The organism is Tardiphaga sp. 813_E8_N1_3 (assembly GCF_051811025.1).
GTDB lineage: Bacteria > Pseudomonadota > Alphaproteobacteria > Rhizobiales > Xanthobacteraceae > Tardiphaga.
Map to the genome: position 1 here is coordinate 1,191,144 of NZ_JBPWQE010000001.1, position 56,546 is coordinate 1,247,689.

54 protein-coding genes (2 of these 54 cut by a window edge) are annotated in these 56,546 nt (G+C 61.0%); 31 read left to right on the forward strand and 23 right to left on the reverse strand.

Annotation, left to right across the window (positions count from 1 at the left end; all coding sequences use genetic code 11):
• The 3 genes from AB8A33_RS05600 to AB8A33_RS05610 form a co-directional block, all read right to left on the reverse strand.
• Positions 1-926, reverse strand: the 5' portion of a protein-coding gene (locus tag AB8A33_RS05600) for an ABC transporter substrate-binding protein (protein ID WP_439091870.1). It extends 298 nt beyond the left edge of the window; the window shows 926 of its 1,224 coding nt (coding positions 1-926); it begins with the start codon at positions 924-926; the stop codon falls past the left edge of the window.
• A 239-nt stretch (positions 927-1,165) separates the two neighbouring features.
• Positions 1,166-1,714 carry a sigma-70 family RNA polymerase sigma factor gene (locus AB8A33_RS05605; RefSeq protein WP_068735058.1) on the reverse strand — a complete coding sequence of 183 codons (549 nt, stop codon included), beginning with the start codon at positions 1,712-1,714 and terminating at the stop codon, positions 1,166-1,168.
• Positions 1,714-1,911: a NepR family anti-sigma factor gene (locus AB8A33_RS05610; protein ID WP_068735402.1), complete on the reverse strand. Its 198-nt coding sequence runs from the start codon at positions 1,909-1,911 to the stop codon at positions 1,714-1,716. The genes AB8A33_RS05605 and AB8A33_RS05610 overlap by 1 nt, the downstream gene beginning before the upstream one ends.
• A 220-nt stretch (positions 1,912-2,131) precedes the next feature.
• Between AB8A33_RS05610 and AB8A33_RS05615 the strand changes: the two genes are divergently transcribed.
• The 5 genes from AB8A33_RS05615 to AB8A33_RS05635 all read left to right on the forward strand — a co-directional run bounded on the left by AB8A33_RS05615 (position 2,132) and on the right by AB8A33_RS05635 (position 7,093).
• Positions 2,132-2,932: a response regulator gene (locus tag AB8A33_RS05615; protein ID WP_439091871.1), complete on the forward strand. Its 801-nt coding sequence runs from the start codon at positions 2,132-2,134 to the stop codon at positions 2,930-2,932.
• A gap of 275 nt (positions 2,933-3,207) precedes the next feature.
• The gene (locus AB8A33_RS05620; protein WP_439091872.1) at positions 3,208-4,038 is read left to right on the forward strand and encodes an ABC transporter ATP-binding protein; all 831 of its coding nucleotides are present in this window, start codon (positions 3,208-3,210) and stop codon (positions 4,036-4,038) included.
• 13 nt (positions 4,039-4,051) lie between these two features.
• A complete protein-coding gene (locus AB8A33_RS05625) occupies positions 4,052-4,954 on the forward strand; it encodes an ABC transporter permease (RefSeq protein WP_439095865.1) in 903 nt (300 codons plus the stop codon).
• Positions 4,951-6,081, forward strand: coding sequence for an ABC transporter permease (locus AB8A33_RS05630; RefSeq protein WP_439091873.1), 1,131 nt, complete (start codon positions 4,951-4,953; stop codon positions 6,079-6,081). Before AB8A33_RS05625 ends, AB8A33_RS05630 begins: the two co-directional genes overlap by 4 nt.
• A gap of 31 nt (positions 6,082-6,112) precedes the next feature.
• The gene (locus AB8A33_RS05635) at positions 6,113-7,093 is read left to right on the forward strand and encodes an ABC transporter substrate-binding protein (protein WP_175368293.1); all 981 of its coding nucleotides are present in this window, start codon (positions 6,113-6,115) and stop codon (positions 7,091-7,093) included.
• A 10-nt stretch (positions 7,094-7,103) separates the two neighbouring features.
• Here AB8A33_RS05635 and AB8A33_RS05640 read toward each other — a convergent pair whose 3' ends face one another.
• Positions 7,104-8,015, reverse strand: coding sequence for a LysR family transcriptional regulator (locus AB8A33_RS05640; RefSeq protein WP_439091874.1), 912 nt, complete (start codon positions 8,013-8,015; stop codon positions 7,104-7,106).
• A 197-nt stretch (positions 8,016-8,212) separates the two neighbouring features.
• On the opposite strand from AB8A33_RS05640, the gene AB8A33_RS05645 reads away from it, so the two are divergent.
• From AB8A33_RS05645 to AB8A33_RS05660, 4 genes are all read left to right on the forward strand, one after another.
• Complete coding sequence (locus AB8A33_RS05645; protein ID WP_439091875.1) at positions 8,213-9,547, forward strand: acyclic terpene utilization AtuA family protein; 1,335 nt, start codon at positions 8,213-8,215, stop codon at positions 9,545-9,547.
• Positions 9,548-9,549: 2 nt separating this feature from the next.
• Positions 9,550-9,879, forward strand: coding sequence for an AtuA-related protein (locus AB8A33_RS05650; protein WP_439091876.1), 330 nt, complete (start codon positions 9,550-9,552; stop codon positions 9,877-9,879).
• Between the two features lie 62 nt (positions 9,880-9,941).
• Complete coding sequence (locus AB8A33_RS05655; protein ID WP_439091877.1) at positions 9,942-11,168, forward strand: ABC transporter substrate-binding protein; 1,227 nt, start codon at positions 9,942-9,944, stop codon at positions 11,166-11,168.
• A gap of 330 nt (positions 11,169-11,498) precedes the next feature.
• The gene (locus tag AB8A33_RS05660) at positions 11,499-11,906 is read left to right on the forward strand and encodes a hypothetical protein (protein ID WP_089265433.1); all 408 of its coding nucleotides are present in this window, start codon (positions 11,499-11,501) and stop codon (positions 11,904-11,906) included.
• A gap of 21 nt (positions 11,907-11,927) precedes the next feature.
• Here the strand turns inward: AB8A33_RS05660 and AB8A33_RS05665 are convergent, their stop codons facing one another.
• From AB8A33_RS05665 to AB8A33_RS05675, 3 genes are all read right to left on the reverse strand, one after another.
• Entirely contained in the window at positions 11,928-12,407 is a 480-nt protein-coding gene (locus AB8A33_RS05665; protein ID WP_439091878.1) for a hypothetical protein, read from the reverse strand.
• A gap of 95 nt (positions 12,408-12,502) precedes the next feature.
• Positions 12,503-12,874 carry a DUF883 family protein gene (locus AB8A33_RS05670; RefSeq protein WP_439091879.1) on the reverse strand — a complete coding sequence of 124 codons (372 nt, stop codon included), beginning with the start codon at positions 12,872-12,874 and terminating at the stop codon, positions 12,503-12,505.
• A gap of 75 nt (positions 12,875-12,949) precedes the next feature.
• Complete coding sequence (locus AB8A33_RS05675) at positions 12,950-14,059, reverse strand: AI-2E family transporter (RefSeq protein WP_439091880.1); 1,110 nt, start codon at positions 14,057-14,059, stop codon at positions 12,950-12,952.
• Between the two features lie 235 nt (positions 14,060-14,294).
• Here AB8A33_RS05675 and AB8A33_RS05680 point away from each other — a divergent pair, with 235 nt between their 5' ends.
• Entirely contained in the window at positions 14,295-15,086 is a 792-nt protein-coding gene (locus AB8A33_RS05680) for a L,D-transpeptidase (RefSeq protein WP_439091881.1), read from the forward strand.
• 39 nt (positions 15,087-15,125) lie between these two features.
• Positions 15,126-15,758, forward strand: coding sequence for a DUF2865 domain-containing protein (locus AB8A33_RS05685; protein ID WP_439091882.1), 633 nt, complete (start codon positions 15,126-15,128; stop codon positions 15,756-15,758).
• Positions 15,759-15,782: 24 nt separating this feature from the next.
• On the opposite strand, the gene AB8A33_RS05690 is transcribed toward AB8A33_RS05685, so the two are convergent.
• Both AB8A33_RS05690 and AB8A33_RS05695 read right to left on the reverse strand, forming a co-directional pair.
• Positions 15,783-17,876: a methyl-accepting chemotaxis protein gene (locus AB8A33_RS05690; protein WP_439091883.1), complete on the reverse strand. Its 2,094-nt coding sequence runs from the start codon at positions 17,874-17,876 to the stop codon at positions 15,783-15,785.
• Between the two features lie 208 nt (positions 17,877-18,084).
• Positions 18,085-20,178, reverse strand: coding sequence for a methyl-accepting chemotaxis protein (locus AB8A33_RS05695; protein ID WP_439091884.1), 2,094 nt, complete (start codon positions 20,176-20,178; stop codon positions 18,085-18,087).
• 372 nt (positions 20,179-20,550) lie between these two features.
• Here AB8A33_RS05695 and AB8A33_RS05700 point away from each other — a divergent pair, with 372 nt between their 5' ends.
• A complete protein-coding gene (locus AB8A33_RS05700; protein ID WP_086937086.1) occupies positions 20,551-20,706 on the forward strand; it encodes a Thivi_2564 family membrane protein in 156 nt (51 codons plus the stop codon).
• A gap of 70 nt (positions 20,707-20,776) precedes the next feature.
• Here AB8A33_RS05700 and AB8A33_RS05705 read toward each other — a convergent pair whose 3' ends face one another.
• From AB8A33_RS05705 to cysP, 4 genes are all read right to left on the reverse strand, one after another.
• Positions 20,777-22,936, reverse strand: a complete 2,160-nt coding sequence (locus tag AB8A33_RS05705) for a malate synthase G (protein ID WP_439091885.1) — start codon at positions 22,934-22,936, stop codon at positions 20,777-20,779.
• Positions 22,937-23,066: 130 nt separating this feature from the next.
• Positions 23,067-23,954 (reverse strand): sulfate ABC transporter permease subunit CysW, encoded by an 888-nt coding sequence (gene cysW, locus AB8A33_RS05710; RefSeq protein ID WP_439091886.1) that lies wholly within the window; start codon positions 23,952-23,954, stop codon positions 23,067-23,069.
• Entirely contained in the window at positions 23,954-24,781 is an 828-nt protein-coding gene (gene cysT / locus AB8A33_RS05715; RefSeq protein ID WP_439091887.1) for a sulfate ABC transporter permease subunit CysT, read from the reverse strand. Before cysT (AB8A33_RS05715) ends, cysW (AB8A33_RS05710) begins: the two co-directional genes overlap by 1 nt.
• A gap of 210 nt (positions 24,782-24,991) precedes the next feature.
• Entirely contained in the window at positions 24,992-25,993 is a 1,002-nt protein-coding gene (gene cysP, locus AB8A33_RS05720; RefSeq protein ID WP_439091888.1) for a thiosulfate ABC transporter substrate-binding protein CysP, read from the reverse strand.
• Between the two features lie 300 nt (positions 25,994-26,293).
• On the opposite strand from cysP, the gene cysG reads away from it, so the two are divergent.
• The 11 genes from cysG to AB8A33_RS05775 all read left to right on the forward strand — a co-directional run bounded on the left by cysG (position 26,294) and on the right by AB8A33_RS05775 (position 36,928).
• A complete protein-coding gene (gene cysG, locus AB8A33_RS05725; RefSeq protein ID WP_439091889.1) occupies positions 26,294-27,730 on the forward strand; it encodes a siroheme synthase CysG in 1,437 nt (478 codons plus the stop codon).
• Positions 27,727-28,041 carry a DUF2849 domain-containing protein gene (locus AB8A33_RS05730; protein ID WP_068735099.1) on the forward strand — a complete coding sequence of 105 codons (315 nt, stop codon included), beginning with the start codon at positions 27,727-27,729 and terminating at the stop codon, positions 28,039-28,041. Before cysG ends, AB8A33_RS05730 begins: the two co-directional genes overlap by 4 nt.
• A gap of 12 nt (positions 28,042-28,053) precedes the next feature.
• Entirely contained in the window at positions 28,054-29,709 is a 1,656-nt protein-coding gene (locus tag AB8A33_RS05735; protein ID WP_439091890.1) for a nitrite/sulfite reductase, read from the forward strand.
• On the forward strand, positions 29,696-30,208 hold the full coding sequence (locus tag AB8A33_RS05740) for a DUF934 domain-containing protein (protein WP_439091891.1): 513 nt from the start codon (positions 29,696-29,698) through the stop codon (positions 30,206-30,208). The genes AB8A33_RS05735 and AB8A33_RS05740 overlap by 14 nt, the downstream gene beginning before the upstream one ends.
• A 208-nt stretch (positions 30,209-30,416) precedes the next feature.
• Positions 30,417-31,406 (forward strand): sulfate ABC transporter substrate-binding protein, encoded by a 990-nt coding sequence (locus tag AB8A33_RS05745; RefSeq protein WP_439091892.1) that lies wholly within the window; start codon positions 30,417-30,419, stop codon positions 31,404-31,406.
• Positions 31,407-31,472: 66 nt separating this feature from the next.
• Positions 31,473-32,309 carry a sulfate ABC transporter permease subunit CysT gene (gene cysT, locus AB8A33_RS05750; protein WP_439091893.1) on the forward strand — a complete coding sequence of 279 codons (837 nt, stop codon included), beginning with the start codon at positions 31,473-31,475 and terminating at the stop codon, positions 32,307-32,309.
• A gap of 6 nt (positions 32,310-32,315) precedes the next feature.
• Positions 32,316-33,209 (forward strand): sulfate ABC transporter permease subunit CysW, encoded by an 894-nt coding sequence (gene cysW / locus AB8A33_RS05755; RefSeq protein ID WP_439091894.1) that lies wholly within the window; start codon positions 32,316-32,318, stop codon positions 33,207-33,209.
• Positions 33,199-34,239: a sulfate/molybdate ABC transporter ATP-binding protein gene (locus AB8A33_RS05760; protein WP_439091895.1), complete on the forward strand. Its 1,041-nt coding sequence runs from the start codon at positions 33,199-33,201 to the stop codon at positions 34,237-34,239. Before cysW (AB8A33_RS05755) ends, AB8A33_RS05760 begins: the two co-directional genes overlap by 11 nt.
• Before the next feature lie 83 nt (positions 34,240-34,322).
• Complete coding sequence (locus tag AB8A33_RS05765; RefSeq protein ID WP_439091896.1) at positions 34,323-34,832, forward strand: CAP domain-containing protein; 510 nt, start codon at positions 34,323-34,325, stop codon at positions 34,830-34,832.
• Between the two features lie 111 nt (positions 34,833-34,943).
• Positions 34,944-36,140, forward strand: a complete 1,197-nt coding sequence (locus tag AB8A33_RS05770) for a DUF3734 domain-containing protein (protein ID WP_439091897.1) — start codon at positions 34,944-34,946, stop codon at positions 36,138-36,140.
• Positions 36,140-36,928: a 3-hydroxybutyrate dehydrogenase gene (locus AB8A33_RS05775; protein WP_439091898.1), complete on the forward strand. Its 789-nt coding sequence runs from the start codon at positions 36,140-36,142 to the stop codon at positions 36,926-36,928. Before AB8A33_RS05770 ends, AB8A33_RS05775 begins: the two co-directional genes overlap by 1 nt.
• Positions 36,929-36,974: 46 nt before the next feature.
• Here AB8A33_RS05775 and AB8A33_RS05780 read toward each other — a convergent pair whose 3' ends face one another.
• On the reverse strand, positions 36,975-38,342 hold the full coding sequence (locus AB8A33_RS05780) for a flippase (RefSeq protein WP_439095866.1): 1,368 nt from the start codon (positions 38,340-38,342) through the stop codon (positions 36,975-36,977).
• Between the two features lie 123 nt (positions 38,343-38,465).
• Positions 38,466-39,293: a protein-disulfide reductase DsbD domain-containing protein gene (locus AB8A33_RS05785; RefSeq protein ID WP_439091899.1), complete on the reverse strand. Its 828-nt coding sequence runs from the start codon at positions 39,291-39,293 to the stop codon at positions 38,466-38,468.
• Positions 39,294-39,447: 154 nt separating this feature from the next.
• On the opposite strand from AB8A33_RS05785, the gene AB8A33_RS05790 reads away from it, so the two are divergent.
• Positions 39,448-40,086 carry a YqgE/AlgH family protein gene (locus AB8A33_RS05790; protein WP_439091900.1) on the forward strand — a complete coding sequence of 213 codons (639 nt, stop codon included), beginning with the start codon at positions 39,448-39,450 and terminating at the stop codon, positions 40,084-40,086.
• Between the two features lie 2 nt (positions 40,087-40,088).
• On the opposite strand, the gene AB8A33_RS05795 is transcribed toward AB8A33_RS05790, so the two are convergent.
• The 3 genes from AB8A33_RS05795 to AB8A33_RS05805 form a co-directional block, all read right to left on the reverse strand.
• Positions 40,089-41,696, reverse strand: a complete 1,608-nt coding sequence (locus tag AB8A33_RS05795) for a hypothetical protein (protein ID WP_439091901.1) — start codon at positions 41,694-41,696, stop codon at positions 40,089-40,091.
• A gap of 149 nt (positions 41,697-41,845) precedes the next feature.
• Positions 41,846-44,722 (reverse strand): EAL domain-containing protein, encoded by a 2,877-nt coding sequence (locus AB8A33_RS05800; protein ID WP_439091902.1) that lies wholly within the window; start codon positions 44,720-44,722, stop codon positions 41,846-41,848.
• A 123-nt stretch (positions 44,723-44,845) separates the two neighbouring features.
• On the reverse strand, positions 44,846-45,841 hold the full coding sequence (locus tag AB8A33_RS05805) for an NAD(P)H-quinone oxidoreductase (protein WP_439091903.1): 996 nt from the start codon (positions 45,839-45,841) through the stop codon (positions 44,846-44,848).
• A 108-nt stretch (positions 45,842-45,949) separates the two neighbouring features.
• Between AB8A33_RS05805 and AB8A33_RS05810 the strand changes: the two genes are divergently transcribed.
• From AB8A33_RS05810 to AB8A33_RS05825, 4 genes are all read left to right on the forward strand, one after another.
• A complete protein-coding gene (locus tag AB8A33_RS05810; RefSeq protein ID WP_068735125.1) occupies positions 45,950-46,141 on the forward strand; it encodes a DUF1192 domain-containing protein in 192 nt (63 codons plus the stop codon).
• Between the two features lie 543 nt (positions 46,142-46,684).
• Positions 46,685-47,197: a protease adaptor protein RcdA gene (gene rcdA, locus AB8A33_RS05815; protein WP_115030175.1), complete on the forward strand. Its 513-nt coding sequence runs from the start codon at positions 46,685-46,687 to the stop codon at positions 47,195-47,197.
• A gap of 86 nt (positions 47,198-47,283) precedes the next feature.
• A complete protein-coding gene (locus tag AB8A33_RS05820; RefSeq protein WP_439091904.1) occupies positions 47,284-48,369 on the forward strand; it encodes an acyltransferase family protein in 1,086 nt (361 codons plus the stop codon).
• Positions 48,370-48,692: 323 nt separating this feature from the next.
• Positions 48,693-49,526, forward strand: coding sequence for a MipA/OmpV family protein (locus tag AB8A33_RS05825; protein WP_439091905.1), 834 nt, complete (start codon positions 48,693-48,695; stop codon positions 49,524-49,526).
• A gap of 49 nt (positions 49,527-49,575) precedes the next feature.
• Here the strand turns inward: AB8A33_RS05825 and AB8A33_RS05830 are convergent, their stop codons facing one another.
• On the reverse strand, positions 49,576-50,199 hold the full coding sequence (locus tag AB8A33_RS05830; RefSeq protein ID WP_439091906.1) for a TetR/AcrR family transcriptional regulator: 624 nt from the start codon (positions 50,197-50,199) through the stop codon (positions 49,576-49,578).
• 176 nt (positions 50,200-50,375) lie between these two features.
• On the reverse strand, positions 50,376-50,606 hold the full coding sequence (rpmE, locus tag AB8A33_RS05835) for a 50S ribosomal protein L31 (RefSeq protein WP_068735135.1): 231 nt from the start codon (positions 50,604-50,606) through the stop codon (positions 50,376-50,378).
• Between the two features lie 224 nt (positions 50,607-50,830).
• Between rpmE and AB8A33_RS05840 the strand changes: the two genes are divergently transcribed.
• The gene (locus AB8A33_RS05840; protein WP_439091907.1) at positions 50,831-52,693 is read left to right on the forward strand and encodes an ABC transporter ATP-binding protein/permease; all 1,863 of its coding nucleotides are present in this window, start codon (positions 50,831-50,833) and stop codon (positions 52,691-52,693) included.
• A 19-nt stretch (positions 52,694-52,712) separates the two neighbouring features.
• On the opposite strand, the gene AB8A33_RS05845 is transcribed toward AB8A33_RS05840, so the two are convergent.
• Genes AB8A33_RS05845 through AB8A33_RS05855 form a run of 3 tightly spaced genes read right to left on the reverse strand, consistent with a single transcriptional unit; the run spans position 52,713 to position 55,209 of the window.
• A complete protein-coding gene (locus tag AB8A33_RS05845) occupies positions 52,713-53,159 on the reverse strand; it encodes a GNAT family N-acetyltransferase (protein ID WP_439091908.1) in 447 nt (148 codons plus the stop codon).
• A gap of 4 nt (positions 53,160-53,163) precedes the next feature.
• Positions 53,164-54,195: a peptidoglycan -binding protein gene (locus AB8A33_RS05850; RefSeq protein WP_439091909.1), complete on the reverse strand. Its 1,032-nt coding sequence runs from the start codon at positions 54,193-54,195 to the stop codon at positions 53,164-53,166.
• A 3-nt stretch (positions 54,196-54,198) separates the two neighbouring features.
• Complete coding sequence (locus tag AB8A33_RS05855; protein ID WP_439091910.1) at positions 54,199-55,209, reverse strand: flagellar motor protein MotA; 1,011 nt, start codon at positions 55,207-55,209, stop codon at positions 54,199-54,201.
• 179 nt (positions 55,210-55,388) lie between these two features.
• Here AB8A33_RS05855 and AB8A33_RS05860 point away from each other — a divergent pair, with 179 nt between their 5' ends.
• Both AB8A33_RS05860 and AB8A33_RS05865 read left to right on the forward strand, forming a co-directional pair.
• Positions 55,389-56,216, forward strand: a complete 828-nt coding sequence (locus AB8A33_RS05860; RefSeq protein ID WP_439091911.1) for a DUF1295 domain-containing protein — start codon at positions 55,389-55,391, stop codon at positions 56,214-56,216.
• Positions 56,213-56,546 carry the 5' end (the start) of an SAM-dependent methyltransferase gene (locus AB8A33_RS05865; protein WP_439091912.1) on the forward strand. The gene runs 695 nt beyond the window's last position, so 334 of the gene's 1,029 nt are visible here — the first part of the coding sequence; it begins with the start codon at positions 56,213-56,215; its stop codon lies beyond the right edge, outside the window. Before AB8A33_RS05860 ends, AB8A33_RS05865 begins: the two co-directional genes overlap by 4 nt.

The following is a 56,546-nucleotide window of genomic DNA, read 5'->3' on the forward strand; positions in this document are numbered from 1 at the left end:
AATGCATAGAAGCGCTGCATGCCGGGGTCGTTGTCCCATTGCGGGTCGGAGCCGTCCTTGGCGTAATAGGCCGACAGGATGCCTTGGGAGATGTCTTGTCCGGCCGGCTTCAGCACGGAGCTGATCGATGCGCTGGCGTAGCCCTGGATGTAGAGCGGCTTCCAGCCGAGTTCAGAGACTTTGCGGATGCTCTGGACCGCCGACTTCGGTGTTGTGACGCTGATGAAAGTATCGGCGCCGGAGGCTTTCAGATTGATGATGTGGGAGTCGATGGTCGGTTCGGTGACCTCATAGCTTTCGGCGGCGACCAGCATGCTCGCGGCCTTGTCGCCGAGACCGTCCTTCAGGCCCTTCAGCACGTCCTTGCCGAGATCGTCATTCTGATAGAGCACCGCGATCTTCGCGTCGGGCTTTTCCTTCAGCAGATATTTCGCATAGATGCGGCCTTCGCTCTCATAGGGCGGCTGCCATGCCATGGTCCATGGGAACGCTTTGTGATTGCCGAAATAGGACGCGCCGGCAGCTACGAACAGTTGCGGCACCTTTTTGATGTTGAGATATTTCTGGATCGCCGCGTTGGACGGTGTGCCCAGCGGATTGAACACCACGAGCACCTCGTCTGATTCTACCAGCTTGCGGGCCTGCTCGACCGCCTTGGACGGGTTGTAGGCGTCGTCATAGCTGATGAAACTGATCTTGCGGCCGTTGATGCCGCCCTGATCGTTGATCATACGGAAATAGGCGGCCTCGATGATGCCCGCGATGCCATAGGCCGAAGCCGGCCCGCTATAGGGCATGATGTTGCCTATCTTGATCTCGGTGTCGGATGCGCCGGGATCGTATTGCTTCTGCGCGAGGGCATGGCCAGCACAAGCGAGGCTCAGTGCGGCGGCCAAGGGTAGGGTGGCGTGTCGAAACGTGATCATTCCAGTATGGTCCTCGCGGTCGTTCATCGCGAGACGTTAATGGCATATGCATCAACAGAAATCCCCTCGCGATGTGATCGCGAGGGGCGCTTTCTGTGTGGCGGAAAGATGGTGCGGCGCCCCTCGTCCCTAATTGCGGGAAGCGGCGCGGCGTGCTGCTGATGCAGTCGTACTAACTCGTACCAAAAAAGCGGCCACCGAAACGGCCGCTTTTTCTTGTCTGAGTTGAATGGATCGACCTAACCGCCCGATCCGCCGATCACTGCGCGGACGGTATCGTCCGGGCCGAAATCTTCCGCGCCATCCACATAGAGAAGAGCGCTGAGCTTCGAGCGTGCGCGGTTCACGCGGCTCTTGATGGTGCCGACGGCGCAGCCGCAGATCGTGGCCGCGTCCTCATAGGAGAAGCCCGATGCACCGACGAGAATAAGCGCTTCGCGCTGATCCTGCGGAAGCTTCTCGAGTGCCGCGCGAAACTCTTCGAATTCCAGATGGGCGTTTTGTGCCGGCTGGGTCTTCAGAGTCTTGGCGTAGCTGCCATCCGCATCCTCAACTTCGCGCCGCCGCTTGCGATAGTCCGACCGGAACAGGTTGCGCAGAATGGTGAACAACCACGCAGGCAGGTTCGAGCCGACCTGGAAGGAGTCGATATTGGCGAGCGCGCGCAACAGCGTTTCCTGTACGAGGTCATCGGCCCGGTCGCCGTTGCCGGAGAGCGAGATCGCGAAGGCGCGCAGGCTAGGCACCGACGCCAGAATGTCGTCGCGGAGTGAATCTGTGAGAGGCATTATTCCCCTCCTTCATTTTTACCGGGATCGCCAGCGATCTGGGCTTGAGCCTCAGCCCCGTCCAGCTTGCGGATCAGCTCCGCAAATCGATCCGGCACGCCCTGCCGCACAACATCGTCGTACATGGCGCGCAACTGATGCCCGATCCGTGACTGGATTTCGGCGTTTAATCCGCCCTTTGGCTTCACATCTTTCATGACCCGTTCCACATTCCCCAGAAGACATGTCCCTGGAATTTGAGAATTTTTCTTGATTTTTGAAGCCTTTGCGGCGTCTGTCGGCGATCTAATGCGGAGCGCGGCGGAAAGTTCCGACTTGGTGGAACTTTTGTCCGACTGGGACGTAGACACGCACATCGAAGGAGCCAGTTGTATTCTGGTACCCTTGGACTTTGATTTAGAACAGGATGGAGTGGGGATGTCCCGATCACAGCTCGTAGCTGAACATTTACCGCTGTTGCGGCGCTATGCCCGAGCCCTCACGGGTAACCAGGCTTCAGGCGATGCCTATGTAGGCGCCATGCTGGAAGCGTTGCTGCAGGACCAGTCGCTGCTTGACGAGCAACACGGAGCCCGTGCCGGCTTGTTTCGCCTGTTTACCCAGATTTGGAACTCTGTCGCCTTGAATGACAATCCGGATGTCGCGCCGCTGCAGGCCGCCTCCGAGAAGCGAATTTCCAACATCACCCCGCTGCCACGACAGGCCTTCCTGTTGCTGTCGCTCGAAGGGTTCTCGGAAGAGGAAGTCGCCTTTGTGCTCGACGCTGACGTCGCGGAAGTGCGTACGCTGGCCGACACGGCCGGCCGCGAAATGGCCGCTGAGATCGCCACCGACGTTCTCATCATCGAGGACGAAACCTTCATCGCGATGGATCTCGAAAGCCTCGTGAAGAATCTCGGTCATAACGTCATCGGCGTTGCCCGCACCCATGCGGATGCGGTGGCGCTCGCAAAGAACAAGAAGCCCGGCCTGATCCTCGCCGATATCCAGCTCGCCGATGGCAGCTCGGGTCTCGACGCGGTGAACGAATTGCTGCGCATCTTCGAAGTGCCGGTGGTTTTCATCACCGCCTATCCGGAGCGTTTCCTGACCGGCGAACGTCCGGAGCCGGCCTTCCTGATCTCGAAGCCGTTCCAGTCTGCGATGGTCTCGGCCGTGGCTAGCCAGGCGCTGTTCTTCCAGCGCAACTCGAAGAACAAGACCGCTAGAGCGTCCTGATCTCATTTTTATTGATGACGATTGCAGCGGCCGGGCCATGCCCGGCCGCTTTTTGTTCGGGCGATGCGGCGCGGCGGATGATAATTGCCCAATAAGTCCGCTGTCCTTGCGCAAACTATCAGCGAGCGGCGGGAGGGGGCCGGCACTATTGTGTTGAAGCAGCGATCAATGCCGATATCATCCCCCGATAGGCGGCATATTGCCACGTCCCGCAGGGCTCATTGGCTCTGACGGGCTGGCCGGGCTGCGTGACCCTTCTGGTCGAACCGGTGCGCATGAACTCAACTGCCGATGCTGAACCTCACATCTATCGATCCACAGTGACACGCCCCGTTGCGGTCGATGTCAGCAAGGTGTCGCTCACCTTCGATACGGCCGACGGCAAGGTCGAAGCCCTATCCAATGTCGATCTGCAAATCGGCGGCGGCGAGTTCGTCTCCTTCATTGGCCCGTCCGGCTGCGGCAAGACCACGTTGTTGCGCGTGATTGCGGACCTGCAGCAGCCAAGCTCTGGCAGCGTCACTGTCAATGGCATGAGCGCCGAGCAAGCGCGGCTCGGCCGTAACTACGGCTACGTGTTTCAGGCGCCCGCATTGTTTCCCTGGCGCAGCATCGAGGCCAACCTCAAGCTGCCGCTGGAATTGATGGGCTTCTCGCCGACCGAACAGAAACAGCGCGCGGCGCGCTATCTGGAACTGGTCAATCTCACCGGCTTCGAGCGGAAATTCCCCTGGCAGCTCTCGGGCGGCATGCAGCAGCGCGTCTCGATCGCGCGTGCGCTGTCGTTCGATCCGGAATTGCTCTTGATGGACGAGCCATTCGGCGCACTGGACGAGATCGTCAGAGATCATCTCAACGAACAGTTGCTGCAGTTGTGGGCCAAGACCCGCAAGACTGTGCTGTTCGTGACGCATTCCATTCCTGAAGCGGTGTTTCTCTCGAGCAGGATCGTGGTGATGTCACCGCGGCCGGGGCGCATCACCGATATCATAGATTGCAATTTCCCGCGCGATCGTACGCTGGAAATCCGCGAGACACCGGAATTCATGGCCATCGCGCAGCGCGTGCGCACGGGTCTGCGCGCCGGGCACTCCTATGACGAGTAGTACGGTGAACACGATGCCGATCGCGCGCGCCGCATTGCGCACGCATCCGCTTGTGACGCGTAACGCACCGGTCGTGACCATCGTCGCGGTGCTGATCGTCGTTTGGTACATCGGTGCGGTCTTGATGAACCTGTCGCTGGTGCGCGGCGGCTTCGAGCGCGAGGAGGCACCCTATACGACCATGGAATTGCTAGAAGGCACCATGAGCGCCGAGCGGCCACTGTTGCCGGCACCGCATCAGGTGGCGGGCGCCTTCATCGATGGTGTGTTCGGCTATGCGCCGACGGCGCCGCGCAGCCTCGTCTATCATTCCATGGTGACACTGTCGGCCACGCTGCTCGGCTTCGCGCTCGGGGCGCTGCTCGGCATCGTGCTGGCGCTGGCCATCGTGCATAGCCGCGTGCTGGAGCGCAGCCTGATGCCGTGGATCATCTGCTCGCAGATGGTGCCGATATTGGCGCTGGCGCCCATCTTCATCGTAGTGCTCGGCGCCATCGGCCTGCAGGGCCTGCTGCCGAAATCGATCATCTCGGCCTATTTGAGTTTCTTCCCGATCACGATAGGCATGGTGAAGGGCTTTACCTCGCCCGATCCCATGCAGATGGATCTGATGCGCACATGGTCGGCGACATCTAGACAGGTGCTGTCGAAACTGCGCTGGCCCTCGGCCGTGCCGTATCTCTTTGCCAGCCTCAAGGTTGCCATCACCATCTCGCTGATCGGCGCCATCGTCGCGGAATTGCCGACCGGCGCGGAAGCCGGCATCGGCGCGCGCTTGCTGGCCGGCTCCTATTATGGCCAGACCATCCAGATCTGGTCCGCGCTTGTTGCCGCCGCCGTGCTCGCGTCAGGCCTGATCGCGATCGTTGGTTATGCCGAGCGGAATGTCGCGCAGCGGATGGGCGCGCGGCCATGAACCGGCGCCAGATACGCCTGGGCTTCATCATGTCGGCGGTCTGCGTGCTGATCACGCTGATGCTGCCATTGCCGCTAGCGGGTGTGCCTGTTGCCGCATTGATGGCGCGGCCGCTGACGTTCCTGCTGACCGGCGTGATCGTGCTGGTATTCGGCTTCGCCGCCGGCTTTCGTGGCTTCCCTGCCATCGTGATCGGTCTCATCGGCGCGGGCATTACCGCAGACATGACGCTGATGTTGTTGCGCGATCCCCTGATTGCCGGCGATGCCGCATCGGGCTTCTGGATGATGGTCGTCGGCGTCTGGCTTGCATCCTGGATCTGCGTCGTCGCGCTGGCCGGGCTGAAATCGGGCAACAGCTCATTTCGGAAGATCATCGATCTCGCCATTCCGCTGCTGTTCGGCGCAGTGGTGTTCTATCTATGGGAGGTTGTCGTGCGCGGCGCCGGTGTGCCGCCGGTGCTGCTGCCGTCGCCGAGCGCCGCTGCTGCGAAGTTCATGGCATCACTGCCGATGCTCGGGGCAGACTTCGTGCAGACTTTCATTCGCGGCGTGCTGATTGGCTATGCCATTGGCTGCGGCGCAGGATTGCTGGTCGCGATCCTCGCGCATCGCTTTGAATTTCTTGGCCGAGGGCTGTTGCCGCTCGGCAACTTCTTCTCGGCACTGCCGCTGGTCGGTGTCGCGCCCATCATGGTGATGTGGTTCGGCTTCGACTGGCCGTCGAAGGCCGCCGTCGTGGCGCTGGTAACATTCTTCCCGATGCTGGTGAATGCGCTGGCAGGTCTGCAGGCCGCCGGTGATATCGAGCGTGACCTGATGCGCTCCTATGGCGCAAGCTATGCCCAGACTCTCATCAAGCTGTATCTGCCTGCTGCATTACCTTTCATCTTCAACGCGCTGAAGATCAATGCCACACTGGCTTTGATAGGCGCCATCGTTGCAGAATTCTTCGGTACGCCGACGCAAGGCATCGGCTTCCGGATTTCCACCGAAGCCGGGCGCATGGCGCTTGATATGGTGTGGGCGGAGATCGCGCTCGCCGCGATCGCGGGAATGGCATTTTATGGACTTGTTGCGCTCGCCGAGCGCGTGACGACGTTTTGGCATCCATCCATGCGGACCTAGTTCGGCAGGTTCGCCAATTTTGGAGTTGAGCATGAAGAAGATCATGGCATTCGGCGCAGCGATGGCTCTCTCGCTCGGCTCCGCACAAGCGGCGGACAAGGTCACCATCCAGCTCAAATGGGTCGCGCAGGCCCAGTTCGCCGGCTACTTCGTCGCCAAGGAGAAGGGCTTCTACAAGGAAGCCGGGCTCGACGTGACGATCAAGCCGGGTGGCCCTGACGTGGCTCCGCCGCAGGTGATCGCGGGTGGTGGTGCTGATGTGGTTGTGGACTGGATGCCCTCGGCACTGGCGTCGCGCGAAAAGGGCGTGCCGCTGGTCAATATCTCGCAGACCTTCAAGAAGTCCGGCCTCGAACTCACCTGCCGTGCCGAAACCGGCATCAAGAAGCCGACCGATCTGAAGGGCAAGGTCACCGGCGTCTGGTATGGCGGCAACGAATATCCGTTCCTCTCCTGGATGTCGAAGCTGGGCTACAAGACCGACGGTTCGCCGGCGGGCGTCAAGATCATCAAGCAGGGCTTCAACGTAGATCCGCTGCTGCAGAAGCAGGCCGATTGCGTCTCGACCATGGCTTATAATGAATACTGGCAGGTGATTGACGGCGGCTACAAGCCGAGCCAGCTCACCGTGTTCAAATATGAGGACGAAGGCGTCGCCACGCTGGAGGATGGTCTCTGGGTGCTCGACAAGAACCTCAAGGATCCAGCCTTCGTCGCCAAGATGGCGAAATTCGTGAAGGCGTCGATGAAGGGCTGGGACTATGCCAAGGCCAATCCCGACGAAGCCGTGAAGATCATCCTGGCTGGCGACTCCACGGGCGCCAAGACCGCCAAGGACCAGAAGCGCATGATGACCGAGGTCAGCAAGCTGCTCGGCGACGCCAATGGCAAGCTGGATGTCAAGGACTACGATCGCACGGTCGCGACGCTGATGTCCGGTGGATCGGATCCCGTGATCACCAAGAAGCCGGAAGGTGCCTACAGCTTCGCGGTCTATGAGGCGATGAAGTAGCTGGCGCGCATCATCGGCGCGCGAACAATGGCTGCGCGCCGATTGATTTGGCGAGGTGATCGCCAAAGGCTTCGCTGATCGGCAGCAGGGTGCGGCCGCTCTTCTTGATGATGGTGATAGCGCGCGAGAAATTCGCGACGTCGATCTGCCGCGAGCGAAGGTCTGGCTCCGCGCCGATCTCGCGGGCGGAGCCGGGCAGGATGGTGATGCCAAGCCCCGCGCGCACCATGGCGATGGCGGTCATCATATAGGTCGCCTCGCAGGTGGGCTGCGCGATGTATCCTGCTTTCAGGAAGGCGCTGTCGACGACGGCGCGAACGCTGGTCGCGGGGTCCATCAGCACTAGCGGATACTTCATCAGATCGTCGATGGTGACCTTGCGGATGCCGCCGATCGGGTGCTTCGCCGGAAACACCACATGCATGCGGTCGCGCACCTCGAGCAACACTTCCACATCGTGACCGGTGATGGTGCCGCCCATGATGCCGAGATCAACGTCCTCCGAGCGGACAAGATCAAGAACACGGTTGGCGATCACGTCCTTTAGGACGAATGATGCGCCGGGCAGCAACTCGCGAAACGACTTGATGGCCTCGGGCAGGGCGCCTGCGGCGACCGAGGGGAGCGCCGCGATCCGGACGACGCCCCGGCGCTTTGCGGCGATGTCGCGGGTGTCCACGACCACGGCATCGAGATCGCGGATCATGCGCTGGAACACCGGGAGCAGTTCGCGGCCGACCCGCGTAAGTTCGACAGAGCGCGTGTTGCGGTCAAACAGCTTCACCTCAAGCGTCTCTTCGAGGCGTCTGATCTGAACCGTCAGCGTCGGCTGGGCCAGATGCAGCAGCTCTGCAGCGCGGGTGAAGCTGCCGGCCTGGGCAACGACGACGAATGTCCTGATTTGCCTGAGATTTACATCCATAGCGAATTTCTATCAATGGGATAGAATTAATTCAATTGAATATGGGGAGGCTTCTGGCTTCAATACCCGTAACGACATGCGCGTGATCACCTGTTCCGGCCGGTGACGTATCCGCAAGAAAAGATCGGGAGGTGACATGCAGCGGTCGCGGTTTCGCGATTTGATTGCACGCAAGTCTGACCCAGGGAGAATTGCTCGTGCGCACCATCAGGATCGGATCCGGCGCCGGCTATTCGGGCGATCGGATCGAACCGGCGATCGAACTCGCTGAAAGTGGCAACCTCGATTATCTCGTCTTCGAGTGCCTCGCCGAACGCACCATTGCGCTTGCCCAGCAGGACCGGTTGAAGGATCCGCAGGGCGGCTTCGATCCGCTGCTTGCCGATCGCATGAAGGCGGTGCTCCCGATCTGCCGGAGGAACGGCGTCAAGATCATCACCAATATGGGCGCGGCCAATCCTGTCGCGGCAGCGCAGGCGACGCGTGACATCGCCAAGGCTCTTGGTCTGATCGGGTTGAAGGTTGCGGCCGTGACCGGCGACGATGTGCTGGAGCAGGCGCGCGCGTCCGACGTCGTGCTGGACGAAGGCGGTTCCGTCAAAGCGCTCGGTAACCGCGTGATCTCAGCCAATGCCTACACAGGCGCATCCCCCATCGCCGAAGCGCTTGCCGGCGGCGCCGATGTCGTCATCACCGGCCGTGCGGCTGATCCGGCCCTATTTCTCGGGCCGCTGGTTCATGAATTCGGCTGGGCGATGGATGACTGGGACCTGCTCGGCAAGGGCACCATGGTCGGCCATCTCCTGGAATGCGCGGGCCAGATCACTGGCGGCTATTTCGCCGATCCCGGTGTGAAGGATGTGCAGGGTCTCGCGCGACTTGGTTTCCCGATCGGCGAGGTGCGTGAAGATGGCGATCTTGTCGTCACCAAGGTTGCGGGCTCGGGCGGCCAGATCACGCGTGCGACGGTGACGGAGCAGTTGCTCTACGAAATTCACGATCCGACCCGGTATTATCAACCGGATGTCGTCGCCGATTTCTCGCAGGTGCGTGTCGCGGAGGTCGGACCGGATCGCATCCATGTCACCGGTGGCAGCGGGACGCCCAAGACGAGCCTGCTGAAGACGTCTGTCGGCTATCTCGACAGCTATGTCGGCGAAGGCGAGATTTCCTATGCCGGCGCCAATGCCGTCGCGCGTGGGCGGCTTGCCCTCGAGATCGTGCGTGAACGTCTCACGTTGACAGGTGTGAAGATGACAGAAAGCCGGTTCGACCTGATCGGCGTCAATGCGCTGCATGGTGACGCCTTGGCTGAGGGGCGCGATCCCTATGAAGTCCGCATCCGCGTAGCCGGGCGCACGGACTCGCTGGCAGAGGCCGTGAAGATCGGCAACGAGGTCGAGACGCTCTATACCAACGGGCCGGCCGGCGGCGGCGGCGCGTGGAAATCGGCGCGCGAGATCGTCGGCGTCGCTTCGGCCCTGTTGCCCGAAACTGTCGTGACGTCATCCATCACATTCATGGAGGCGTGATTATGAAGCTCCATGAGATAGCGCATTCGCGCAGCGGCGACAAAGGCGATACGTCCAACATTTCCGTCGTCGCATTCGATGCCGACGATTTTGCGCATTTGGTCGAGCATGTAACAGCGGATCGCGTCGCGCGACATTTCGGCGACACCATCACCGGCACCGTCGCGCGCTATGAATTGCCGGCGCTTGGCGCCCTGAACTTCGTGCTGACGGGCGCGCTCGGTGGCGGTGTCGTGCGATCGCTCGCGCTGGATACGCACGGCAAATCAATGAGCTCTGCGCTGCTCGAATTCGAGCTGCCGAGCAAAGGAGCGTCATCCGGCTCACCATGATCTTCGTCACAACAGGACGACGATACTTTCATACCAAAAAACCAAAAACGGGAGGACTATTGATGAAGCGACGTACGTTCCTGGCTGGCCTCGGTGCGACCGGCGTCAGCGCTGCCATTTTTTCACCGGCGATCGTGCGTGCCACGGCGGATACGCCGCTGAAGTTCGGTGTGTTGTCCGACATGACGGGCCTGTTCGCTGACAATGGCGGGCAGGGCTCGGTGGCGGCAGCGCAACTCGCGATCGAGGAATGTGGTGGCAAGGTACTCGGCAAGACGATCGAGCTGATCCAGGCCGACCACCTCAACAAGCCCGATGTCGGCGGCAATATTGCGCGCCAATGGTATGATCAGGAAGGCGTCGACGTCATTCTCGATGTGCCGGTGTCGTCTGTTTGCATCGCCGTGCAGACCTTCGCCAAGGACCGCAACAAGATGTTCATCACATCGGCCGGCGGCTCGGCGGATCTCAGCGGCAAGTTCTGCTCGCCGAACTTCATTCAGTGGACCTACAATACCTACGCTTTGGCCAATGTTGCCGGCAAGGCGATGCTTCAGCGCGGTGGCGACACATGGTTCTTCGTTGTTGCGGATTATGCCTTTGGTCAAGCGCTCGAGCGTGACGTGACGGAAGTTGCCGTGAAGGGCGGCGGCAAGGCGCTTGGCCGTGCGCCGCATCCGATCAACACGGCGGATTTCTCCTCGCAGCTTCTGACGGCCAAGTCGTCGGGCGCCAAGGTCATCGCCATCGCCAATGCCGGCAGCGACACGCAGAACGCCATCAAGCAGGCGGAAGAGTTCGGCTTGATGGGCGGCGATCAGAAGATGATTGCGCTCCTGATCGACGTGAATGACATCCGAAGCGTCGGATTGAAGAGCGCGCAAGGCCTGCTGGTGACGTCTGGCTTCTACTGGAACATGGACGACCGTACGCGTGCCTTCTCCAAGCGCTACGCGGCCAAGATGGGCAAGCCGCCGAGCATGATGCAGGCTGGTGTCTATTCCTCGACGCTGAACTACATCAAGTCAGTGGAGGCTGCGAATACCAAGGATCCTGCCGCCGTGGTCAAGGATCTGCAGGGGCGTACCTTCGACGATGCCTTCCTGCGCAACGGCAAGCTGCGTCCGGACAATCTGATGGTCCACGACATGTATCTCGCCGAGGTCAAGAAGCCTTCCGAGGTCACAGATAGCTATGACGTGTTCAGGATCCTCGCCACTGTGAAGGGCGAAGACGCGTTTTCGCCGCTCTCGGCAAGCGCATGTCCAATGGTGATGAGTAAGAAGTAGGCCGAGCCGATAACTTTATGAATTGAGCGTCGCGGGCAGGGAAATACCTTTGCCCGCGATTTCTTTATGAAGGGTGAGAGAGCCTTACCTATCCCTCAAAAGAATGCGGGGTGCAGCTGGCATCACCACAGCTCCACCCCGCGTCGCCGGTCAATTGGGGCAGGGGACGACCGGCTTCCTGGAAGACGCGCGAGGGTGAAAAGCGTTCCAGCGGGCGTCAAATTATTTAACACACGGTTAAGTGATCGCCGTTCTTGAACCTAGAGCCTTGACGCACGTTCCTATTATGAGCGCCACGCAACGACGCGGCGCAGGGCAGGCGAGGCTCACATGTCAAAGGTATCCAGCTTGGTCTTGGGAATGGTCGCCGGCGCGACTATGTTCGGCGCCATCCAGTATGCTTCCGGCAATGATCTGCGGGGCACGTTGACCGATTCAGACAAGGCTGCGTCCAGCGGCGTCAATCGGGCTGCCAAGGGCGACCGGGCATCACTAATTACCACACAGAACGAGCAGAGCCAGACTCTCTCGTTCCGCGTTCAGGGCCTGTCGGATACGTCCGTCCTTCTGCGGATGGGCGTCGCGCCCGTGGTGGCTCCAACCAAGAATGAAGCCGTCAATATCCGGCCTCTCCCCATGAACGCCAAACCGCAGCGTGCGGCGGTGGGCTGCGAACCGCCTGTGAGTGTGCTTAGCGAGATGGCAAAGATGCTGCAGCCGGGTCGCTGCGTGACCTGATCTTCACGCTGACAATTTCAATCAATCGTCGGCGACCTCATCGGGGTCGCCGGTTTCATTCGTATCATCATCTGTCGCAGCGCTGCTGCGATTGGCCATATAGCCGAGTGCGACGCCGGCCAGCGCGAGCAGCGGAACAACCTTCTTGAGGCCGAGCGTGCGCGCGATCTGGATGCCGGTCGCCAACAGCATCGGATCGATCAGCGGCGCATTCGCCGCAGCTCTGGCTGCTGCACGCGCCGCGGCTGCTGCACGCTGGCGGGCCTGCTTCTGCTTGGTCGCATAGACCTGTGCGAAGATCGCCGCGATAACCACAAAGATGCCGGCGATGGTCAGGCAGGCCTCGATGAGGCCGTAGCGCTGCATCACCGCGATGAACGCCGCTGCGCAGAGGAAGCACAGCGCCACAAAGCCGGCAAAGCCCGCCATCGCCATCAGTGACGTCATGCGCAGACTGTTGCCCGTGCTGTTCTTCAGATCGTCGATAATACCCTTCAGCATGGAAGCCCCCGAAACCCGAAACTTAAAATACAAAGAAAACTGACGGCACCCTCGGGCACCGCCAGTTCATCACATTCCAATCCTGCGCATATGAATCAGCGGCGCCAGGCCATCCCGATCAGTACGCCGAGACCGAGCGCCAGGCCGACGGCTGCCAATGGGCGCTGGGTGATACTGTCTTCCAGCGTTTCCTCGAGCGAATAGGCGGCGTCATGAGCAGCATCATAGGCCGCGCTGCCGCGCTCCCGCATGTCGGACATCATGTCTTCGGCGTCGGCGCGGGCTTGCTTGACGCCGCGGCGGGCCTGTTTGCTGGCTTCGCCGGTAAAAGCATTGAGCGCATCGGTGATCTGTTCGGTCAGGGCTGCAACATCGTTTTTCACGGCGGTGAGATCCTTCTGAAGGCGGCTATAGGTTGCTTTGTCGGTCAGTTTCTTGAGTTCATCCAGGCCATCGATATCCGCCATGCGAAGCTCCCCTGATACTGAAAATCCAATGCAGAAACGCCCGGTTAGACCGTAGGTTCCATCAGTAGAGCTGGATTAATCCGGCGGCAACTGCGGTGAATTGATCGGCATCAAATGCTCTTTCAGGATCAGCCCGACGATCAGGATCGGCGCCGCCAGGAAGCCGCCCATCGGGCCCCAGAGCCAGGTCCAGAACGCCAGCCCGATGAACACCGCCAGCGCGTTGAGTTGCAATTTGCGTCCGATGATCGTGGGCGTGATGAAGTGGCCTTCCATGAAGGTGAGGCCGACGAACAGCAGCGGCGCGATCATGCCCGCGGCGATCGTCTCCGACGAAATGATGCCGACCGCGACCAGGATGACGAACATGGCGACGGGGCCGATGATCGGGAAGAAGTTGAGCGTGGCTGCCAGCGCGCCGAGGCCGGCCGGGTTGGGCATGCCGGTGGCCGCGCAGATCACGCCGGTGGCGATGCCGACTCCGAAATTGATCATGGTGACCATCAGCAGATATTCGCCAAGGCTGGTCTCGATGGCATTGAGAATGCGCAGCGTCCGCAGTCGCCATTCATGATCAGCGAAATTCATCACCAGCGCCCGGCGCAGGTCTTTCCAGCTTGCGATGAACAGCACCAGCGTGGCGAAGAACAGTAGGAATTCAGTGAAGGTTGGCGACAGGAATTCAACGGTTGGCTGCACCCAGTCGATCTTGGGCAACTCGAACTTTGTTGTCGCAAGCGTTTCGGCGCTGCCGAACATGCTCTGTATCTGGTGCCAGAGCGCCAGCGGTCGGTCGAAGACATGCAGCTTGTTCTTGAGCAGCGAACCTAATTCGGGGAGCCGCGTCGTCCATTCCATCAGCGGGGATGAAATAAGCCCCACGATGAAGGCGAGCCCGGCGCACACCAATATAACGATCAGGACTGCCGAGACGGATCGCGGAATGTGGCGCTTTTCGAGAAAGCTCGCTGCGGGCGACAGCATGGTGCCAATGATGAAGGCCGTCACGATTGGCAGGAAGAATGCCTTGGCGACATAGAGCACCGTAATCACGGTGATCACCAGCAGCGATACCAGCGTGAAAGCAACCACCTCGGCACGGCGGAACGCCGGCGGCTGCTCGATCTTGCTCTCGGGCACCGGCGTGCCTGCAGGCTTTTCGGGGAGCGCGCGTACTTCACTCATGAGCTGTCCCGACATGCCGCCACTTGTTCGCGCAGACCGCGTTCGCGCGTCAGACCGCCGACATGCGATCGGGCTCTACAACACGACCATACCGCAAAAGTTCCGTCGCGATTTCGTGATGGTTCCTTGGTTGACAAATCATTCGGTGAACGGCGGCAGGGAGGGAACCGCGAGGCTTCGGCGCAGTTGGTTGCGGTCATCACGACGATGACGCGTCGCCAAACGGGGCAGTCACATGTCACAGGCATCATCTGGAAACCGCACGCTTTCGCTGCGTCTCACAAGCGCGCTCGTTGTTACAGCCGCTCTGATCGTAGCTTCGCCATTCATCTCGAGCGCATCGGCGCAGGTAATGAACTATGGACCGGCTGCGCTAAGCGCGTTTCCACCGGACGACGATGTGATGGCTGCGCCGCGGGTGCGGGAGAACATGGATGTTGCTCTCCCCGAGCGTCTGCGCCGCGCTGAAGTCAGCTATATGACCCGCGAAGCGCCGGGTACGGTGATCATCGATACGGGCAATACCCAGCTCTATTATGTGCTCGGCAACAACCGCGCGATCCGCTATGGCGTCGGTGTTGGCCGCGAAGGATTTACCTGGTCCGGCACGCAGACCGTCACGCGCAAGGCGGAATGGCCGGATTGGCATCCGCCGCAGGAAATGATTGCGCGTCAGCCCTATCTGCCGCGCTTCATGGCTGGCGGTCCCGGCAATCCGCTCGGTGCCCGCGCGATGTATCTCGGCTCCAGCGCCTATCGCATCCATGGCACCAATGATCCGTCAACCATCGGCAAGTTCGTGTCGTCGGGTTGTATCCGCCTGACCAATGAAGATGTGCAGGACCTTTTCAGCCGCGTCAGCGTTGGGACCAGGGTTGTGGTGCTGCCGAAGTCTGTTGCCCCACGCTATGAGGCGCGCGTGGCTCCGGCGCCGCGTAGCGTCACATGGATCTCGGTTCGCCCTGCCGGCGCGCAGCAGGCTCCGGGTCGTCAGGCGATGAACCTTTCGGCGTCGTCGCTCTACTGAGAGTCGATCATTCCGCTTTGATACCGCGTTGGAGGCCCCATGGCCCGATTTCCAGGACAACGGATGGCTCTCGGCGCGGTTGCGGCGATTGTCATGCTCGGTGCCGCCCCAGCGCAGGCACAGGACTTCTTCTCGGCATTGTTCGGCGGGATAGCGCGTGGTCGTGGCCCGGATATCTCGCTGCCTTTCGTCAATGAAGGTCCGCCGGTGCAGGAGCAGCGCCCTCGCGCAGCAAGCGGCGGGCGTCAGGCTTTTTGCGTGCGCACGTGCGATGGGCGTTACTTCCCGATATCAGCGACCGACAGTCAGAGCCGCGCGGCGTCGTGCAATAATTTCTGTCCGGCGAGCGATACCAAGGTTGTTTACGGCAGCAGTATCGACACAGCTGCGACTGAGAGCGGTAAACCCTATTCCGAGCTGCCGAGTGCATTCAAGTACCGCACCGAACTGGTGGCCGGCTGCACCTGTAACGGTAAGGACCAGATCGGTCTGGCGCCGGTGAAGCTCGAGAACGATCCGACCTTGCGTAAGGGCGACATCGTAGCCGGTGCCGACGGATTGATGGTCACGGGCCGCGGCGCTGACAAGCGCGGCGCATCGCTAAACATGTCGCCGGTGTCGCCGTCGCTGCAGGCAAAGTATGAGCGGATGCCGGTGGTGGCGCGGGAATAATCCGCGCCACGGTATAGATCGCGCTTAGGCCGCGCGGATCTTGCCGAGGAAGTCCGTCACCTGACTGCCGAGTTGGCGCGTCTGCGTCGCCAGCGTCTCTGATGCCACCTTCACATCCTGGGCGGCTGCACCGGCCGCGTCGGCATCGGCGCTGACTCCACTGATATTGTCCGACACGTTGCGGGTGCCATCGGCCGCCTGCTGGGTGCTGCGGGTGATTTCCTGCGTCGCCGCACCCTGTTCTTCGACCGCAGCCGCAATCGCGGTGGCGACTTCATTCACTTCGCCGATAATGCCGCCGATCGACTTGATGGCTTCAATGGCCTCATTGGCGACCTTCTGAATATCCGCGATCTGTTCGGAAATATCCTCGGTCGCCTTGGCCGTCTGGCTCGCCAGCGACTTCACTTCGGACGCGACGACCGCAAAGCCACGGCCGGCTTCGCCAGCGCGCGCTGCTTCGATGGTGGCATTGAGTGCCAGCAGATTGGTTTGCGAGGCGATGTCGTTGATGAGGCCGACGACTTCGCCGATCCGGTTCGCTGTCTGGGCCAGGCCCTGAACGGTATTGTCAGTCTGCTGCGCCTGGCTGACGGCGCGGCTGGCGATGCCGGCTGCATGCGATGCCTGGCGGCTGATGTCGTTGATCGAGGCACTCAGCTCCTCGGCCGCGGCGGCGACATTTTGCACATTCACTGAGGCTTCGCCGGAGGCGCGCGCAGCATCCTGCACGCGGGCATTGGTCTGGCTGGAAACGGCGGCCATGCCGTCGGATGTCGTATTCATTTGGTCCGAGGCGCTGCCAAGCGCGCCCAGTGTGTCGCGCATCTGGATCTCGAACATGCCGATATACTGTTCGACGGCCTGCTGGCGCTGGCTGGCATTGGAATTCCGATGGCGTTCCTGTGCCTCGATCTCGGCTTTTTCCATTGCCTGCTTCTTGAAGGTCCCCAATGCGCCGGCCAAGGCGCCGATCTCGTCCCGGCGGTCGCTGTAGCCGGCATCGACGGTGAGATCGCCGCCGGCCACTTTCAGCATCGCGTCGCGGATCGTAAGCAGTGGCGTGGTCACACGGCGCGTGATGGTGACTATGGCGCCCACGGCCAGCAGGATTGCGGTACTCAGCAGTACAAGTTGCAAAATCAGCGAGCGTTGTGCGGCGGACCATTGCGCGATGCTGTGGTTCTTGGCCTCGTCAAGTGCACGCTCGGCTACGACCACCGCTGTGCTCATCTTGTCCACGGTCAGCGGTGTCCAGGCCGTCGCCGGCATTTCGGGTTTCTCGCCGGTTGCGACAGCCTGAATCAGACGGTCGCGCAGTGCCAAGTATTGCGGATCGAAATAGGATGTCTTCGCTGCGGCAAGGGCCGTGATGAGACCTTGTGGCAGTTCAGTCCCGGACGATGCGATGTCCAGCGCATTCCATCCAGTTTCGATGCCGCCCGTCAGCTTCACATAGCTTCGCTGCAGCTCCGGCGAAATCTTGTTGACCGCGAGTGCGTTGGACACAATGACGGAGGCATCGCCCGATGTGTTGCGCATCAGCCAGGCCATCTGCTTGATCGAAAGCAACTGATCGATCACCGGATCGTTGTGGGTTACCGCGGCCGTGAGAGCGGAGGAGACTTTTTCGAGCATGGCGAGAACGGAATCGACGTTGTCCTGGAATTCCTTGGCAAGGCCCGCGCGGCGCGAGGCCTTCGGCTTGCTCATCTGGTCCCAGGATTCGGCCTGCAACGCGATCAAGGCCTGCATCAGCCGGTTAAACTCGGGCACCAGTGTCGCCTTGCCGGGGAAATCGGCGGTGACCAGCAATTCTCCTGCCGCTTTCATTGCCGGCATTTCGGCGCCGCGGATACGGCGCAAATAGGCTTCAGTATCTGGCTGCATCACAACCTCGGCGTTCAACGTGCGGAACGTCGTGGACCGGTCGGTGCGCAGATTGTGCATTGCCTTGAACACATGGCCGGATGCCTCGGCGATCGTCGACATGCGCCCGGCGACGTTGAGGCGTCCATATGATTCCCACGCGCTGAGAACGAGGAACGTGACGACACAGACCGCCATGATGGCGATCACGGACTTGAGCAATGCGGAAACGGTCAATCGATGAAGCACAATGAATCCCCCAAAAATATTTCCGGTATTTAAAGCTGCAATTGGTAAATATTCACGTTCGCGCTCGTCTTGATAAATGCATTTCTTATAAATCTACTTGAGGTAGAATGTTGTCGTGCCCGGCGACGCTTTGACGAAAAAAAGCCCCGACGATGCCGGGGCTTTTGATACTTGTCAGCGCTCGATGATGTGACTGATGAGGCCCTGCCTAGGCAGCCCGGATCTTGCCGAGGAAGTCCGTCACCTGAGTGCCGAGCTGGCGCGTCTGCGTGGCCAGCGTTTCCGAGGCTACCTTCACATCCTGCGCGGCAGCGCCAGCTGCGTCCGCATCGGCGCTGACGCCGGCGATGTTGTCCGACACATTGCGGGTGCCATCGGCGGCCTGCTGCGTACTCCGCGTGATCTCTTGTGTCGCGGCGCCCTGCTCTTCGACGGCCGCGGCGATGGCAGTTGCTACTTCATTGACTTCGCCGATGATGCCGCCGATCGACTTGATGGCTTCGATGGCCTCATTGGCGACCTTCTGGATATCTGCGATCTGCTCGGAAATATCGTCGGTCGCCTTGGCGGTCTGGCTGGCCAGCGACTTCACTTCCGATGCGACGACGGCAAAGCCACGCCCGGCCTCGCCAGCGCGCGCGGCTTCGATAGTGGCGTTGAGCGCCAGCAGGTTGGTCTGCGAGGCGATATCGTTGATCAACCCGACCACCTCGCCGATCCGGTTGGCGGTCTTGGCGAGGCCTTGGACGGTGCCGTCGGTTTCCTGCGCCTGATTGACGGCGCGACTGGCGATACCAGCCGCATGCGCAGCCTGCCGGCTGATATCGTTGATCGACGAGCTGAGCTGTTCGGCGGCGGAGGCGACATTCTGCACGTTCAGGGAGGCTTCGCCTGAGGCTTTTGCTGCGACCTGCACGCGGGCATTGGTCTGGCTGGACACGACCGCCATGCCATCCGATGTGGTGTTCATCTGATCGGACGCGCTGCCGAGCGCGTTGAGCGCATCACGCATCTGGACCTCGAAGGTCCCGATGTGCTGTTCGATGGCCTGCTGCCGCTGGGTCGCGTCGGCGTTGCGGTTGCGCTCCTGCTGTTCGATCTGTGCTTTCTCCTTGGCTTGTTGCTTGAAGGTCTCTAGAGCGCCGGCGAGCGCGCCGATTTCGTCCTTCCGTTCGGAATAGCCGGCATCGACGACGAGATCGCCTGCGGCGACTTTCAGCATCGCATCGCGAATGGTGTGCAGCGGGGTGATGACGCGGCGGGTGACGGCAACCATGCTGCCGAATGCTATGCCGAGCGCGGCTACGAGCAGCGCCAGTTGCAGGATTAACGCGTGCTGCGCGGCAGTCCACTGCGTCAAGGTGTGGCTTTTTGCTTCATTCAGCGCTCGTTCGGCGACTGTAACCGCACTGGCCATGCGATCAACGGTGATTGGAGTCCACTCACTAGCGGTGATTTCGGGCTTTTCGCCGCTCACCAGTGCATTCATGACACGGTCACGAAGGGCCATATATTGCGGGTCGAAATAAGCCACCTTCGCAGCAGCCATGGTTGCAGCCAGGTTGGGCGGCAGCTGCATTCCAGACGCGGACAATTCCAGCGCATTCCAGGCGGCGTCGATGCCGCCAACAAACTTGGTGTAGGCGAGCTTATTCTCAGGTGTGGCGCGCCCGACAGCAAGGCCGTTCGCGACGAGGAGGGATCCTTCGCCGGCGGTGTTGCGCAACAGCCAGGCCGCCTGTTTGATCGACAGTAATTGATCGATCATGGGATCGTTGTGGTTCACCGCGGCGGCGAGCCGGGCCGACACTTTCTCCAGTGTTTCAAGCAGCGCCTGCGTGGTCTCCATATACTCCTTGCCGAGGGCTGCACGGCGCGACGCCTTCGGCTTGCTCATCGCGTCCCAGGATTCGGTCTGCAGAGCGGTCAGCTTGTTGACCAGCTGGACCAGCGTCGGGTGCAGCGTCTTTTGATCGGCGAATTCGATGGTGGCAATGAGGTCAGCCGCTGCTCGCATCGCTGGCATCTCGGAATCGCGAATGGAGCGGAGATATTTTTCTCCGTCCGGCTGAATGACTGTCTCGTTGTTCAGGTTCCGGTTCGTCGATGCGCGGTCGGTGCGCAGATTATGCATCGCCTTGAAGGCATTCGCGGAGGCGTCTGCAATTACCGAGATGCGGCTGGCTGAACGTAGCCGCCCGTAGGAGTCCCAGGCTGTCGTTGCAAGAACGGCGACCACGCAGAGCGCCATGATGACGATGACAGATTGAAGCAATGCGGAAACGGTCAATCGATTGAACATCATGAATCCCCAAATATTTGATTTAGTAAGGCTTCAAATGGTAAATATTTCCGATTGCACCCGTATCGTGAAGCAGGCTTGAATATGGCTACTTTAGGTAGTTGGTGTGTAAGCGTTCTTGCGGCACGGCAAAGGACGAGGCCCGGCGATTGATCGGTTCTGCTTCTCCGCGCGGGTTCGGCATTCCGCTGGCGGCGCGGATTCTACGTGAACGTCGGTGACCTGAGAGCCAGCTTGCGTGCCTAGTTTGGCGAGGTTCTTTTGTTCCGGTCCGGGAACCCAATGCTCTCGCCCACGTTGGATCACTGTTGAGCAGCTGTGGCGATGGCCGGGGCTGCTATTCATTTCCATTGAGTCTGGGGGGATATGCACATGCTCGTCGGCGTCTTGATCACTTTTCTCGTCGTTATTCTCATTCTGTACTTGATCAATCTGTTGCCGATCGACGGCCGCGCGAAGCAGATTTGCCGCGTCGTCGTGATCATTCTCGGTGTGATCTCGCTGCTGAAATACATCGCGGTGTTCTAGCGAGATGAACTAACAAAAAAGCCCCGGCGGTCTGCCGGGGCTTTTTCTTTTGGTGTGTAGTCGTAGACGATCAAGCCAGCGCCTTCGCCTCGCGGCGGCGCGCGGTCAGGATGTATTCCGTATAGCCGTTCGGCTGCGTGCGTCCCTCGAAGATCAGATCGCAGGCGGCCTTGAAGGCGACGCCATCGAACGACGGCGCCATGTTCTGATACAGCGCGTCGCCCTTGTTCTGCCCGTCCACGACCACGGCCATGCGTTTCAGCGATTCCATCACCTGATCCTTGGTAATGACGCCCTGATGCAGCCAGTTGGCGAGATGCTGCGCGGAGATGCGCAGCGTGGCGCGGTCTTCCATCAGGCCGACGCCGTGAATGTCCGGTACCTTGGAGCAGCCAACGCCCTGGTCGATCCAACGCACGACATAGCCGAGGATGCCCTGGCAGTTGTTGTCGATCTCCTGCTTCACATCGTCCGGTGCCCAGTTCGACTGCGACACCGGAATGGTAAGGATATCGGTGAGCTTGCCGCGGGGACCGCCCTTGGCGAGATCCTTCTGGCGCGTGGCGACATCGATCTGATGATAGTGCAAAGCGTGCAGCGTCGCCGCAGTCGGTGAGGGCACCCATGCGGTGGTCGCACCGGCCTGTGGATGGCCGAGCTTCTGCACCAGCATGTCCGCCATCTTGTCGGGAGCCGCCCACATGCCCTTGCCGATCTGGGCATGGCCGGGCAGGCCGTCGATCAGGCCGACATCGACATTCCACTCTTCATAGGCCTTGATCCACGGTGTCGCCTTCATGTCGTTCTTGCGGATCATCGGACCCGCTTCCATCGACGTGTGGATTTCGTCGCCGGTGCGATCGAGGAAGCCCGTGTTGATGAACATGATGCGCTTCGACGCATTCTGGATGCAGGCCTTGAGGTTCACCGTGGTGCGGCGTTCCTCATCCATGATGCCGACCTTCATGGTGTTCTCGGGCAGCGACAGCAGCTTTTCGACGCGTGCGAAGATCTCGCAGGTCAGCGCCACTTCGTCCGGGCCGTGCATCTTCGGCTTCACGATATAGACCGAGCCGGTGCGGCTGTTGCGGATCCGACCCTTGCTCTTGAGATCGTGGATCGCGATCAGGCCGGCCACCGCAGCATCGAGCAGGCCTTCCGGCACTTCTTCGCCGGCACTGTCGAGCACCGCGTCCGTGAACATGTGATGGCCGACATTGCGCATCAGCATCAGGCTGCGGCCATGCAGCGTCAGGCTCTTGCCGTCGATCGTCTTGTAGACACGGTCTTCGTTCAGCGAACGCTTCAGCGTTTTGCCGCCCTTTTCGAAGTCGGCCGAGAGCGTGCCGTTCATCAGGCCCAGCGTGTTGCGATAGACCAGCACCTTGTCGTCGGCGTCGACGGTAGCGACGCTGTCTTCCATGTCGAGAATGGTCGAGACCGCCGATTCCATGATCATGTCGGCAACACCAGCGGAGTCGTCCTTGCCGATGGTGTTGGTGCGGTCGATCTTCACTTCGATATGCAGGCCGTTATTGACCAGCAGGATCGAGGTCGGGGTGGCGAGCTCGCCGAGATAGCCAGCGAGCTGGGCCTCGTTCTTCAATGCGGTGAGATTGCCGCTCTTGAGCTTGGCCGAGAGCTGGCCGGCGACGATGCTGTAGGCGGTGACGTCGGTGTGGCTGCCAGTGGCGAGCGGAGCCGCCTGATCGAGGAAGGCCTTGGCTTTGGCGATGACTTTGTCGCCGCGTGCCTTGTTGTAGCCTTTGCCACCTTCAGACGGATCATGCGGGATTGCATCGGTGCCGTAGAAGGCATCGTAGAGACTGCCCCAGCGCGCATTTGCGGCATTCAGCGCGTAGCGCGCATTGGTGAGCGGCACGACGAGCTGCGGGCCGCAGATCTGGCCGATCTCGATATCGACATTGGCGGTCTCGACCGGCTTGGTCGCGGGCTCCGGGAGGAGATAGCCGATCTCCTTGAGGAACGCCGTATAGGCACTCATGTCGAAGGCGCCCTTGTTGGCCAGATGCCAGGCATCGATCTTGGCCTGCAACGTATCGCGTACCTTGAGCAGTTCGCGGTTCTTCGGGCCGAGGTCCGTGATGAGGCTCGCAACGCCAGCCCAGAACGCATCCGGCGCAATGCCGGTCCCGGGGGCGGCTTCCTTGGCGATGAAGTCGAACAGGACGGGGGCGATCTGCAGTCCGTGGGCGTCGATGCGTTTCATGGTGTCTTTCTCGCGAGAAGCGGCAATTCTGCTCTAATTTCAGGGAGTATAAGCATAAACGGCGCCAAACCGCGGCGCCCATGGGACCTTTTAACGCTAAGGCTACCCGGTGAGAAGTCCCCTGAAGGGATCAGTGGCCGGGCGGCCGGGCCGGGGCTTGCGCGTGATCGGGCGAGAGGCGCTCCAGCAGCACCTTGATGACGATGGTCAGCAGCGCCACCGCAGTCAGCACTGTCGCCGCGGCGAAGGCGCCGGCGACATTATAGTCCTGATATAGAAGTTCGATCTGCAGCGGCAGTGTCGTGGTCTGGCCGCGGATATTGCCGGACACGACGGAGACCGCGCCGAATTCGCCCATTACGCGGGCATTGCACAGGATCGCGCCATAGAGCACCGCCCAGCGCACATTCGGCAGCGTAACGCGCAGGAATGTCGCGAAGCCTGACGCGCCGAGCGTGACGGCGGCTTCCTCTTCATCGGTGCCCTGCACCTGCATCAGCGGGATCAGTTCACGCGCCACGAAGGGCGCGGTGACAAACATGCTTGCTAGGACGATGGCCGGCAGCGCGAACATCACCTTGATGCCCATGGCTTCGATCAGCGGGCCGAACAGGCCCTGGGAGCCATAGACGAAGATATAGGCGACTCCGGCGACGATCGGCGAGATGGAATAGGGCAGTTCGATCAGCGAAATGAGGAGCGTGCGGCCCGGGAAGACGAACTTCGTCACCGTCCACGCTGCGGCGAGGCCGAATACGATATTGATCGGCACGGCGATCAGCGCGGTGACGACAGTCAGGAAGATCGCATGCTGCGTGCCGGGCTCGGTGAGGCTGTTGAAAAATGTGCCGATGCCCTGTGACAGCGCTGAACTGAAGATCAACGCCAGCGGCGCGATCAGGAACAGCAATGTGAGGATCGCGACGATGCCAAGTACCACGCGGCGCGTCACCGGGCCGGCCCCGACGGGCGTCACCATCCATTCGGTATGGGCGCGTTCACTCGTGGGATGCGACATCACGCATCTCCCCGGCCGAGATAGCGCAAGTTCCAGGCCTGCACGGCATTGGTGACAATCAGCATGGCGAAAGCCATCGCCAGCATCACCACGGCAATCGCGGCGGCGGCCTGGTAGTTGTATTCCTCGAGTCGGATGTAAGTGAGCAATGCCACGATCTCGGTTTTCATCGGCTGGTTGCCGGCGATGAAGATCACCGCGCCGAATTCGCCGAGGCTGCGTGCGAAGGAGAGAGAGCAACCGGCGAGGAAGGCCGGGAAGATCGCCGGGAAGATCACGCGCCAAAGGATCTGCAGGTCGTTGGCACCAAGCGAGCGCCCGGCTTCCTCCACATCGGAGCCGAGATCCTCGATCACCGGCTGCACTGTGCGCACCACAAAGGGAATGCTGGTAAAAGCCATCGCGATGGCGATGCCGAGCGGAGCGTAAGCGACTTGGATGCCAAGTGCCTCGAGCGGTGCGCCGAACCAGCCTTTCTTGGAAAACAGCGCCGTCAGCGCGAGGCCGGCCACGGCGGTCGGCAGCGCGAAGGGCACGTCGACCAGCGCGTCGAGAATGCGCTTGCCGGGAAATTGATAGCGCGCCAGCACCCAGGCCAGCAGTAGTCCATAGATGGCGTTGAACGCGGTGGCCGCGAGCGCCATCGTTACGGTGACGCGGATGGCCGAGAGCGTGCGCGGCGACGACAGGATGCCCCACAATTGCGCAAGCCCGACGTCCGAGGCCTTCAGGATCAGCGCGCAGAGCGGCAACAGCACGATCGCTCCGAGATAAAAGAGCGTAATGCCGAGCGAGAGCCCGAAACCTGGAATGACGCTACGTCGCAAGGGAAGGTCCGTGTGTGAAGCCGTTGGGGCGCTTCATAGACGATTTGGAGGGAAAGGGAATGGATAGAGGCGCGGGCGCCGGCCCATCGCTCCCTCTCCCCGCATCTTGCGCGGGGAGAGCGCGTGCCATGCCCCTCACCCGCCGCGAAGACGCGGCGACCTCTCCCCGCAAAAGGGCGGGGAGAGGTTAAGCAAGCGAGAGCCCTACGCTCACTTCCCGCCGAACAGCGTGTCCAGCTTTGCGCCGGGATTGAGGTGTTCGGCATTCAGCTTGTCCCAGCCGCCGAATTCGTCCTCGACGCGATAGAGCTTCACCTCGGGGAATTTGTCCTTGTACTTCGCCATCACGGTCTTGTCGGTGACGCGGTTATAGCCCTTGGCTTCGATGTCCTGGCCTTCCGGCGAATATAGGAATTCGAGATAGGCGGTTGCGAGTGCCTTCGTGCCGTGTTTGTCGGCATATTTGTCGACGACGGTCACCGGGAATTCGGCGAGCACGCTGGTCGGTGGCACCACCACTTCATACTTGTCTTTGCCCGCGAGGTCGCGGATCGACGAGGTCTCGGCCTCGAAGGTGATCAGCACATCGCCGGTGCCGCGCTCGACGAAGGTCGTGGTGGCGGCGCGACCGCCGGTGTCGAACACCGGCACATTAGCGAACAGCTTCTTGATGAAGTCATCAGCCTTGTCTGCACCGTACTTGTTCTTCGCGAAGGCATAGGCGGCCAGATAGGTGTAGCGCGCATTGCCTGATGTCTTCGGATTCGGGAAGATCACCTGCACGCCCGGCTTCACAAGATCGTCCCAGTCCTTGATGCCCTTTGGATTGCCGGCGCGCACCAGGAAGGCCGGTAGCGAGTAATAAGGCGAGGAATTGTTCGGCAGCCGCTTGGCCCAATCGGCTGGAATGAGCTTGCCGCGATCGTACAGCACCTGCACGTCAGTGACCTGGTTGAAGGTCACAACATCGGCCTCGAGGCCTTCGAGGATCGAGCGCGCCTGGCGTGACGAGCCGTTATGCGACTGGTTGATGGTGACGTCCTGCCCGGTTTTGGCCTTCCACTGCTTGGCGAAAGCAACATTGATCTCGGCATAGAGCTCGCGCGAGATGTCGTAGGAGACATTGAGCAGCGTGTTCGGCGTCTGCGCTTGGGTGGGGGCAGTCGCGAGAATGCCGAGCCCGGCGGCGAGAGCGATAATGAAACGGTTCACGTGAAGTCCCCTGTGAGTGAGAGCGATCGGATGGCCGGGAGCGGCGGCTGCGGCGTTTTGCCCGGCAAACGGTCCGGAATTTGCTGCGCAACGGGGCGGGCACGGGTGCGGTTTCGCGCAACTCCTGCATCGGCCGACCGTTATTGAGAAGAAGCATCTACGACGCTTGGTGTTTGAGGACAAAAATTCTATAGTTAGAACGCCTCGAAGAAGATAAAATCTTCTCTTTGCGCCTCGTTATCGAGAGATATATAGAATATAATTCCAGTCAACCCCGAATTTCGGGGCAGCGGAGTATGCATGCGCTTTCTGCCTGTCTTCCTCGATTTGCAGACCGGGCCGATCATTCTTGTCGGCCAGGGCGAACTCGTGCGCGCCAAACTGAGGCTGCTGCTGGCGGCCGGTGCGCGGATTCGCTGGTACGCGACAGACGGCAATCGTGACACGTCCGGGCTCGATGCCGAGGGCGTGGCGCGCATCGAACACGTCGATGGCGATCCGGCGACCGCCAATCTCGCGGGGGTCATCGCCGTGCTCTGCGCTGGCGCCGGTGACCTCGGCCACGCGGTGGCTGCGCGCGCCAAAGCGAGTGGCGTGCCCGTCAATGTGATGGATGAGCTTGCGCACTCCACTTTCATCTTTCCGGCCATCGTCGATCGCGGCGATGTGGTCGTCGCCGTGGGAACCGGCGGTGCGTCGCCGGTGGTGGCGCGGCGTGTGCGCGAAAAGATCGAGGCGATGTTGCCGGCGCGGATCGGCGATCTCGCCGGCTTCATCGGGCGCTGGCGCAAGCCGATCAATGACAAGATCGCCGAGGCTCCGTTGCGTCGCAGGTTCTGGGAGCGCATCGTCGATGGTCCGATCGGTGCGCTGGTGCTGGCGGGGCGTGGTACCGAGGCCGAGAAGGCGCTGACGGAAATCGCCGATCTCTCGATCTATGCTGGTGCAGCGCAGGCCGGCGTTGTCGAAGGTCACGTCACGCTGGTGGGGGCAGGGCCGGGCGATCCGGATCTCCTGACCGTCAAGGCGTTGCGCGCGTTGCAGGATGCCGATGTCGTTTTCTATGACGAACTGGTCTCGCCAGAGATCCTTGATCGCATCCGTCGCGACGCGTCACGCGTTCCGGTCGGGCGTCGCATCGGCAAGCCCGGGATTGGTCAGGGCGCCACCAACACATTGCTGGTGGAGGCCGCGCGGGCTGGTCAGCGCGCCGTGCGCCTCAAGGGCGGCGATCCTTTCATCTTCGGCCGCGGCGGCGAGGAGATCGAGTTTCTCCGCGATGCCGGCGTGTCTTACTCGGTCATTCCCGGCATTACCGCGGGCCTTGGCGCCGCCGCGATGTTCGAGACGCCACTCACTTATCGCGGCGAGGCGCTGCGCATCACCTTCCTCACCGCGCATAAGGAAAAGGATGCCGACAAGGTGGACTGGTCCGTCCTCACCGACGTGAAGATGACCGTCGTCGTCTATATGGGCATGACGGCTGCGCCTGCGATCCGCGCGGGACTTCTCGCTGCAGGCCGTTCGCCGCAGACACCTGTTGGTGTATTTGCACGCGTCACACGGCCCGACGCGCAGGCGGCCGTCGGCATTCTCGAAGACCTTCCGGTGCTGGTCGACCAGATTGAGGGCGGTCCGGCGGTTCTCATCATTGGCGATGTCGTGGCGCACTCCGCGCCGTGGCGCGCCGCTCAGATCAACAAGCTCGTTTCAGATTTATTGGTGGCTGCCGAATGACCTCTCCGCTGCAACAGAAAATCAAGATCACCGGCCCGTCGGTGGTGACTGCCAACCGTACATGGGATGGCGTGGTGATTTATCGCGATGCCCATAAAGGCTGGACCACCGATTTGGCGCAAGCCGCCATCGTGCGCACTGCCGATGATGCGCGTGCGCTGCTTGCTGAATCCACAGCTGATGACGTTGGCGCCATCGGTCCTTATATCGCGCCGGTCGCCGTGAACGACAACGGCACCGTCGAACCGGGCAATCTCCGTGAACAGATTCGCCGCAAGGGCGTCACCATTGACCTTCCGGCTTCGGCTTAAGGCACCTGAATTATGTATGCTTATGATGAAATCGATCGCACGCTGATCAACGAGCGTGTCTCGGAATTCCGCGATCAGGTGAAGCGCCGCCTCGCAGGTGAACTCACCGAAGATGAGTTCAAGATGCTGCGGTTGATGAACGGCGTCTATCTTCAGCTTCACGCCTATATGTTCCGTGTCGCCATTCCTTATGGCACGCTATCATCGCCGCAACTGCGCAAGATGGCGCATGTGGCGCGACGCTATGACCGCGGCTATGGCCACTTCACCACACGGCAGAACATCCAGTACAACTGGATCAAGCTGTCAGACCTGCCGGATGCGCTGGAAGATCTCGCTTCGGTCGGCATCCACGCGATGCAGACCTCGGGCAATTGCATGCGCAATGTCACCACCGATCAATGGGCAGGTGTCGCGCCGGGCGAGGTCGAGGATCCACGCATCTGGGCGGAATTGCTGCGGCAGTATTCGACCATGCATCCGGAATTCTCGTTCCTGCCACGGAAGTTCAAGATTGCGATCACTGCGTCGGCTCATGATCGCGCGGCGATCAAGGTGCATGACATTGGCCTGCGAATTCACAAGAACGAGGCCGGCGAGACTGGCTTCGAAGTGTTGGTCGGCGGTGGCCTCGGTCGCACGCCATTCATCGGCAAGGTGATCAAGCCATTCGTGCACGGCCGCGACATTTTGAGCTACGTTGAGTCCATTCTGCGCGTCTATAATCAGTATGGCCGCCGCGACAATATCTACAAGGCGCGCATCAAGATTCTGGTTCATGAGCTAGGCATCGAGAAGTTCGCCGCCGAAGTTGAGGATGAGTGGCTGGCGACGCGCGACAGTGCGCTGACGCTGGACAACGAGGTTGTCGAGGATATCCGCTCGCGCTTCAGCTATCCGCACTATCAGAAGCTCTCCGATGCGCCGGACGAGTTAACGGCCGCGTCGGCCGATCCGCATTTTGCACGCTGGCTCAAGAACTCGGTCGCGCCGCATCAGCGGACCGGCTACGCCATCGTGACATTGTCGTTGAAGCCGGTGGGCGGCCCGCCCGGCGATGCCACGGCCGACCAGATGGATGCGGTTGCCGATCTTGCCGACAAATATTCCTTCGGCGAAATCCGCGTGGGCCATGAGCAAAATCTGGCGCTGCCGAGTGTGGCCAAGCGTGATCTGCCCGCACTGTGGCGGCAGCTCGACAAGCTCGGTCTGGCCACGCCGAACGTCAATCTGGTCACCGACATTATCGCGTGCCCTGGCTTGGATTACTGCTCGCTGGCCAATACGCGATCGATCCCGATCGCGCAGGAATTGACGCGGCGTTTCGCCAATAACGATCTCGCGGAGCTGATCGGTCGGCTGCATATCAACATCTCCGGCTGCATCAATGCCTGCGGCCATCACCATGTCGGCCATATCGGCATTCTCGGTGTCGAGAAGAATAGCGAGGAATTCTTCCAGATCACCATCGGCGGCCGTGCCGACGAGCATGCCGTGGTCGGCACGCTGATCGGACCGGCAGTGCCTTTTGCCGAGGTCGCTGACGTCATTGAGGATATCGTCGAAGCCTACCTGGCACTGCGTGCTCGGCCGGATGAATTGTTTGTCCAGACTGTCGAACGCCTCGGCGTCGAGCCGTTCAAGGAGCGCGTTTATGCCACTCGTTAAGCAAGGCAAAATCGTTGCCGACGGCTATATTCAAGTAGCCGACGATGCGGAGATTCCGGTCGACCGCGCGGCGTTGATTCCGGCCGCGCGTTTTTTCACCGATCCGGAGGCGCTGCTGAAGCGCGGCAGCCCGACCGGCGTGATCTGGCCGAACAACCGCGATCCGGAAGAGCTGGTGCCTTATCTCGACAAGCTTGCGGTGGTCGCGCTGGTTTTTCCGTCGTTTCGTGACGGCCGTGCCTACAGCCAGGCGCGTTTGTTGCGCGAGCGCTACAAATACAAGGGCGAATTACGAGCAACCGGCCAGGTGTTGCGCGACCAGTTCGTCATCATGCTGCGCGCCGGTTTCGATTCATTCGAGGTGAAGAAGGATGCCGATGCGGAAGCCTTCGCTGCCACGGTGAAGCGCTACACGGTGTTCTATCAGCCCACCGGCGATGGCCGCGTTACGGCGCTGCATCAGCGCATGCAGTTGCGCCACGCGGAGAACGCGCGCTAATTCGCCGCATGCTGACGGCTTTCGCAGCGTTGGTTGATGACAAATAACCAGCGCGCGATACGGTATCCGTGCGAAGGCATATTCATAGCACATTGCTGCCGTCATGCCGCCAACATTGGAATCTGGTTTCGTTGACTTAGCGGTGCTTCTTCAAGATTTTGCCCCCCACCTCATGACGATCGTGTTGCGAGGTTGGATGGAGATCAAAATGGTCCGTCGTATTCTTCCCGTTATTGCGGGTCTCTTAATTGCAACATCGGCGCATGCGGCAGACATTTCGCTGCTCAACGTGTCATATGACCCGACGCGTGAGCTCTATGTTGATTTCAACAAATCGTTCGCTGCTACGTATCAGAAAGAAACCGGCAAGAGCATCGAGATCAAGCAGTCGCATGGTGGCTCGGGGGCGCAGGCGCGCTCTGTGATCGATGGTCTGCAAGCCGATGTGGTCACCCTCGCGCTCGCCTATGACATCGATGCAATCGCCAATAAGGGCCTGCTGGCCAAGGACTGGCAGAAGCGCCTGGCGCAGAATTCGTCACCCTATACGTCGACCATCGTGTTCCTGGTGCGCAAGGGTAACCCCAAGGCCATCAAGGACTGGGACGATCTGATCAAGAGCGGCGTCAGCGTTATCACGCCGAATCCGAAGACTTCTGGCGGCGCGCGCTGGAACTATCTCGGCGCCTGGGGCTATGCTCTGAAGAAATATGGATCGCAGGACAAAGCGAAGGAATTCGTCGGTAATATCTTCAAGAACGTTCCGGTTCTCGATACCGGCGCACGTGGCTCGACCATCACCTTCGTCCAGCGCGGCGTCGGCGATGTCTTGCTGGCCTGGGAAAACGAGGCATATCTGGCAATCCAGGAATTCGGCAAGGACAAGTTCGAGATCGTGGCGCCGTCGATTTCAATTCTCGCCGAACCGCCGGTCGCCGTCGTTGATACCGTCACCGACAAAAAGGGTACCAAAGCCGCTGCCGAGGCCTATCTGAAATACTGGTACACCAAGGAAGGTCAGGAGATCGCCGCACGCAATTTCTACCGTCCGCGTGATGCCGATATTGCCAAGAAGCATGAAGCTTCCTTCGCCAAGGTCGATCTGTTTACGATCGACGACGTGTTCGGAGGTTGGACCAAGGCGCAGAGCGAGCACTTTGCCGACGGCGGCGTGTTCGACAAGATCTACAAGAACTAATCGTTCGCAGCGAAACACCCAGATCGGTACGCCGGTCTGGGGCTTTTACCAAAGCAAGGGGACATTGTGAGCGCGGCACCTAAACGAAGTTCGTTGCCGGGGTTCGGCCTGAGCATGGGCCTGACCCTGACATGGCTGTCGCTTTTGATTCTGATCCCGCTGGCCGGGTTGTTCATCAAGACAACGGATCTCAGCCTCTCGCAGTTCATCGATACCGTCACCAGCAACCGCACATTACACGCGCTCAGGATTTCGTTCGGATTGGCCTTCGCGGCTGCGCTGGTCAATCTGGTCGCTGGCCTGATTATCGTCTGGGCCCTGGTGCGCTACCGGTTTCCCGGTCGCCGGCTGTTTGATGCCATTGTCGATATCCCGTTCGCCCTGCCCACTGCAGTGGCAGGCATCGCGCTGACGACGTTGTTCGCGCAGAACGGATGGCTCGGGGCGCCGCTGGCGTCGCTCGGCATCAAGGTGGCGTTTACGCCGCTCGGAATTTTCCTGGCGATGGTCTTCATTGGCATTCCCTTCGTGGTGCGGACCGTGCAGCCGGTGCTGATCGACCTTGATGTCGAGATCGAAGAGGCCGCTGCCTGTCTTGGTGCCTCTCGCTGGCAAACCATCACCCGGGTCATTATTCCCAGCCTCACGCCGGCCATCCTCACCGGCTTCGCGCTGGCGTTCGCCCGCGCCGTTGGCGAATATGGCTCCGTGATCTTCATCGCCGGCAACCTTCCAAATGTGTCGGAGATCGCGCCGCTCTTGATCGTCATCCGGCTGTCAGAATTCCGCTATGCCGATGCGACGGCGATCGCGGTGGTGATGCTGGTCTTCTCATTCCTGATCATCTTCCTGCTTAATCGGCTGCAGCGCTGGGCACAGACCCGCGCGCTGGCCGTGAGTTGACCTGACATGACCATTACAATTATCAATTCGCCAGTCACCGTGGAGCGCGCCCAGTCCGTGGCACGACAGGACCTGCATACCGAGCCATGGCTCGTGCGCGGCATCATTATCGGTGTCGCAGTGATGTTCCTGACAGTGTTCGTGGTCTTGCCGCTGATTTTGGTATTCTCGGAGGCATTGTCCAAAGGCGTCGGGTTCTATTTGGCGGCCTTGGCAGATCCCGAGGCGCTCTCGGCAATCTGGCTGACGCTGATCACAGCGGTGATCTCGGTCAGCCTCAATCTGGTATTCGGCGTTGCCGCCGCCTGGGCGGTGGCCAAATTCGAATTCAGGGGCAAGACCTTGCTGGTCACCCTGATCGATCTGCCGTTCTCGGTCAGCCCCGTTATCTCCGGTCTGGTATTCGTGCTGCTGTTTGGTGCGCAGGGTTTCTTTGGGCCATGGCTGATGTCGCATGGCATCAACATTCTGTTTGCCGTACCGGCGATCGTACTGGCGACCACCTTCGTCACCTTCCCGTTCGTTGCCCGGGAATTGATTCCTCTGATGCAGGAACAAGGATCGCAGGAGGAAGAGGCTGCGATCTCGCTGGGGGCGAGTGGCTGGCGTACCTTTATTGTGGTGACGCTCCCCAACATCAAATGGGGCCTGCTCTACGGTGTGCTGTTGTGTAATGCGCGGGCAATGGGTGAGTTTGGCGCGGTTTCGGTGGTGTCGGGTCACATTCGCGGCGAGACCAACACCATGCCGCTGCTGGTGGAAATCCTGTATAACGAATATCAACTGGTGGCGTCGTTCGCGATCGCGTCACTGCTGGCTCTGCTGGCGCTCGTGACGCTGATCGCAAAGACCATCCTCGAAGGCCAGATCGAAGAAGGACAGCTGCCCCGTGACGATTGAAGTTCGCAATATCGTAAAGCAGTACGGTGCCTTCAAGGCGCTGGATAATGTCGACCTCCGGGTCGCGGATGGCGAGTTGCTCGCGCTGCTCGGACCGTCCGGTTCCGGCAAGACGTCATTGCTACGAATTATCGCAGGGCTTGATTGGCCGGATGCCGGCGAAGTCTCGTTCGACGGCGAGAACGCATTGGCGCGCGGCGCCGGCGAGCGTCACGTCGGTTTCGTATTCCAGCACTATGCGCTGTTTCGCCATATGAGCGTGTTTGAGAACGTGGCCTTCGGCCTGCGCGTGCAGCCGCGCGCCGTGCGCAAGAGCGAAGCGCAGATCCGCGCGCGGGTGAAGGAGCTTCTCGATCTCGTGCAGCTCGACTGGCTCGCCAATCGCTATCCCAGCCAGCTCTCGGGCGGCCAGCGGCAGCGTATTGCGCTGGCGCGCGCGCTCGCCATCGAGCCGCGCATTCTGCTGCTCGACGAGCCGTTCGGTGCGCTCGATGCCAAGGTCCGCAAGGAGTTGCGGCAGTGGCTGCGCACGTTGCACGAGGAAATCCACGTCACCTCGATCTTCGTCACGCATGACCAGGAGGAAGCGCTCGAAGTCGCCAATCGCGTGGTGGTGATGGACAAGGGCAAGATCGAACAGATCGGTACGCCTGGCGACGTTTACGATAATCCGGCGACGGCTTTCGTGCACTCATTCATAGGTGAATCGATCGTGCTTCCAGTCGATGTAAGCGATGGCCAGGTGAAGCTCGGCCATCGCCCGCTCAACATCGATGCGGGCAGTGCAAGCGGACCGTCGAAATTGTTTGTTCGTCGTCACGACATGCAGATCGGTCCGCTCGGCGAGGGAGCCCTCGAAGGCACCGTGCGCCGCGTCCGCACCTTCGGCCCGATCCAGCGCGCCGACATCGCGTTGTCCGGCGATGATACGCTGGTGGAGATCGATGCCCCGCGCGACCGTCCGCTCACCACGGGCGATGCGATCAGCCTGCAGCCGCGGCGCTACCGGATCTTTGCTGGGCAGGAGTGACTGGCGTTTTCTAAAATCCCGTCCGTTCACCTTTCAGCCACGGTTGGTGTGCAACAACGGCCCCTTGATTTGGGGGATTGCCGATGAAGCGGGTGGCTCTGGCCAGTGTGGGATTTCTGTTGCTGGCAGGGTGCGCGGGGACCGTCGATACTGTGCCGGACCAGCCCACCATGTATCTCAGCATGGCCAACGGCGGCGCCAAGCTCGATCCGATGGCCGCAGCCTCGATGATCTCGCTGTATCGGCAGAACAACGGTCTCGGGCCGGTTGTGGTCGATCCCGCATTGATGGCGCTGGCAGAAGACCAATCCACCGCCATGGCGAAACGGAATAAGCTTGATCACGACGTTAAGGCACCGTTGGCCAAGCGTTTGAATGCTGGCGGTTATCCGGCCACCCTGGCTGTCGAGAATGTCTCGGCCGGCTATCACACCATGGCGGAGGCCTTTTCTGGCTGGCGGGACTCGCCGCCGCATCGCGCCAATATGTTGAAGTCCGGTGTCACAAAACTGGGCATCGCCGCGATCTACGCTCCCAACACCAAATACAAGGTGTTCTGGACCATGATCCTGGCATCGACGGATTCCAAATAGACCATTCAGGATAGCTGAAGCGTGATGGTGCTCCGCACCATCTATGATTGACGCCGCGGCAAGGGAGCGCCACGGTATGGTTCCCGTTGCCGACAGGATCGAGTGGTCCCCATGGATATGTCCGATCAGCCTCAATCCAGCGCTACCACCAAACCCGCCGAGGCCAAGCGTGTTCTGGTGCTGCAAGGGGGCGGCGCGCTTGGCTCCTATCAGGCCGGCGCCTATGAGGCGCTGTGTCATCACGATTTCGAGCCGGAATGGGTGGCTGGCATCTCCATCGGTGCCATCAACGCGGCGATCATCGCGGGCAATGAGCGCGACAAGCGGATTGGCAAACTCAAGGAATTCTGGGAGATGGCGGCATCGCCGGTCCCCTGGAGCCCGATGCTGACGGATGACCGTGCGCGCTCTTATTTTTATGAGGCAGGCGCCGCTGTCATTGCTACATTCGGCGTGCCAGGTTTTTTTGTGCCACGGATTCCGCCCGCACCGCTGTGGCCGCCCGGCAGTCCGCAGTCGCAGAGCTATTACGACACCGCGCCGCTGAAGGCGACGCTGGAACGGCTGGTCGACTTTGATCGTCTCAACGATTGCAAGACCCGGCTAAGCGTTGGCGCCGTGAGCGTGACCACCGGTAACTTCACCTATTTCGACAACACGCTCTTCAAGAAAGATCGCAAAAGGATCGAGCCCGAGCACATCATGGCCTCCGGCGCGTTGCCGCCGGGCTTTCCATCGATCGTGATCGATGGCGAGCATTTCTGGGATGGCGGCATCGCCTCCAACACACCGCTGGATTTCGTATTGGATGACGTCACCAGCGATCTGCTGATCTTTCAGGTCGATCTGTTCAGCGCGCGCGGGCCATTGCCGCAATCGATCCTGGAAGCGCAGGAACGCGAAAAGGACATTCGCTATTCCAGCCGTACTCGCATGAATACGGACAAGAACAAGAAGATCCACAACATCCGCAAGGCGCTGCGTGATCTGATTGTTAAATTGCCGGCAGAATTGAAGCAGGATCCCGGAGTGGCGCTGTTGTCGGAAGCCGCCAAGGAAAATACCGTCACGGTGGTGCATCTGATCTATACGAGCAAGAATTACGAGTCGTCGTCGAAGGACTACAATTTCTCGCGCATCGGCATGGTCGAACACTGGAACGCCGGCGAGCGCGACGTATTCCTCTCGATGCGGCACAAGGACTGGTTCGAGCGACCGCAATCCGATGAATCGATGGTGACCCATGCGCTCACCGCCGACGATTACAATGACATTCCGCAGCATTTGACGTCCAACAGGAGCAAGTAATGGCTAATCTCACGGGCAAGACCGCCGTCGTCACCGGTTCGACCAGCGGCATCGGCCTCGCTTATGCGCGCGCTTTTGCAAGCGCAGGCGCCAATATCGTCATCAACGGCATGGGCGCTCCCGCTGACATCGAGAAGGAACGCGCGGCGATCGAGAACGACTTCAAGGTCAAGGCGATCCATTCGCCCGCCGACATGACCAAGCCCGCGGAAATCGCCGAGATGATCGCGCTTGGCGAGAAGACGTATGGATCGGTGGATATTCTGGTCAACAATGCCGGCATCCAGTTCGTCTCCCCGATCGAGGATTTCCCGATCGAGAAGTGGGACGCGATCATCGCCATCAATCTGTCATCGGCCTTCCACGGTATCCGCGCTGTCGTGCCAGGCATGAAGAAGCGCGGCTGGGGCCGCATCATCAACACCGCCTCGGCGCATTCGCTGGTCGCCTCGCCATTCAAGTCGGCCTATGTCTCCGCCAAGCACGGCATCGCCGGCCTGACCAAGACCGTTGCGCTGGAAGTCGCGACCCACAAGATCACCTGTAATTGCATCTCGCCCGGCTATGTCTGGACGCCGCTGGTGGAGAAACAGATTCCCGACACCATGAAGGCGCGTGGTCTCACCAAGGAGCAGGTCATTCATGACGTGCTGCTGGCAGCCCAGCCCACGAAGGAATTCGTGACGTCCGAGCAGGTCGCTGCGCTGGCGCTGTTTCTGTGCGGTGACGATGCCGCGCAGATCACAGGCACTAACCTGTCGATCGATGGTGGCTGGACGGCGGAGTAACCCGCAAGGTTTCTTCGACCTCTCCCTGCCTGTTGCGGGGAGAGGCTTAGGAAGAACGCTTCCCGAACGCCAGCACGTGCAGCCCGAGGCGCTGGCGCACGATCCAGAACAGCAGGATCGTCTCGAAGGTCAGCGCAATCGATGTCGCAGCTGCGGCGCCATGGCCGCCGAATTTTGGGACCAGCACGAGACACAGGACCAGGTTCATCACGAAAGCCGATGCATAGGCTACGGCACAGATGTGCTGGTGGCCGAGCATGTTGAGCAGCCGCTCGACCGGGCCGATAGCAGCGCGCACGACCAGGCCGATGGCGGCGATGAACATGATGTCGTAACCGCTGGTGAATTGCGGACCGAACAGCCACAGCAGCGGCTTGCCCAGAGCGAGCAGGATCAGCGTGGCGCCGAGCGACGGCCAGAACGTCCACTTGATGGCATGCGTTACATAGGCGGCGAGGCGATCCTTGTCGCCGGCCGCGTGATATTCAGTGAATCGATGCGCCGTTGTCGCCGACATCGCATAGTGAATGAACGACACCAGCGCCAAGGTTTTTACGACGGCGAAATACACACCGACTTCGTCGGATGAGACGAATTGCCGCAGCACCAGCACGTCGGTGTAGGACAGCAGCAGATAGAAGCTCTCGACCAGCAGGATCGGCAGGGATACCGCAAGCCAGCCACGATAGTCGTAGGCCTTCGGGCCGGGTTCGATATGCGCCGCGAGGCGGCGATTGAGTACGATCATCTGGCCGATCATCGCAACCCACACTGCCGCGACGCTGGCCAGCATCGCGATGGTCGCACCGAGCTTAAAGCCCAGTGCGAAGGCGCCGGCGGTGAAGCCGATGATGAGCGCCTGGCGGATGATGAATTGCGGCATCAGGCCGAGGCGCATCCAGTCATGGGAGCGCGCGATACCATCTTGCGTGTTGGCAACGACGAAGGCCGGCAGTGTCAGGCAGCCCAAATAGAGCGGCACCACCGTGTCGGCGTCGATCCATGGCGAGATGAGTTTGACGAGGCCAGCGAGCAGCAGCGAGACGATCACCGAGACGATGCCGGTCATCCAGCGGCTGCCGGAGAGAAAGCCCCTCAACCGCGCGTGGTCGCCGCTGGCGCGATATTCCGGGATGATCTTCTGGGCCGAAGCGGCGATGCCGAAATCCATCATCGAGCCGAGCAGCAGTACCCAAGTCCAGACATAGACATAGATGCCGTAATCCGACGTGCCCATCCAGCGCGCCAGCAGGATCTGCGAGAAGTAAGCGAGGCCGGCCGAGATGACGCGGATGAGGAAGATGGTGCCTGCAAGGCGACGTGTCAGCGAGGCTTCACCCGTGCCGGTGAACAGCGCGCGCAGCCTGGCCTTGAGGCCGGTGGGCGCGCTTGCGGGTGCGGCTTCTGCGTCCATCACGGCCACAACAATGTCCTCAGCCGCAGGCATGCGGCAGGGGTCTTGCGTAGCAAGCAGTCGTTAACATCCGGTTGGATGGAGATGTACAGGTTGCGCGGAACAGGTCACGCGCGAGCGGTATCAGGGCAGGTTGACGTTGAACTCATACGCCCGGTCGGTGCCGACCAGCGTCAGTTTCAGCGCTGCGCCGTCGGTCGTGGCGCCCGGCGGCACGCCATCGAGTTCGAAGCTGAAGCGCTTCACGCCCGGCGGGCTCTTGGCCTCGAGTTTCGGGATCGGCAGTGCCCATTCCGGGGTAGGTCCCTCGACGAACAGGTTGGGTTCGCTGCCCTCTGGCGCAACGACGTCGACGAACACATTCTTGCCCTCGCGCTTGAGGTCGCGCACCGTCAGCGGACCGGAGTCGCCCATGGTCGCTGGCTTCGGCACGGTATCGAGCGCCGCGGTCAGCGCGCCGTCTTCAGTGCTGGCCACGCTGGTAAAAGCGAGTTCGGCATTGGCGTCGACCGGAATGCATAGTTTGTCGCAGACCGCGTAATTGATCGCCGCACGGAGAATCACCGGCTTGCCGGGGTCCTTGGCGATCACCCGCATTGGCAACACCACCTGTTTCACATAGCCCAGCGACAGGCCACCGGCGCCATCCTCGAATTTTTTCGGGGCCGGCCACAGGATGGTAACGGTATCCAGGTTCTCCGATTTGGAGAAATCGAAGCGCGGCGGGACCCCGGAATCACCGGGATTGCGCCAATAGGTGTGCCAGCCGGGCTGCAGCTGGATGGCGATACCCCCCAGCATTACGGGACCGCTACGCGAGCCTGCCACAAGCCTGATCTGCGAATGACTGTCTATCTGCCAAGGTGAGGTGTCCTCCGCCTGCGCGGTGCAGGTGAGGAGCAGGCCCGCGGCGCAGACAGCGACAATGTGATGCGGAACAGATGCGGTCATCGGGCGTCCTTACAGGGTGGGCCTGTCATAAAGCCAAACCTGTCTTAAGCTATTGAACTGCTTGTGATCCGGTTTTCGTATGCGTTGCGGATGGCTGATTGACAGAACCCAGACCCAATATCAGGATAAGCAACGAAATGAGAGCGGTTTGCTGATGGAACCCACTCGCAAGCGCCCCCGGAAAAGTCGCGCGAAATCCAGCGTCGGCGACACTGGCAACTACCTCGATGGGCAGTTGCTGATCGCCATGCCTGTGATGGAAGACGAGCGCTTCGCCCGTTCGGTGATTTATGTCTGTGCGCATTCGTCGGAAGGTGCCATGGGCATCATTGTCAATCGGCCTGCAGGGAGCATCGATTTTCCCGAATTGCTGGTTCAACTGGACATCATCGAAAAGTCCGACGGCATCAAGCTCCCGGAAAGCGCCGAAAGCATGAAAGTGCTGAAGGGTGGCCCGGTCGAGACCGGCCGCGGTTTCGTGCTGCATTCCAGCGATTTCTTCATCAAGGACGCGACGCTACCGATCGACGATGGCGTCTGCCTCACGGCGACCGTGGATATCCTGCGCGCCATCGCCAATGGCGGTGGACCCAAGCACGCGATCCTCGCGCTGGGCTATGCCGGCTGGGCGCCGGGGCAGCTGGAAGACGAAATCCAGGGCAATGGGTGGCTGCATTGCGCGGCTGATGAGGATCTCATCTTCGGCGGCGATGTCGAGGAGAAGTATCTTCGCGCGCTGCAGAAGATCGGGATCGCCCCGGGGATGTTGTCGGCCGAGGCCGGACACGCCTGACGTCAGGAGCCGGTGGAGCGCAACGGACACGCCACGTTGGTGGAGCCCAGTTGGGCACCTTCGATCTCCACGCAGGGCTGCGACGTATCGATCATCAGGTCATAGGCAGCCAGTGCTTCTGCACGGAACGGCCGCCCTTTGATGTGCATCTCCCACACGCCGCCGGGCAACGGCTCCTTCAAACCCGCTCGGATGCGATTATCGTATTTGCCGGCAGGCAGGATCGGCAAAGCGAGATCGGCAATCGTGTAAAAGCGGGATCCAGCGGGCAGGAGTGGTGCGACGAAAGCCAGCGGCTTGTCGAGCAACAGATAGGTCGCGGGCTGCGAAAGTCGCGATGAAATCACTGGCGCGTATGGATTTGACCATGGTCGTCGCCACCAGTCGGTTGGCTGCGACCATGCAGCGGTGATCGCTGCAATGATGAAGATCGAGCGGCTTACGTGTTGGCCGACAGGATGCGTGGGGGTCGAGCGGAATGCCGTGACGATGCGTACCAGCAATAACACGATCAGTGGCCCGGTCAGCAATTCCAGTGCGACGGCATAGCGCTGGATTGAGAACAAAATCAGCCAGACCGCATAAGACGCGACAAAGAAGATCAGGAGTTGCAAGTCGCGCCGCAAAAAAATAGCGCGTGCTTGCTTCATTTGAGCAATGAAGGCGATCGGGAGCAACACGCATAGCATCGCAAAGCGTGCGTCGCGAAACGGGAGCTCCGAGCTGCGGAAATTTCCGACGAGCCAATGAAACGGATAGGCTAAACCATCCAGAATTCCCTTCGGAATGAACTGGCGATCGAGCAACGTAATCTCTCGCATCTCTGGCGAGGGAAACAGACTATTCAGCAGCGGAAAAAATGGATTGCCAAATTCACGCCACAGCATCAGGCTCCAGACGCCGCCCGTCATGATCGTGCCGATAGCGCCGCCGATGGCGAGGCAGGTCACGGCCACCAGAGGGCGTGCCGCGGCAAGTGCGGCGCCCGCCAGGCCAATTGCGAAGACGATGTTGGTGAGTTTGAAGCCGAGTGCGAGGCCGACCAAAAGTCCTGCGACGACGTAACGTATCGGTCGCGGCTCATCGGTAGCCAGCATCAGCGCCAGCCCGGCGATAATCGGGATCGCAGTGAGAATGTCGGAAAAACTGGTACCGACTTCCGACAGCGTCATCGGCCCCAGCGCAGCCAGCAGCAATGCAGCAACAACCGTCATCGCATTGGCTGCGTGCCCGAGCACGATCCGTGATAGCCAGTAGACCAGCGCGAGGTTGAGCCCATGCACCGCGCCCATGGTCATCCCGGCAATAGCCGGCGGCAAGGCGTGACGGAGATAGTACCAAGGGAAGTAGATGGTCGGGTTGAAGTGGGTCTGGAAGCCTGGTGGGATTACATCGTGATCGTAACGGCCATTGAGCAACGCCCAGACGTTGTATTCGTGATAATTCTGCCAATCCCAATTGGCATCCTCGCCGGCCCATCCGGCAAAGACCGCGCCGATCGCCATCGCGCCGGCCACGACCAAAAACGGCCGAAGCCGGTCATGGGGACGTGGGGCCGCAGCCGCGGCGTCCGCCAGAAATGGCAGTTCATGGGTGGAAATTGACGTCACGATGAGCGATGCAACCACAGATGAATGTGGTGTTTGCCTACCGAGTGAATCTTGCCTAATTGCTAAATGCAACTCGCACAATCTCTCCTTGCAGAGGGCAAGAGGTCGCAGGTGCGCAGGTATGGTTTACGAGTGGTATCCAGCTCGTATCAGCTGGCCGCTTCGAGCCGCTCTTCCGTCAGCATGCGCATCGCGGCATCCGCATCCATTGGCTCGCCGAAGGCGAAGCCCTGGGCGTATTCGCAGCCGAGCTGATACATCTCCACCGCATCCGAATCTGTCTCGACGCCCTCTGCCACGACATCCATGCCGAGGTCGTGGGCCATCGCGATGATGGATTTCAGGATCACCGGGCGAGTGCCGCGCGAGGTGGTGCGGACGAAGGACTGGTCGATCTTCAGCGTGTCGAACGGGAAGCGCTGCAGATAGGATAGCGACGAGTGGCCGGTGCCGAAATCGTCGAGCGAAAGACCCGTACCGAGTTCGCGGATCCGGTGCAGCATCTGCGCTGCATGTTCCGGATTTTCCATCACCAGCGATTCCGTGAGCTCGAGCTTCAGCGTGCCACGAGCGACCGACGAGCGTGACAGCACGGTGCGGATGTCATGCAGGAGGTCGTGGCGCAGCAGCTGCCGTGAGGAGACGTTGACGCTGGCGAAAATCGGTTCGCGCGAACGCATCGCGCGCTGCCAGATCGCGAGCTGTCGTGCTGTCTGATCCATCACGAACATGCCGAGATCGATGATCAGGCCGATCTCCTCGGCGATCGCGATGAATTCCGACGGTGACATCCGGCCGAGCTTGGGATGATCCCAGCGCGCCAGTGCTTCGAAACCTGCAATGGAGCGATCTTCCAGCCGCACGATGGGCTGATACAGGATGGTGATTTCCTGGCGCTCGATGGCGCGGCGCAGTTCGGATTCCAGCGTCAAGCGGTCGGTCTTGCGGGCGCGCATTGCCGGCTTGTAGACGTCGATGCGGTCGCCACCGATCCGCTTCGAATGATACATCGCGAGCTCGGCGTCCTTGATGAGCTCGTCGGTGAGGGGCACTGCGGGGTCAGAGAGCGCGAGGCCGATCGATGCGGTCAGGAAGATTTCGCGGTCGTTGAAGGCGATCGGCGCACGGATGGTCTTGCGGATGGTCTCGGCAAAGGCGGTGATCTTGGCTGCGTCCTGTTCGGACATCAGGATCAGGCCGAACTGGTCGCCGGCGAGGCGGGCCAGCGTGTCCTGCGGCTTGAGGATGCGGGTGAGGCGGCGGGCCAGCGTCAGAAGGATCGAATCGCCGACGGCGATGCCGACGGAATCGTTGACCTGTTTGAAACGATCGAGATCGATCACCATGATGGTCGGCCGCATTGTCGGCACGGTCTTGGAAAAGTTCGCGACAGCGTTGAGACGGTCGATGAATAGCTTGCGGTTCGGCAGGCCAGTCAGATTGTCATGCACCGAGTCGTGCAGCATGCGCTCTTCGGCGTTCTTCATCTCGGTGACGTCGGTGAGTGTGCCGACCACGCGTGACACTTCGCCGTCGGAGCCAACCACCGGGCGTGCTTTCAGCGCGAACCACATGAAGTGACCGTCGGGGGTGCGCAGGCGGAAGTCCTGCACGAGGCGGCCGCGACGCTGGTCGAGCACGCTGTCCAGCGCCGCCCGGAAGCGATCCTGATCGAGCGGGTGGAGCACTTCGAGCCAGCTTGCGGCAGGGCCTTCCAGCGTGCCGCGCTTGAGGCCGAGCAGCGCTTCGGTCTCGGGCGAGGTGAACACTTTGTCGGCGGAGACGTCCCAGTCCCAGATCAGGTCGCCGGAGCCGGTCAGCGCCAGCGCGCGGCGCTCGACGTCCGATACGATGCCATTGGTGGCGCCGCCGCCGGCGAAAGCGTGTTGCATGACCGTGAAGCCGATCAGCATCACGATCAGTACGAGGCCGCCGAGCAGCGCAGGCCCGACGATGTCATTGGTGACACTGCCGGCGACGGTCATGCCAGCGGCAACGACCCAGACCACAAGCAGGAACCAGGTCGGGATCAGCAACACCGCGCGGTCGAAGCCATGGGTGGAGAGATAGACGATCAGCGCAAAGCCGGCGAAGGCGATCAGCACCAGCGAGATGCGCGCGATGCCTGAGGCGACGGCAGGATCGAACAGCGCCAGACCTACGAGAGAACCGAGGAAGGCCAGCCAGCCGAGCGTGATGTGCGAGTAGCGTACATGCCATCGACTGAGATTGAGATAGGCAAACAGGAACACCAGCAGTGTCGCCGCCAGGATCGCTTCGCCCGAAGCGCGCCAGACGCGCTCGGCGCCCTGGGACATGTCGAGCACTTTGCCCCAGAAGCCGAAGTCGACGCCGATATAGACAAGGACAGCCCAGGCCAGCGCCGCGGCGGCCGGGAACATGATGCTGCCCTTCACGACGAACAGGATCGTCAGCACCAGCGCCAGCAGGCCGGAGATGCCGATGACGATGCCCTGGTACAGTGTGAACGAGTTGACCTTGTCCTTGTAGGCTTCCGGCTCCCACAGATAAAGCTGCGGCAGCTTGTTGGTGCGCAGTTCGGCGACGAAGGTGATGACGGCTCCGGGATCGAGGGTGACGCGGAAGATATCTGCGGTGGCGCTGTCCTGACGTTCCGGGCGGTCCCCGGTTGACGGCGTGATCGTCGCAATGCGCGAGAGGCCAAGATCAGGCCACAGCAGGCCGGACGACACGATGCGATAATGCGGCGCGACGATCAGACGATCGAGCTGATCGTCGGTGTTGTTGGCGAGCGCAAACACCACCCAGTTCTGGCCGGCTTCGCGGCCGCGCACCTCGATGCGGCGAACGATGCCGTCGGTGCCTGGCGCCGTGGAGACCTGGATGCGGTCGGTGTCGCTATGCTGATATTCGAGGATGCCGGTGAGATCGATCGCGGGCGCATCACCGCGGACGCTGACAGCGTCAACAGCCTGTGCCGGTGCTGCGGCAGCAACAATCATCAGGCCGAGCGCGAGCGGCGCGAGCCACCTGATCAAACGCAATGTCATTCTCCGCGATCAACAAAACATCGACCCTGCGTCACGCAGAAGCAGGGCCATTTCCCGACGCGCGATAAATGACATGAAAGCGAGATAAATCAAAGGGTTTCCGGCTGTTCTCCAGCCCTAAACGACCAACACAATTTTGCCAATATGTGCGCTGGTTTCCATGCGTTTGTGCGCGTCTGCAGCCTTTTCCAGCGGGAAAGTGCTGTCCATCAGGGGCTTAACCTTGCCGGCCTTGAGCAGCGGCAGGACGTTGGCCTCGATCGCCCTGACCATGGCGGCCTTGTCGGCATTGGTGCGGGGCCTCAGAGTCGAGCCGGTATAGTGCAGCCGCTTCACCATGATCTTGGCGGCGTTGATGGTGGCTTTCGGGCCGTTCAGCACCGCGATTTGCACGATGCGACCGTCGACGGCGGCGGCGTCGAAGTTTTTCTCCACATAGTCCGCGCCCACCATGTCGAGGATTAGCTCGACGCCGGTCTTGGTGATTTCCTTGACGCGTTCAACGAAATCCTCGGTTTTGTAGTTGATGGCGTGATCGGCGCCCAGCTTGAGGCAGGCATCGACCTTGTCCTGCGAGCCGACGGTGACGATCACTTTGGAACCCAGCGTCTTGGCAAGCTGGATCGCCATGGTGCCGATGCCCGAGGAGCCGCCATGGATCAGCACGGTTTCGCCGGGCTGCAGTCCGCCACGCTCAAACACGTTGTGCCAGACGGTCATCAGGGTTTCGGCGGTGGCGCCGGCCTCGGTCATCGAGAAGCCTTCGGGGACCGTCATCGCCTGCGCATCCTGCGCGATGCAATATTGCGCGTAGCCGCCGCCGGCGACCAGCGACATCACTCTGTCACCGAGCTTGTGTTTGGTGGCGCCTTCGCCGAGGGCAACGACTTCACCGGAAATTTCGAGGCCGGGCAGGTCGCTGGCGCCGGGCGGCGGCGGATAGGCGCCGGAGCGCTGCGCCACATCCGGGCGATTGACGCCGGCGGCTGCGACCTTGACGAGGATTTCGCCGGGACCCGGCTTGGGGACTGGGCGCGTTTCGGGAATCAGCACCTCGGGGCCACCCGGTTTGCTGATACCAACAACGGTCATTTGCGCGGGCAGCTTTTCCATGATTTGTCCTTGCGGCGTGCGGGATGTCGACTGGCGATCTGATTAAACAGCCGGATCAGCGCTGGCAACATCCGGTATATTTTTGAACTTAAGACGGGGAGGGCCCCAATGGCGATCGACGACGACGACAAGCCGAAGAAGAAGGTCAGCCACGAGATCGGGCAGGATCTTTCCCTGCTATCGGTCGAAGAACTCGCCGACCGGATCGCGCTGCTCAATGGCGAGATCACGCGGCTGCAATCGAGCATGACCTTGAAGCGCGCGACGCGCGACGCGGCAGATCGCTTTTTCAAGTCGTGAAGTTGGTGTGAATCGGCGCTCCGTCAGTCTGCTTCTGCTTGTCGTCATCCGGCCTGACCGGGCGATCCAGTGCATGTCGGCCTGAATGTACTGGGTTACCCGGTCGAGCCGGGCGACGACAGCAGGTGAAGTTCGTGTGCCGCCTTCACTCAATTCAATTACACTCCGGCGAGCGTGCCAATCCGGGACACATCGCGATGCTTCACATGGCAAACGGATCGTGAAGAAAGCCCGCGCATTTACGCGCAATTAAGCTTTCTCGCATATTACTTAAATTGTCCTTGTTTGGACACCGAGTGGCTCCTGTCCACTCTGTTTGACGCCTCCCTGTTATCAACTTTAAAGCCGCCGGAAACGGCGGCTCTTTTTTTGGTACGTCTGTCTCCATTCGGGGCGTCCGCGATCGTTCAATCGCGTTGGAAACCATAAATACTTCTTTAATTTTACGCCGCTGGACTCTCACGCACGCACGCGTAATGATTTGTTCATCATAAGCCCGCCGCTCAGAGCTGGCTGCGAAACCATTTGCGTGAGGCGTTAACTATGTCGGATCGTTTGCACAGCGAACCCGCTCTCGTTCAGTTCAGCGAGCGGCTGACCAATTCTGCTGCCTTCGGCGCCTTGTTTCGCGAGGGGATGGATCTGGTCGAAGAGACCGCGTCCTATCTCGACGGCGTCGGTCGTACCGAGGCGAAGGCTCTGGATCGCTCCGTCAGCCTGACCTACGCCACCGAGAGCATGCGCCTCACAACGCGCCTGATGCAGCTCGCCTCGTGGCTGCTGCTGCACCGCGCGGTGAAGGAGGGCGAGATGACGCTGACCCAGGCCAATCGCGAAAAGACCAAGGTGAAGCTCAGCGCCGCCGATCCGAGCCCGGAAGAAATGCTGCTCAAACTGCCGGAGCAGCTGCAGATCCTGATCGCGCGTTCGATGGTGCTGCAGACCAAGGTTCGTCGCCTCGACGTCTCGATCCACGCCGCGACCACAACGCATGCCCCGATCGGCAATCCGCTGGTGCCGCAGCTCAATCGCCTGAAGGCCGCGTTCGAGCGCTGATCGCGCGTCCCTCGCATTCCCTAAACGCTGTTCCTCGCTCGCGGCTCATGCGCTAAACATGAGCCGGCTGAAGCGGGGCATTTGCGATGGCAGACGATATTAGGGCGTTGACCGGAGTGCGCGGCGTCGCCGCTGCTGTCATCGTCGTGTATCATTTCGGTGACGTGCAGCTCGCAACCGGCGGCACCGGTTCGTTTTTCCGCATTCCCTACGGCTATCTGCTGGTCGACCTGTTCTTCATGCTGTCAGGCTATGTGATGGCGCTGACCTATCGCGACGCATTCCTGCATCTTACCGGCAAGGGGTTCGCGCATTTTATGCTCAAGCGGGTCGCGCGGCTGTACCCGGCCTATTTCATCATTGGCCTGTTCTATGTTGCCAAGATCGCGGCCGGCCTTTCCGGCGAGAAGCTGGAGATGTATTCGGCTTGGGACTGGACCGGTAATCTCCTGATGATGACCGGCTGGGGGCTCTATATTTTTCCGATCATCGGCGTGGCCTGGGCGGCGAGCGCCGAGATGGGCTCCTATCTACTGCTGCCGATCCTGATGGCCTCTACCCAGCGCTGGAGCAAATGGATCGCGGGGCTTGCCGTAATCGCGGCGCTGCTCGGCATCTATGCGGTGAGCGTCAGCGGCCGCGGGTCGGGCGGACCGCTCGATGTTGTCAACGGCAATTCGCTCTATCCGCTGCTGCGCGCGGTGGCAGGCTTTACGCTGGGCCTCGCGATCTTTCGCTTTGGGGATGTGATCGATCGCCTGTCAGCGGGCGTGCAGGACATTCTGGTGGTCGCACTGCCGCTGGCCATCATCGCGGTCGGTCTTGCCGATGCCAGCGACCGCTTGATGTATCTGTTGTACATCCCGCTGGTCGCGGTGCTCTCGCGTGACGGCCGGATGGCGCAACTTCTGTTCGGTAACGCGCTGGTCTACCGGCTCGGCATCATCTCGTATTCGATCTATCTGATCCATCCGCTGTTCGTCAGCTTCGCGATCAGGACCTGGCGGCATTTAGGCCAGACCGAGGTCGTCTATATCGTCGCGTCACTGGTCTGTTTCGCCATCATCTGGGCGCTGGCGGAAGTGAGCTATCGCTTCATCGAGATGCCCGGGCGCAACTGGATTACGCAGCGGTTCATCCCGCGGAGAAGCGACGCGCCTGTGAAGGCGTAGGCATCGCGCTATCAAGTCGGCGGTGTGGCGCGATGCCGCAGGCGGCGACAATCCATTCTTTCAGATATCACCGACATGCTGTCCCGAAATGTGAGCGATGACGCCTTACGGGCAGAGTCATTTCTCACAAGGCACTGCGGGCATAGGGTTTATCGGCGGTGATCCATTCGTCCGACGTTTGACCAATGCGAGTTTTGAGAACAGAGCGCACCCGCTATCTTCTCATTGCTGCGGTGACTCCGTGTCGCACCGGGACAATCGCAGCGATGTGGCATTGAAGCGCGGCCACACCGAAATTCCGCGCCGGTCCAAGTAGGAATCTGATGTCTTTGTCTCCTCGTCTGTTCGGTATCATCGGTGTGCTGGCATGTCCGGCGGTTGCAGTGGCGGCTGATCCGGTGGTGATGTTGCCATCGGTGCCGTTCGTGCCCTCCGCTTCCGGGGGGTGGACCGTGACCGTCGGGATCGGCGGTGAGATGCAGCCATCCTATGAAGGCGCGGGAAGCTCCGAACTTGCGCCCAAGCCGATCATTTCGATCCGACGGGCAGGCACTCCGGCCCGCTTCAAGAGCATGCGCGACAATGCGAGCTTCGCCCTGATCGACGTCGGCGGCTTTCGCGCCGGTCCCGTCGGCAACTATAAAGCAGCGCGCAAGGCCGCCGATCACAGCGAGCTGCGCGGTTTGAGGGACGTCGATTTCGCGGTTGAACTCGGCGGTTTCGCCGAATACTACGCCTTCGACTGGCTGCGCCTACGCTCCGAACTGCGCCGCGGTCTCGGTGGCCACGAAGGTATCGTCGCGGATTTCTCGGCTGACGTGATTGTGCCGATCAACGAGCGGATGACCTTTGCTGCCGGCCCGCGCTACCGGGTGACGGATGCGAAATATGCGGAGACTTACTTCAGCGTCAACTATATCGAGGCGCTAGCGTCAGGTTTGCCGGTTTACGATGCCAAGGGCGGTTCGAGTTCGGTCGGTGCGGGCGCGCAATTGCGCTACAAGCTCGATCCGCAATGGGAAGTGCGCGGCTATGTCGAATATGACAAGCTGCTCGGCAGCATCGCCGACAGTCCGCTGGTGAAATTCCGTGGGTCGACCAATCAAGTCACCTATGGCCTTGGCGTCGCTTATTCGTTCGATGTCGGCGTGCGATAGTTCGTGCGATAGCACGGCGGGCCAATACGGTGTGCGCCAGCTCGCGCTTCTAGCGCTCACCGATCAGATAGTATGACAACATCGTATCCAGCTCCTGTTCCAGCTCGCCATTGGCGAAGGCGTCCGGACGGAAAGCGATCGCTGCATCGAGCGCCGAGCCGACCATTCTCGGAATGAAGAAACTTCCGGCTTCGCGATTGAAGCCAGGGCGTAGTTCGTCAGCATGGCTGTCGAACATGCCGCGCAAGAGCCCTTGCCGCTGCGGGAAACGGTCGAATGGCCACTGAACAGGGGGACGGCCGGAGGCGGTCTCCATCAAGACTCTCAGCAGTGGCAGCACGCGTGCATGCTGGCTGATCGCGGTGTTCAAACCGGAGCGGACGAATCCGCGCAGATCCAGCCCTTCGAATCCTGAAATGGTCTGCCAGATATCTTCGGACATTTGGGCTTCCGTCCGGCCATGGAGGGCTCCGAACAGCGCGTCCCGGTTTGGAAAATACTGATAGAGCGATCCGATGCTGACGCCGGCGCGTTCGGCGATCCTGTTGGTGGTGGCGCGTTCGTAGCCTTCGTCCACCAGCACGAGGGCAGCGGCGTCCAGAATGATTCCCACGGTCGCAAGGGAGCGCGCCTGACGCGGCTTCTTGCGGTGGTGCCCGGTCTTGGTCGGCATGGTCTCGTTGCGCCCCCGCGCAAGGTGATGTGGCGCACCTTATTGGGAGGGTAACGGAGGCGGTTTTAAGGTACCGTCGTGGCAGCGGTCGTCCAACAACAAAAAACGCCCCTGCAGGCCGCAGAGGCGTTTTGAAAGGCATTCGGACCGGCCCCAAAGGGCCAACCCTGAAAGGATCAGTCTTCCTTCTTGAGGAAGCCCGAGAACTTCTTCTGGAAGCGCGACACGCGGCCACCGCGGTCGAGCAGCTGAGTGGTGCCGCCGGTCCAGGCTGGGTGCGAGCGGGGATCGATGTCGAGGTTCAGCTTGTCGCCTTCCTTGCCCCAAGTGGAGCGTGTCTGATACTCGCTACCATCGGTCATAACGACCGTAATGTTATGATAATCCGGGTGAATTTCGGCTTTCATGACGGTTCCTTCGGCGCGCCGGCGCCTGAATCTCTGTGATTTCGATGGCGGATTTGGCCGCTCTATATCGCAGGAACGTGCGGGAGACAAGGACTGCTATGACGGATCATGCCCCCCGGGTCATTGCCCCCGGGCAATTTGCCCTGCTGGGAATTGACCTAGGTCATTTGCCTCGCGGCCCGCGTCGGCCTATCTCAGGGCAACGACAAGAACGGTTATAAATCATGAGTGCAGTCGAACGGCTTGAGACCCCCCGCGCGGCCAAGCCGCCGCTTCCGCAGCCCGATCCCGTGCTAGCGGAGCCATCGCTGGCAAACGCTGTCGTGGAGCCTCCGGTACAGCCCAGTCGAGCCAAATTGCGGCCGCTGCTGGCGCTGGCCCCCTATGTGGCGCGGTACCGCGGACGCGCGCTTCTGGCGCTGGTGTCATTGACCATTGCGGCCGTGACCACGCTGGTCGTGCCGATTGCGGCCCGCCGTATGATCGACTTCGGCTTCAGTCCCGAAGGCATCGCGATGATCAACAACTATTTCAGCGTGATGATCGCTGTGGTGGTCGTGCTCGCGCTGGCCAGCGCCGCCCGCTACTACCTCGTCATGACCATCGGCGAGCGCATCGTCGCCGATTTGCGCCGCGACGTGTTTGCGCATCTCACCGCACTGTCGCCGTCCTTTTTCGATACATCGCGTTCCGGCGAACTGGTGTCACGGCTCACGGCCGACACCACGCAGATCAAGTCGGCGGTCGGCGCGTCCGTCTCCATAGCGCTGCGTAACCTCGTGCTGTTTCTCGGCGCCGCCGCCATGATGGTCGTGTCGAGCCCCAAGCTCTCGGGCTTCGTGCTGGCCGCGATCCCGCTGATCGTGATCCCGCTGGTGGCTTTCGGACGCTGGGTGCGTCGTCTCTCGCGTAATGCGCAGGATACGCTGGCGGAAGCCTCGGCCTATGCCGGCGAACTTGTCGGCTCAATTCGCACGGTACAGGCCTATACCAACGAGAACCTAGCTAATGCGCGCTTCAGCAAGGAAGTCGAGCAGGCCTATGAAGCCGCACGCGGCTCCACCCGTGCGCGTGCGGTGCTGACGGCGATCATCATCTTCATCGTGTTCTCCAGCGTCGTCGGCATTCTCTGGGTTGGTTCGCACGATGTCCTGACGGGCTCGTTGACGCCCGGCCGGCTCGGCCAGTTCGTGCTTTATGCAGCCTTTGCGGCGTCCAGCCTCGGCCAGCTCAGCGAAGTCTGGGGCGAGATTTCGGCAGCGTCGGGCGCGGCCGAGCGCCTATTCGAAATCCTGAACGTCAAATCCGCTGTGGTTGCTCCGGCAGCGCCGCGCGCCTTGCCGCAGCCCGCGCGCGGCGACGTCGTGTTCGACAATGTCTCCTTTGCCTATCCGACCCGGCCGGACATCCTGTCGGCAGCCGGCATATCGCTGTCGGTGAAGGCCGGCGAGAAGGTCGCCATCGTCGGCCCGTCCGGCGCCGGCAAGAGCACGCTGTTTCATTTGCTGCTGCGCTTTTACGATCCCAAGGGCGGCGCTATTTCCGTCGATGGCGTGCCGATCCGTGATGCCGATCAGCGAGAGCTCCGCAAGCGCATCGCATTGGTGCCGCAAGATTCCGTCGTGTTCGCGGCAACGGCCCGGGAGAACATCCGCTTCGGTCGTCCCGATGCGACAGACGCTGAAGTCGAGCACGCCGCATCGCTGGCGCATGCCACCGAATTCATCCGCCGCCTGCCTGATGGATTTGAGGCGCAACTCGGCGAACGGGGCGTCACGCTCTCGGGCGGCCAGCGTCAGCGCATCGCCATCGCACGCGCCATCCTGCGCGATGCACCGCTGCTGCTGCTCGATGAAGCAACGTCTGCACTCGATGCCGAATCCGAGACGCTGGTGCAGACCGCACTGGAAGAGCTGATGAAGCACCGCACCACGCTGGTGATCGCCCATCGGCTCGCCACCGTGCTGTCCTGCGATCGCATCCTCGTCATGGATCATGGCCGCATCGTCGAGCAGGGCACCCACGCGTCGCTAGTTGCCGCGAACGGGCTTTATGCCAGGCTGGCAAGGTTGCAGTTCGGGGTGTGAGTCAGAGCAACGGCTCCGGTCAAGGCTTCCATTCCATCAGGTCGACTGCGCGGCCTGACGTGTTCACTTCATCGCCGTTCTTTACGAAGCCGTTGCGTGTGTAAAACTTGATCGCGCGGGCATTGTCGGCGTTGACCTTCAGCGTTACACCGGCCGGCGACAATCGCTTGGCGTCATCGACAAGTAGCCGGGCGACGTCCGATCCCCAATGCGCTGGGCTCACCACCAACTGATCAAGATATCCTGTGCCATCGATGGTGACGAAGCCGACCATGGCGTCGTTCTGTTCCGCGACCACGATCTGCGCTACGGGTACCAGTTCGGTGCGCCATCGGTTGCGCCACCAGTCGACGCGGGCGTCGAAATTGATCGAGGGATAGGCCTGTCGCCATGTCTCCAGCCACAGGGCGATAGATGAGTCTTCATCGCTCTCGCGATAGGGGCGCAGCTGGAATGCCTCGGGCATGTCCTCAGCGCTCGGTGAGCTTGAGTTCGATGCGGCGGTTGCGCTTGTAGGCTTCCTCGGTCTGCGCCGTATCCAGCGGCTGGTTTTCGGCGAAGCCGGCGGCGACGAGACGCTGTGCGGGGACGCCGAGCGAGATCAGATATTGCACCACCGAGATCGCACGCGCCGACGACAGTTCCCAGTTCGACTTGAACAGGGGGCTGTTGAGGATCGGCCGCGAGTCGGTATGGCCGTCAACGCGCATCACCCAGGCGATTTCCGATGGGATCTGCTTGTCGAGTTCGATGAGCGCGCTGGCGACCTTGTCGAGTTCGGCGCGGCCTTCCGGCAACAATAATGCCTGACCAGCGTCGAAGAACACTTCTGACTGAAACACGAAACGGTCGCCCACCACCCGAATGTCCGGCCGGTTGCCGAGAATGGCGCGCAGGCGTCCGAAGAATTCGGAGCGATAGCGCGACAGCTCCTGAACGCGCTGCGCGAGCGCGACGTTGAGGCGCTGGCCGAGATCGACGATGCGTCCCTGCGATTCCTTGTCGCGTTTCTCGGACGCTTCCAGCGCTTCTTCGAGTGCCGCGAGCTGGCGGCGCAGCGCGGAGATCTGCTGGTTCAGCACCTCGACCTGCGCCAGCGCGCGGGCGGAGAGCTGCTTCTCGGAATCCAGCGCCTTGTTGAGCTCGGTGTTGCGGCCTGCGGCATCGGAGCCGGCACCGGCGAGGCCGTCATACAGGCCTTTGATCCGGTCGCGCTCCGATTCCGCGGCGGACAGCCCCGCGCGCATCTGGGATAGCTGTTCGTCAAGGTTGAGCTTGCCGAGCTTCTCAAGCGACAGCAGGTCGTTGAGCTGCGCCAGCCGCGCATTAAGCTGCTCCAGCGCCTTGTCCTTGCCCGTGACTTCTTGCGACAGATAGAACTGCACGACGAGGAAGATCGACAATAGGAATACGATGGCGAGTACCAGCGTCGACAGTGCGTCGACGAAGCCCGGCCAGTAGTTGAATTCGGAAGATCCGCGGCGATTGCGTGCCAATGCCATGGGTTAGTTCTTCTCAGGCTGACGGGCGATGTGTTCCAGCAGCTTCTTGATCTCACGGCTCTGCTCGCCCTGACTGTCGGCCCATTCGCGGATCATTTCCTGCTCGCTGCGCATATGCGCGACGAGGCTCTGGATCGCATCGGCGAGATTGGCCATGGCGGTCGTCGTGCCGCGGTTGTTGTTGCCGTCCTCGATGGAGCGACGCAGGCGCTCGATGGCATCCTGCAGCTCTCCGGGGGGGCCGGTTGCTGCAACGGGCGCCGTCTCGCCGGAATATTCCTTCACGGTGGAGGCGAGCCAGTCTTCCAGGTCCGTATAGAACCGGTTCTGCGCCTGGCTGGATTGCAGGTCGAGGAAGCCGAGGATCAGCGATCCGGCAAGACCGAACAGCGATGACGAGAACGAGATGCCCATGCCGGCCAGCGGCGCGGCGAGGCCTTCCTTCAGCGTGTCGAACAGCGAGCCGGCATCGCCGCCGACCTTGAGGCCTTCGATCACCTTGCCGACGGAGCCAACGGTCTCGATCAGGCCCCAGAAGGTGCCGAGCAGCCCGAGAAATACGAGGAGGCCGGTCATATAGCGCGAGATGTCGCGGGATTCGTCGAGGCGCGTTGCGATCGAATCGAGCAGATGCCGCATGGTCTGCTGGGAGATGCTCATGCGGCCGGTGCGCTCGCCGCCGAGGATTGCAGCCATCGGCGCCAGCAGGGTCGGGCGTCGGTCCAGCGCTAGGCCAGGATCGGAAATCCGAAAGCTGTTGACCCACGAGACTTCCGGATAGAGCCGAATGACCTGCCGGAACGACAGGATGATGCCGATCGCCAGCACTGCGCCGATCAGCGCGTTGAGCCCGGGATTGGCGAAGAATGCGAGCACGATCTGCTTGTAGAGCACGGTCATGATCAGACCGCACAGGACCAGAAACACCAGCATCCGGACCAGGAAGATCCGGGGCGATGAGAGCTTGGTCAGTTCGATCTCCATCGCGGAGCGGGAGGAGGAGCCAGGCGCCATGTGCTGATCATCTGCATGCGAGGAGAGGTTCGACGCGCAATATGGCACAGCCCCGCGACAAAAAAAGATCAGATACTGCCGGAAACAGCGATGTCACCGGGAACTTCCAGTTGAAACCCGGCTTGATCTGCCGCGTATTTAGAAAAGACCTTTTTGTTGAGCCGTTTACAGGACTCTGAATGACATTTCTATACTTGCAAGCGCCGGTGACAATTGCGGTCTCGCTCTCGATTCTGATGTCACTTGCGTGGGTGGTGCAGCAGCGCACCGGCAACTCGGGCTGGGTCGATACGATCTGGACATTTTCGCTCGGCATCGTCGGCGCAGGCAGTGCGTTATGGCCGGTTGCAAGTGCATCGCCGAATGTCCGGCAATGGCTGGTGGCGGCCCTGGTGGCGATCTGGTCGTTGCGGCTCGGCTCGCACATCGCCGTGCGTACGGCGGGCATATCAGACGATCCGCGCTATGCGGCCTTCGCGAGGGAATGGGGCGTGAACTCACCGCGGAAGATGTTCATCTTTCTGCAGAATCAGGGTTTCGGGTCGATTCCGCTGGTGTTTGCAATTTTCGTGGCTTCCCGTTTTCCGTCGGATGCGTTGCGGGTGCAGGATTATCTCGGCGCGGTGATCCTATTCGCAGGCATCGCGGGTGAGGCACTGGCTGACAAGCAGTTGAAGACCTTCCGCTCAGATCCGGCCAACAAGGGCAAGGTCTGCGATATCGGGTTATGGCGCTGGTCGCGGCACCCGAACTACTTCTTTGAATGGTTCGGCTGGCTCGCTTATCCGATGATCGCGCTCTCGCTCGACTATTCTTGGGGCTTCGCTACGCTGCTAGCGCCGATCTTCATGTACTGGATCCTGCGTCATGTCACCGGCGTGCCGCCGCTGGAGGACCAGATGCTGAAGTCGCGCGGCGATCGCTATCGCGACTATCAGGCACGGACCAGTGTGTTCTTTCCATTGCCACCACGAGACCTGCGGAACGCTGAGGAAGTGACGTCATGAGCTTCGTGTCCCGGATCATCGGCACCGCCGAACGTGTCCCGCTGCCCGACGTGCTCATCAGGACAGGCATTCAGCAGCTCTGCGCGCGTACGGCGACGAAGCTTGCCGAGAGCGATGCAGAGACAGACGCAGCGTTCGCGCGCGAGATGGCTGCGCGCGCCGTTGCCGAACATACGGAGGTAGCCAATGCGCAGCATTACGAAGTGCCCGCGGCGTTCTTCGCACTCGTGCTCGGACCAAATCGCAAATATTCGTCCTGCTTCTACAAGGAACCGGAATCGACCTTGCAGGAGGCCGAGGAAGAGGCACTCCGGCAAACCGTCGATCATG

What these genes read in the sequence shown, in the direction of transcription:
- AB8A33_RS05605 (WP_068735058.1), bottom strand. Translation starts at nt 1,714, where the DNA reads ATGCCTCTCACAGATTCACTCCGCGACGACATTCTGGCGTCGGTGCCT.
- AB8A33_RS05610 (WP_068735402.1), bottom strand. Translation starts at nt 1,911, where the DNA reads ATGAAAGATGTGAAGCCAAAGGGCGGATTAAACGCCGAAATCCAGTCA.
- AB8A33_RS05615 (WP_439091871.1), top strand. Translation starts at nt 2,132, where the DNA reads ATGTCCCGATCACAGCTCGTAGCTGAACATTTACCGCTGTTGCGGCGC.
- AB8A33_RS05620 (WP_439091872.1), top strand. Translation starts at nt 3,208, where the DNA reads ATGAACTCAACTGCCGATGCTGAACCTCACATCTATCGATCCACAGTG.
- AB8A33_RS05625 (WP_439095865.1), top strand. Translation starts at nt 4,052, where the DNA reads ATGCCGATCGCGCGCGCCGCATTGCGCACGCATCCGCTTGTGACGCGT.
- AB8A33_RS05630 (WP_439091873.1), top strand. Translation starts at nt 4,951, where the DNA reads ATGAACCGGCGCCAGATACGCCTGGGCTTCATCATGTCGGCGGTCTGC.
- AB8A33_RS05635 (WP_175368293.1), top strand. Translation starts at nt 6,113, where the DNA reads ATGAAGAAGATCATGGCATTCGGCGCAGCGATGGCTCTCTCGCTCGGC.
- AB8A33_RS05640 (WP_439091874.1), bottom strand. Translation starts at nt 8,015, where the DNA reads ATGGATGTAAATCTCAGGCAAATCAGGACATTCGTCGTCGTTGCCCAG.
- AB8A33_RS05650 (WP_439091876.1), top strand. Translation starts at nt 9,550, where the DNA reads ATGAAGCTCCATGAGATAGCGCATTCGCGCAGCGGCGACAAAGGCGAT.
- AB8A33_RS05655 (WP_439091877.1), top strand. Translation starts at nt 9,942, where the DNA reads ATGAAGCGACGTACGTTCCTGGCTGGCCTCGGTGCGACCGGCGTCAGC.
- AB8A33_RS05660 (WP_089265433.1), top strand. Translation starts at nt 11,499, where the DNA reads ATGTCAAAGGTATCCAGCTTGGTCTTGGGAATGGTCGCCGGCGCGACT.
- AB8A33_RS05665 (WP_439091878.1), bottom strand. Translation starts at nt 12,407, where the DNA reads ATGCTGAAGGGTATTATCGACGATCTGAAGAACAGCACGGGCAACAGT.
- AB8A33_RS05670 (WP_439091879.1), bottom strand. Translation starts at nt 12,874, where the DNA reads ATGGCGGATATCGATGGCCTGGATGAACTCAAGAAACTGACCGACAAA.
- AB8A33_RS05675 (WP_439091880.1), bottom strand. Translation starts at nt 14,059, where the DNA reads ATGAGTGAAGTACGCGCGCTCCCCGAAAAGCCTGCAGGCACGCCGGTG.
- AB8A33_RS05680 (WP_439091881.1), top strand. Translation starts at nt 14,295, where the DNA reads ATGTCACAGGCATCATCTGGAAACCGCACGCTTTCGCTGCGTCTCACA.
- AB8A33_RS05685 (WP_439091882.1), top strand. Translation starts at nt 15,126, where the DNA reads ATGGCCCGATTTCCAGGACAACGGATGGCTCTCGGCGCGGTTGCGGCG.
- AB8A33_RS05695 (WP_439091884.1), bottom strand. Translation starts at nt 20,178, where the DNA reads ATGTTCAATCGATTGACCGTTTCCGCATTGCTTCAATCTGTCATCGTC.
- AB8A33_RS05700 (WP_086937086.1), top strand. Translation starts at nt 20,551, where the DNA reads ATGCTCGTCGGCGTCTTGATCACTTTTCTCGTCGTTATTCTCATTCTG.
- AB8A33_RS05705 (WP_439091885.1), bottom strand. Translation starts at nt 22,936, where the DNA reads ATGAAACGCATCGACGCCCACGGACTGCAGATCGCCCCCGTCCTGTTC.
- cysW (WP_439091886.1), bottom strand. Translation starts at nt 23,954, where the DNA reads ATGTCGCATCCCACGAGTGAACGCGCCCATACCGAATGGATGGTGACG.
- cysG (WP_439091889.1), top strand. Translation starts at nt 26,294, where the DNA reads ATGCGCTTTCTGCCTGTCTTCCTCGATTTGCAGACCGGGCCGATCATT.
- AB8A33_RS05730 (WP_068735099.1), top strand. Translation starts at nt 27,727, where the DNA reads ATGACCTCTCCGCTGCAACAGAAAATCAAGATCACCGGCCCGTCGGTG.
- AB8A33_RS05735 (WP_439091890.1), top strand. Translation starts at nt 28,054, where the DNA reads ATGTATGCTTATGATGAAATCGATCGCACGCTGATCAACGAGCGTGTC.
- AB8A33_RS05740 (WP_439091891.1), top strand. Translation starts at nt 29,696, where the DNA reads ATGCCACTCGTTAAGCAAGGCAAAATCGTTGCCGACGGCTATATTCAA.
- AB8A33_RS05745 (WP_439091892.1), top strand. Translation starts at nt 30,417, where the DNA reads ATGGTCCGTCGTATTCTTCCCGTTATTGCGGGTCTCTTAATTGCAACA.
- cysW (WP_439091894.1), top strand. Translation starts at nt 32,316, where the DNA reads ATGACCATTACAATTATCAATTCGCCAGTCACCGTGGAGCGCGCCCAG.
- AB8A33_RS05765 (WP_439091896.1), top strand. Translation starts at nt 34,323, where the DNA reads ATGAAGCGGGTGGCTCTGGCCAGTGTGGGATTTCTGTTGCTGGCAGGG.
- AB8A33_RS05770 (WP_439091897.1), top strand. Translation starts at nt 34,944, where the DNA reads ATGGATATGTCCGATCAGCCTCAATCCAGCGCTACCACCAAACCCGCC.
- AB8A33_RS05775 (WP_439091898.1), top strand. Translation starts at nt 36,140, where the DNA reads ATGGCTAATCTCACGGGCAAGACCGCCGTCGTCACCGGTTCGACCAGC.
- AB8A33_RS05780 (WP_439095866.1), bottom strand. Translation starts at nt 38,342, where the DNA reads ATGGACGCAGAAGCCGCACCCGCAAGCGCGCCCACCGGCCTCAAGGCC.
- AB8A33_RS05785 (WP_439091899.1), bottom strand. Translation starts at nt 39,293, where the DNA reads ATGACCGCATCTGTTCCGCATCACATTGTCGCTGTCTGCGCCGCGGGC.
- AB8A33_RS05790 (WP_439091900.1), top strand. Translation starts at nt 39,448, where the DNA reads ATGGAACCCACTCGCAAGCGCCCCCGGAAAAGTCGCGCGAAATCCAGC.
- AB8A33_RS05805 (WP_439091903.1), bottom strand. Translation starts at nt 45,841, where the DNA reads ATGGAAAAGCTGCCCGCGCAAATGACCGTTGTTGGTATCAGCAAACCG.
- AB8A33_RS05810 (WP_068735125.1), top strand. Translation starts at nt 45,950, where the DNA reads ATGGCGATCGACGACGACGACAAGCCGAAGAAGAAGGTCAGCCACGAG.
- rcdA (WP_115030175.1), top strand. Translation starts at nt 46,685, where the DNA reads ATGTCGGATCGTTTGCACAGCGAACCCGCTCTCGTTCAGTTCAGCGAG.
- AB8A33_RS05820 (WP_439091904.1), top strand. Translation starts at nt 47,284, where the DNA reads ATGGCAGACGATATTAGGGCGTTGACCGGAGTGCGCGGCGTCGCCGCT.
- AB8A33_RS05825 (WP_439091905.1), top strand. Translation starts at nt 48,693, where the DNA reads ATGTCTTTGTCTCCTCGTCTGTTCGGTATCATCGGTGTGCTGGCATGT.
- AB8A33_RS05830 (WP_439091906.1), bottom strand. Translation starts at nt 50,199, where the DNA reads ATGCCGACCAAGACCGGGCACCACCGCAAGAAGCCGCGTCAGGCGCGC.
- rpmE (WP_068735135.1), bottom strand. Translation starts at nt 50,606, where the DNA reads ATGAAAGCCGAAATTCACCCGGATTATCATAACATTACGGTCGTTATG.
- AB8A33_RS05840 (WP_439091907.1), top strand. Translation starts at nt 50,831, where the DNA reads ATGAGTGCAGTCGAACGGCTTGAGACCCCCCGCGCGGCCAAGCCGCCG.
- AB8A33_RS05845 (WP_439091908.1), bottom strand. Translation starts at nt 53,159, where the DNA reads ATGCCCGAGGCATTCCAGCTGCGCCCCTATCGCGAGAGCGATGAAGAC.
- AB8A33_RS05850 (WP_439091909.1), bottom strand. Translation starts at nt 54,195, where the DNA reads ATGGCATTGGCACGCAATCGCCGCGGATCTTCCGAATTCAACTACTGG.
- AB8A33_RS05855 (WP_439091910.1), bottom strand. Translation starts at nt 55,209, where the DNA reads ATGGCGCCTGGCTCCTCCTCCCGCTCCGCGATGGAGATCGAACTGACC.
- AB8A33_RS05860 (WP_439091911.1), top strand. Translation starts at nt 55,389, where the DNA reads ATGACATTTCTATACTTGCAAGCGCCGGTGACAATTGCGGTCTCGCTC.